This window comes from Njordella aestuarii, assembly GCF_056494165.1.
The window spans coordinates 1,614,797-1,672,467 of record NZ_CM151397.1 but is presented as its reverse complement, the minus strand read 5'-3'; the positions used below and the strand labels follow the sequence as shown (position 1 = coordinate 1,672,467).

Below are 57,671 nucleotides of genomic sequence, written 5' to 3'. Positions count from 1 at the left end.
GGCGATACTAGGTCAACTGGCCTCATGCCGAACAAACTGTTAGTTATCCGATCATGGGCGCAAGTCCGAAAGAGCTTGCACTACGCAGAAGCGCCGGCGAGCGACGGCAGTTGAGGCTCAAGAACGCCGCGTGCCTTACGCCAGACAAGTGCGGCTTCAATGAACATCCAGATTTGGAGCGTCAGAATACCTCCGCCGAAAACGATCAACAAATACTTGCGACCTGGTATCCAGTTGTAGAGCAAGTCGTAGGTCATGGCCCATCCGGGCATTAACATCATCGCGATGGCCGGGACGGCTAAGAATGCAATCGGCTTGCTGCGACGCCACAGGTAAAACGTCGCAACGATCATAGCCAAGCCCGCGAGCAACTGATTCGTTGCACCAAAGAGCGGCCAGAGTAGATTTCCGCCCGTACCGGGCTTGTCACCTGCAAATACAGCAATGACTCCTCCGACACCTACGGCCAGCGCAGTCGCGACATATTTATTTCCCGTCGGCAGTTTGAGTGACGTACCGAGCTCAGACAAAACATATCGTTGCAGTCGAGTCGCAGTGTCAAGAGTTGTCGCTGCAAAACTGGAAACCAGGACCGCGACGATTCCGATGCCAAGCTCGATTGGAATTGATAGTGCGGTCAGAAAGTTGGCCCCGCCTTCAATAAATGCCGCGAGATTCTTTTGCAAACCCTGCGTCTTCCATCCATCAGCAGCCTGACTACGGTAGTACTTGCGCCATGCTTCGCGACCACTAATTTGATTGCCATCGACGTCCTGAACGTAAGTGTAAGCTGACACTGGAGCAACAGCGCTGCCGATGCTCGGCTCTTGCGCCGTCTTTTGTAATGCTCCCATTCCGACGCCCGCGGTACAAGCCATGATGACCAACACAGCCAAAGCTCCTTCAAGCAACATTGCGCCGTAACCGACCGCTTGTGCATCGCACTCGGAAGCAATTTGTTTACTGCTGGTCCCCGAGCTTACAAGACAATGGAAGCCACTACATGCTCCACAAGCAATGGTTATAAACAGGAATGGAAGAATTGGCGGTGCATCAACCGGTATCGTTGATGAAATCGGTTCGGCCGATGTAAACAGATCGGCAGACCCCGTCAAGCTTGCAACGACCAGACCAATTATGAGAAGCGTTAGGGCAACATACAACTGATGACTATTTACCAAATCTCGCGGCTGTAGCAACAACCAAACCGGTAACACCGATGCAAAGAAACAGTAAACTAAAAGCAGAATCGTCCAAACCACGATTGGATTAAAATACGAACCGCTTTCCATGCTGGGCAGTAGTCCGCTGAAACTGAGCGGCAGGTAATAGACTCCGACGTAAACAGCGGCATACAAAAGCGTCAACGACACCAACGACGGAAGCAGCATAGGAACGTTGCCTTTGTGCGCCAACAAACCGATAACAAGAGCGATCGGCATGGCGATCCAGACCGATAGCACACTTTCGGGGTAAAGCGCAAAGATATTGGCGATCACGAGACCAAAGATCGCTAGGACGATCCACAGGGCTAACGCAAGAATGGAGAGGAAAAGGATTCGCACCCGCGGAGCGATCATCCGACCTGCAATCTCTCCAATGGTCTGACCGCGGTTCCGAATCGATATGATTAACGCAGCCATGTCGTGCACGCCACCGATCAGGATCGACCCGAGCACAACCCAAATCAACGCGGGAAGCCAGCCCCAAAAAACTGCGATAGCGGGCCCCACGATTGGGCCAGTTCCGGCAATGCTCGTAAAGTGATGGCCGAATACGATACTCTTTTTCGTGGGAATAAAATCCTGGTCATCGCGCAGCGTTTTGCTGGGCACTGACGCATCTGCCGAAAGCTCGAAGAGTCTCTTGCTTAACCATTTTCCGTATGTGAAATAGGCTAAAACGAGCGCGAGCAAAGATCCCAGCGATATTAGTAGCGTGCTCATAGAGAGAGGTAAGTCGTAATGGTTTGGCAGGGTGACATTGATCGAGCTGGCAAGCGGAATGATTATCCGGATAGTCTTTAAGTAAAAACCGACCTCCGAACTAAGTCTAGCCAGGGGAATTACAATTGTAGAGTTTTTCCGTGGCCGACATACCGTTGGGCGACCGTTTCGCTCGATTCGATGTCAGATTCTTTGCCACCTCCTTGCATTCTTGGTTTCGCAAGCCACAATGCGGCCTAACTTTAAAAAGGACTGCGTCGGTGGCGGAACCGCTTGGCGTAAGCAGTCCGACCTCGAAACACTAGCCCTCTTTGAATGCCATGGAACGTTCTCTCATTTTGTTGAAGCCTGATTGCGTACAGCGTCGGTTGATTGGAACTATTATCGCTCGCTTCGAATCCAAAGGATTGAACATCATCGCGATGAAAATGTTGCAAGTAACACCAGAACTGTCGAAGAAGCATTACGCTGAGCATGTTTCGAAGCCATTCTATCCTTCTCTTGAATCTTTTATTGTCTCGTCGCCGATCGTTGCCATGGTAATCGAAGGCCTCGAAGCGATCCGAGTTGTGCGCGATATGTTGGGAGCGACCAGCGGACTTAAGGCAGCTCCTGGAACCATCCGTGGCGACTACAGCTCCAGCCGTCAGATGAATCTGGTGCATGCTTCCGATGGACCTGAAGCGGCGGCGCGCGAAATCGAGCTCTACTTCGATGCGAAGGAACTGTGCAGCTACGAACCAACGCTGGTTGATAGCTTCCGCGCGCCGGACGAAGTTTAGCTTCCCGGATCTTCTAAAGTCTTCTTTCCTCGTTGCGGTCCGAAAATGGGGCTGCGATTTCTACTGCGATTGCCTAAGGTTGGGCGATTGACGCAGTGCCGGATTGCAACCACAATCGACTGCGACATAGCGGCAGCAGATTGCCCGTTGTGGTCGATTTACGGTACTCCGACTTTTATATTGCAAAGCTATGAGCGATTCGTCATCCAGCGGGCAGGTAAGTTCAGTTCTTCTCGAAAAACGCAAGTTTCCGCCCTCTGAGGCGTTTGCGCAACAAGCTAGGATCGCTTCCCTAGCTGAGTACGATGCGATTTACAAAGAGTCCATGGAGGATAACGAAGCCTTCTGGGCTCGACTCGCCACGGAAAAGTTGCATTGGTTCAAGAAGTTCGACCAAGTCCTGCAATGGAACGAACCATACGCAAAGTGGTTCGTCGGTGGACAAACGAACGCATCGTATAATTGCTTGGACAAGCATATCGCAGATGGAAAAGGGGACCGAGTTGCGCTAAAGTTCGAAGGTGAACCCGGCGATCGTCGTGAAGTCACTTACAAACAGTTACACCGAAACGTTTGTAAGTTGGCTAATGGGCTCAAGTCTTTGGGAATAGTCGCCGGAGATCGCGTCAGCATTTATATGCCGATGACTCCCGAACTGATCGTTGCGATGCTCGCGTGCGCTCGGATCGGCGCGGTACATTCGGTTGTCTTTGGCGGGTTCAGCGCCGAGGCAATTGCGGATCGAAACAACGATGCAACTGCCAAACTTCAGATTACGGCAGACGGTGGTTGGCGTCGCGGCAAGGCACTCGAACTCAAGAATACGGTTGATGAAGCCCTCGAAAAAAGCCCTTCTATCGAAAAGTGTATCGTCCTTCAGCGGACAAACACAGCTTGTTCGATGAAGCCAGGACGCGATATTTGGTGGCATGAATTGGTCGATGCGCAAAGCGACGATTGTCCTGCCGAACCGCTCGACAGTGAAAGCCCGTTGTTCATACTCTATACCAGCGGTTCAACTGGGAAACCTAAAGGGATTTTGCACACCACGGCGGGCTATCAACTGTACGCGCAGTACACTTTCGAAACCGTTTTTGACCATCGCGACTCTGATATTTTTTGGTGTACTGCCGATTGTGGATGGATCACGGGGCACAGTTACGTTGTCTACGGCCCACTGGCTGCTGGCGTTACGCAAGTCATCTTCGAAGGTGCGCCAAATTGGCCGGCGGAAGATCGCTTCTGGGAGATTATCGAGCGTTACAAGGTCACGACGCTGTATACCGCTCCGACTGCAATTCGCGCGTTTATCAAATGGGGTGACGAACATGTCGAGAAGCACGATCTCTCGAGCTTGCGGTTGCTAGGCAGTGTCGGTGAAGGAATCAATCCGGAAGCGTGGATGTGGTACTACAACAAGATTGGTGGCGGACGCTGCCCGATTGTCGATACGTGGTGGCAAACAGAAACCGGCGGCATCATGATGTCGCCGCTTCCCGGGGCTATCGCTACCAAGCCTGGTTCCTGCACAAAGCCCCTGCCTGGCGTTTCCCCAAGAATCCTCGATGAATCCTTGAGCGAAGTTCCACAAGAACATGGCGGCATGTTATGCATCGACAAGCCTTGGCCGGGAATGCTGCGCGGCATTTGGGGCGATCCCGAACGCTATGTCGAGCAGTACTGGAGCAAGGTGCCGCATATGTATCTGACCGGCGATAACGCTCGGCGTGACGAAGACAGCTACTACTGGATCATGGGGCGTATCGACGACGTAATCAACGTTTCCGGGCACCGCCTGAGTACGATTGAAGTTGAAAGCGCTCTCGTGTCGCATCCAATGGTTGCTGAAGCGGCGGCTGTGGGACGACCAGATGAAATCAAGGGGCAAGCAATTGCCGTGTTTGTGACGCTCAAGGGTGTCGCGCCGTCCGAGGAGATTCGTGCCGAATTGAAGAAGCATGTTCGCAAAGAGATTGGCGCGCTGGCTCAACCAGACGACATCCGCTTTACAAGTGCTTTACCCAAAACGCGAAGCGGCAAGATCATGCGACGTCTGCTTCGCGATATCGCTAGCGGCAAAGAGCAAACAGGCGATACGACGACCTTGGAAGACTACACGGTACTTGCCAAGATTCGTGAAGAAGAGTCCTAGTGCTGCGTCAGAGTTTACTGCACGCTATGGACGGGCAAAAATGCCCATCCTACGTCCGTCAAAACGCCGTCTCGCAGTAAATCTCTAGTGCAGCATCACGGGGGCTTCATTATTCGTTGTCAAGTTCTCAGATGCTGCTTTGTCACGATCAACCCAGTCGCCCGGATCGACAGTAATGTCGAAACCAAACAGCCCAACGAACCAAGCGTATGATCGGAAGAAGAATGGCACGATAAACAAGACAAGAACTGTCGTTGCCAGTAGACCGAAGGCTAAACTGGTGGCCATCGGTATCAGCACTTGAGCTTGGAATGATTTTTCCATCAACATAGGTGCTAAACCGGCAATCGTCGTGATACTCGTGAGCATTACCGCGCGTAATCGCCGCTGCCCGGCCACTTCTAACGCTTCGACCAACGGAGTACCAGAACGCACAAGACGGTTGATAAAGTCGACCATCACGATTGAATCGTTGACCACCACGCCTGACAAAGTTACCATCCCAAACATGCTGAACAGAGTGAGTGGCAAGCCCATCACGGCGTGGCCAAAAACAGCACCAACAAGCCCAAAGGGTACGACGGCCAAAATGATAAAGGGCTGCAGATAAGAGCGAAACTCAAGTACTAATAGAACGTAGATCCCGAGCATCGCTGCCAAGAAACCAATCTGCATGCTCTCAAACGACTCCGCTGTTTCTTGTTGTTGACCTTCCCATCGAAAGCGAAGCGATGGATAACGTTCCATCAAACTTGGCATTAGATCTTTTTGCAATTCTTGCGCGATGACAAATGCATTGGCACCTTTGCGAACGTTTACATCGGAGGATACCGTAATTGACCGGTACTGATCTAGGCGATTGATTTCGTTGTACCCGCGAGCCACAGTGATGTCGGCCAATTCTAAGAAGGGGCGCTCAATTCCATCTTTGCCGCGAACGCGGATATTCTTAAAATCGGAGAGCGACTGACGTTGCTCTTCGGGATAGCGCACCATGAGTTTGACTTCGTGCCGGCCTCGTTGCAGTCGCATCACTTCAGCACCGAAGTACGAACTGCGGATGGCTTCCGCAAGATCGGTCAGCGTTACTCCTAACGGTTGGGCCGATTCTTTGACCTTGAACTGGAACTCAAATTTTCCGGGCACGTTATCATCACGGATATCCTCGACGCCGTCGTATTTAGCCAGTGCGGCCTTGCACTCTTCGACAGCCGCCTCCAGTTCGTCCTGTGCCGACGCTGGAGCTAGAATCTTGAATTCAAGCGCACGTCCACCAGGCCCCATGTCTTGCGACTGGAAGGTGACTCGTTCCGCGCCGGGAAAATCTCCTGCGCGTTCACGCCACATGTTGATAATTTCTTGGCTCGTTACGTTTCGTAACGTGGCATCGTGAAGTTCAGCGTTTACCTGCCCAACACTTGCACCGCTTCCCGTCGATGCCTGATTTGGGCCACCGTCGCCGCTCGTAAATCCAACTTGCAAAAAGGTCAGGCGAACGGGACCTTCCAAGTCTGTTTCGTAAACAGGTGGCGGCGTTTTGTTGGTGCCAGCCTCTTTCTCGCGCTGAGCGATCTCGGTGGTAATCGCGCGAATGGATTCTTCGATCTGCCGCAGGGCTTTGGTCGTTACCGAAGCTGGCGTGCCGCTTGGGTATTCGATCTGAGCGATAATGTTTTTACCATCGAGCTTCGGAAAAAACTCGAAGGGTACGACCCCGGAGCGGACTATTCCCCAGGCAGAAAGCACCATAAAGACGCCAAAAGAAATCGGTAGCAGTGGATACCTCAGGACGCTTTTCAAAACCGGGTAGTAGATTCGGGCATTGAAAAAATCCAAACCCTTTTCAGCCCAAACGCCCAACCACTCAAAGCCACGCTCAATAAAGTGGAACGGAGCCAGCATGGAAGCAATAAACTTCTGCGTTTTCGTTTTAGGCGCTTGCGGGTCATGAGACAAGTGGCCGGGTAGTGCAAAAGTCGTTTCGGCAAGGGAGATTAATAACATCGCGATGATCGCCAAAGGCATGACGGCAATGAATTTACCCATGACGCCAGAGACAAACATCAGCGGTAGAAACGCGACAATCGTCGTTGCTATGCTCGAGCAAACACTCGGCAACACCTCTGCCGCACCATCAATCGCGGCCTGGAGTTGGCTTTTCCCTAACAAACGGTGTGCATAGATATTTTCGCCGATCACAATCCCGTCGTCGACGACAATTCCGACTGCCATCAAGAAAGCAAACATACTGAGCATATTCAATGTCTGCCCCGCAGCAATCAAGACGATGCCAGCGCCGAAAATGCTAACGGGAATTCCAACCGCCACCCAAAACGAAAGGCGTGGATTGAGGAAAATCGCGAGCACAAGGAATACGATGACTCCGCCTTGTAACCCATTGTTACGCAACATACGAATGCGGTCGCGGACGTCTACTGATTCATCACCCCATGCCTGAATGCGATAACCTTTGGGTACAGTCGCCGTCTCAACATAGCCATGCACTGCATCGGAGAGTACGAGAAGATCTTCGTCGCTCGTGCGGTCGATTTGGATGACTTGTGCAGGATGACCATTGATTTCACTGATCGCCGTAACATCTTCGAATTGGTCCCGAACATCGGCAAGATCACCGACCGTCAGAACACTTCCTGTATTTTGCGAGATGACAGGAAGTTCGCGGATATCTTCGCCATATTCACGTTTGTTCTTGCCGCGCAGCAAGATCTCCTGCCCGTCAGATTTGATCTGACCGCTGGGCAGTTCCATGTTCTCTTGCCGTAAAGTCGTGGCAACATCGTTCAAGGTCAAACCGTACTTGCGCAGAGTCTCCTCACTGAGTTCAACATCGATCTGGAAAGGCTTTCCGTTGACGATTTCTGCTTGCGAAACCTCTTTTAAGTCGAGCAAACGATCGCGGTGCCCCTCCGCGATGTTCCTGAGACGCAACTCGGCCTCTGGTGACCGATCGTCGGGGCCGATAATTGCAACGCGAATGGCTGGTAAGCGGAACGTAATTTGTTCAACCGTTGCTCGCTCTGCCATTTGAGGGAACTTGGGACCAATCCGATCGACCGCCGAACGTATCTCAGAAAGAGCCCGTTCTGGATCAGCACTAGTTTTAAGTTCCGCGAGCGTATAGCCGCCGCCTTCGCGCGCGATGCTCGTCAGCTTCTTGATTCCCGAAATCGACTGAATTTCTTCTTCGATCTTGGTACAAATCCCCGATTCTACTTCGTCTGGCGAGGCGCCTGGATAAGGGACGGTGACTAGAACAACTTCCAGCTGAAATTCCGGAAACGTTTCGCGCCGCATCGAAAAGAATGAGACCAACCCCAGTCCCAAAATGATGACTAATAGGACGTTGACTCCAGGCCCATTTCGAACTGCCCAGCGGATGATACTTTTCATAGAAAGCTTTACGTTGTTTGAATTTGGACGAGCGTGAGCCTAGTCAATGTATTTTAGGTAAACGGTGCCTAGCTCCTGCCCTTGTTCGATTCGACGAGCACTTTGGAGCGATCTGTGACGACCGTCGGGTACACTAGCGGCGGGCTCTTCTCTTTTGAAAGCCAGCCGCAGCCTCCTCAGGCAATTCTACCAACGGTGTCAAAGTTCCGTCATTGTCGCGTTCAAACGGCACCCACAGAAGAGCAACTTGATCAATTTGCATGTCGCCTTTTCGGCAAGTCAGCTCAACTTCCTGCAATTCTAAGCGTTCTGCTAAAAACTGCGTGGTCAATTTATCGATTTCGGCTTCACATTCCAACTTCAGATTTTCAAGTCCGGCATCGAGATCTTCGACATTTTCACGGGCTCGCGCCACGTCCGCCTTTTGACTCGAAACCTGGGACATCTTTCTGGCTGCCGTCGACATCCGAGTTACGTTGGCAGAACTGGCACGCTTCCGCCCCACCAGCGCTCCGAGGATCGATGTACCGATTTGGACCATCGAATCGTAAAAATGGCCTGAAGCTTCACTTTCTTCCTTCGCCAATTTTTCTGCGGCAACCCGGCGTTTCGACTCGAGCGCAGAAATTTTCGCTGCAAAGCTTTTGCTTAGCTCGTCGACTTTATTATCGCGAATCTCACGAGCATTTTGCGAAAACTCGATACGTGCGTCCATTTCTGTCTGCCCAATCCGGCTGTATAAGTTCATCACCGGAGCAAAGTAGACGCGGGTCCTATAGCTCTTATAGAGAAAGTCCTGCAAATCTCTGCTCCAACCTTTGTAATTGCGACTAGCCGCCAACTCGATCGGCATGTCACCGAATACGATCTCTTCCTCCGGCTGGCGTGCTTGCTGCAAAGTTCCCGCAGGCAAAACGGAACTAGCATCCCACAGCGACGTCGGTAGCGAGCCACAGATGGGCATGAGCACGCTCACGTCCTGCCACTCATCGATTTTTATCGCGGTTTTAACAAAGTGTAGGCTAGCCTGCCCCAACAGCGATGGCAAATAAACGAGTTCAGTATCGCGCCGCGCAAACTTGCTCTGTACCCAAAATAACTCAGTGACATCCCCTGGAATTATTGGCCTCGCACTCTCGAGCGCAGCACTTTGCGATGCCCTTGATTCTGACGCTGCGGAACTAGAATCAATCGATCGTGGCCCAACGGTTGTGGAAGATCGCGAAGCAAGCTGTTCACGCTTCACTTTCATCAAATCTGAGACGTGTTGTCGCGAAAGCGGTCCGCGCAAAAAAGATAGAGCCCAGCGGGTTTGGAAGATCACGGGTTTGTCCTCGTGAACGTTATTCATTAGAAAGACGCGAGCTCCCAAAGCAGCAAGTGTTTGCTCCATTTTCGCGCGGTCAAATCGCCCGCCGGTTTGCGCAGCAGCTCCTTCCAGGCCGTCCAAAACCCGCTGCTTGTCTCGATCCGTTTGCAGTCGACCGAGAAACCAAGTTCCAATGTTCGACAAGCCTTTATAGTCCAAATCGACCGGGTTCTGCGTTGCCAGGGCGATCCCTAATCCAAACGCGCGAGCTTGTTTCAGCAGCGTTAGCATGGGCGGTTTGGAGGGCGGTTTCGCTGACGGCGGGAAATAACCGTAAACTTCGTCCATATAAAACAACGCTCGCAACGACCCTGTTCCGGGCTGCGCTCGCATCCAGCCCAGCAACTCGCCAAGCAAGATCGTAACAAAGAACATTCGCTCGCTGTCGGTTAAGTGAGCGATCGAAATAATGCTGATCCGCGGCTTGCCTTCGTCGGTGTACAACAAACGTTTGATGTTGAGCGGCTCGCCTTCCAGCCAACCAGCGAATGCGGGTGAGGCTAATAGATTATTGAGCGACATAGCGAACTTGCCACGGTCCGCCGATGAAAAGAAACTTTCTAGATCAATCACGCCGACACGATCAATCGGAGGCACTTGAATGTTTCGAATAACGTCCGCCAAGGAAAGGTTTACGCCCTTCATCCACGACGTTTCGAAGATCTTTGAAAGAAGTATATGCTCGCGCGAGGTCAACGGATCGGCGTCAATACCCAACAAAGTCAGTAGGCCTGAGGCGGCGCTGGTGATCTTTTCTCGAAAGGTTTCGCTGTCGGAGATGACTTCAGCTGCCGGTGCATCAAAACTCTTGAGAACGGTTAGCGGCACGCCTATGTTGCTGCCTGGTGTATAGATCGTAACGTCCGTCGAGTCCCGGAACTTTTTAATTCGCTCCGGTCTCTGATGCCAATCGGCAAGCCCCTTCCGCCAAAGATTAGCATACCACTCCGCTAATTCGGCTGGCGTTTTGTCCTTCTGGGCTGCTTCCGTTTTATCGACCCACGGCTCAAAGTCGCTCCCTTTCAATTCGGGAAAGGTCAGCAGCAAATTCCCCAAGTCTCCTTTAGGGTCGACGCATATCACAGGAATGCCATCGATTGCCGCTTCCTCCAGCAGGCTCAGGCAGAGGCCCGTTTTTCCACTGCCGGTCATGCCCACGCAGAGGGCATGCGTTACAAGATCCTTGCTGTCATACATCATGAGGTCGTCAAGAATTTTGCGACCGGCCAAATCGTATTCTTTGCCCAAATAGAATTTTGAAGGCACCTCGTAAACGGATTCCAAGTCCATATCTCAACAGCCCGTTGTGCTAGAAAAGTAAGTCGTCAGTTCGCTCGATTGATTTGCCCAAGTGGCCAGTTTCATGAACTCGCCACCGCGCACGCGCCCTAAACAAACGTGCAGTCGCGGCAAGCGAAGACATTCTAGCAGTGGAACGGAATTCGTTCGACCTAGTCAAGGCAGGAAATTAAGGTCGTTTGGTCGCTTGAAAAATGTCCTGCATCTGGCCGATCCAGACCGGTAAACTATGCCGCTCACGCACCCATTGATCCGCTGCGGCGATCTGTTCCTCCATCGCTACTTTTTTAGGTAAAGACGCGATGGCAGCCGCCCAGGCTTCGGCATCTTCCGGCGGCAAACGCAAACCGCGTTCTTCGTTCGCCCCCAGTAACTCGCGAAGTCCGCCCGCATTCTGAGAGGCAATAACGGGCGTCCGACAAGCCATCGCCTCCATCACGACGTTAGGAAACCCTTCATAGAAGCTTGGCAAACAGAGCACGTCGCACCGCGAAACGATCGCCGCTGGATTCGGCTGAACTCCGTAGAATGTAACATTCTGTTCCAATCGCTTGTTCTTGACTAACTGCTCAAGTTCACCGCGCAGCACTCCATCTCCGACGATGTGCAGATGTGGTTCGACTTTGTACTTACCAATCAGAATCGAGAGGCATTCCAAGAGCAGTGCGTGATTCTTTTCCTTTGAAAGCCTACCGACCGCGACCATGTCAAGCTTGTTGGTTGGATTAAAATCTGGGGGCGGAACCAACGAAGCTTGCACTTTTATCTTATCGTAGTCGATCGGACTAGGAACAATCGCCCAACGGTCTGGCGATATAGAATAGAACGTCGAAGCATCCTCGGCAGACTCCTGACTCACCGCCAAGAGACATGTAGCTGATCGATAAGACCACCCGAGCAGAGCGCGTTTGATACTCATCCAGCGTTGCCGCGACTGCCCAAAATCGCGGCTTGGCGGACTCACTACTGTTACAACGCGCTGAACTGCGAGACCTTTGCAGGCTGCGGCTGTGAGCATTACTGTGTGGTAGAGTCGATCGTAGGTAACATCGATCTTTCGCGCACGAAGGCTGCTTCGCAACTTTTTCAGCTGCAGTGCATAGAGCGAGCCTGGCACGACGGCATACGCTCTCGAGTAAGATTTTGCGTAAGAGTCGACTTTCACATCACTCGGGACTTGATCAAGTAGTGGACCGGAAGCATAGGTCAGATAGAGATGAGGCCGGATGAGATTGCGGTCCAAACCTTGCAGCAACTGCAACATTTGGCGCTCGCTGCCACCACTTTCCATCGTTGACGTGCAGCAAAGAAGGTTGACGGCGGGTTCTGCTGCGGTTTTTACCAAGATTCAAAACTCAGGAATGGGATCAATCTGACGCTTGGAATTCTTTACGAACCAAAAGGCTGCATCGTATAATAAGAAGCAACTTTTCATAGGATGGGGTATAATTGACCGTTGCGTCGCGGCTACCAGAACTCCCTGTTCAATATGTTCCAACTGGTCTGATTATTCCGCTGTTAGCTGGCTGATCGGTCATTTTTCCTTCACTCCTCTTTCGGCTTCCATTTCATGAAGGTCAGACCGCGAAGAAATGCGAATGAATTCCAGACGGGAGAGCTGCCGCCGACAACGGCTGTTCCAATAGTTCCCGATCGCCGTCCCACGCGTGTCCGCCCCAGTCCGACCGCTCCCGTACCACCGCCGAAAGTAGTTGAGAAAAGTGCGGCTGCTGCCGAGCCACACGAACGAATCAACACTGCCTTTACCAGAGCAAAGTACTGGTCGCGAGACACATCCGCGACCCTGGTTAGCCTGGTTTGCCATACGATCATCTTGCTGATCCTAATGTCGTTCGCCCACTCAATCGGCAATGGCAATTCAAATGGTCTGACGATCATCGCCACCGGACAATCAGATTCGGCCAGCGATATTCGATTTGATCTGGAAGCGCCAGACGAAGACGCAGCCAATCCGCTCGACAATGCCACAGAAATGGCAAGTCGCATTGATGCAGCGGAACTGCAGACAAGTCAAATGGGATCTCAGGCCGGAATTGGTCAGCCTGCCTTGACTCTCTCGAATACCACTGCGTCCAGCAACGGACTTTCGATGAACACTTTCGACAGTTCATCGCAATCACAATTCGTCATTCCTACCGGTGAAGTATTTGGCGGATTCTCGTTGGAAGGAAGATCTGCTGGCAAGCGTGCAGAAATGGCGATGGCCAACGGAGGTGACGCTGCCACAGAGGCTGCGGTCGAAGCTGCCATTGCATGGTTGATCAAGCACCAATATCGAGATGGTAGCTGGAGCACCTTTCAAGACCATGGGCCGGAGTGCGATTGCAAGAATAATGCGCCGGCAATGTTCCAGCGTGGCGATTTCCCTCGACCGCGCGTGGTCGCAGGCACGGGCCTCGCGCTCCTTGTATTGATGGGAGCAGGGTACACACACCGCGAAGGCCCCTACCGCGATGAAGTCTACCGCGCACTTCAGTTTTTGCTCGACACACAAAAGAATGGCGAGCCCACCCCACAGGATCCGCGCGCAGTTGGGCAATTCACCCTCTCCGGCTCGCTCGACATGATGTACGAACAGGGAATCGCTACGTTTGCTTTATGCGAAGCGTACCAAATGACCAAAGACGACTGGCTCAAGTCTGGCAGCCAACGGGCGATAAATTTCCTGCGTGCAGCACAGTGCTATGATGGTTCCTGGGGCTATTTTCCTGGGCAAACGGGGGACTTGTCGATCGTCGGTTGGCAGATGATGGCACTTCGATCCGCCGCAGCCAGTGGCTTGGAAGTTCCGCCGACTGAGATTCGTCGCATCGATGGCTTTCTGAACTCGCGATCGATGGACGGTGGAATCACTTACAACTATCGTGGCGGTCGTGCGAATCCAGAAATGACTGCGATTGGCGCGTTGATGCGTCTGATGCGAGGTTGGAGTGTTACCGATCCCCGTATAACCAAGAGCATTAACTACGTCGTTTATCGTGATGCTGGTCCTATCGATGACGGTCCCGAGCTAACAGACGTTTACTTCAACTACTACGCCACCAACCTTTTGTTCTACAGCCAATCTAATTTGTGGCCCGGCTGGAACGCACGGATGAAAGAGATTTACTTGAACAGCCAATGTACCGCTGGGCATGAGGCGGGCAGCTGGTTTAAAACGGATCCAACTGGCATGGTCGGATTTACCGATGGTGGTGACAGAGGAATCAATACCAAAGGAGGGCGACTTTATACGACCTGCATGGCTGCACTTACGCTGGAGGTCTACTACCGAATCCTCCCGATTACCAAGGACGATTCGAAGATCGACTTTAAACTTTAAGGTGCTCGCTTGCGGAGTTTGCGTTGCAACGAACGGCGATGTATGCCTAAACGCCGCGCTGCCTCCGAGATATTATTACTGCAGTCTGCTAGCACGCGATGAATATGCTCCCATTCCGCTTGAGCTAGCGTTGGAACCGGAATAGATTCCTCTTGCTCGACAAAATTGCAGTCTGCGTCGCTGCGTGAAAACGAAAGCAAAATATCATCGGCATCGGCTGGTTTGGGAAGAAAGTTGACCGCCCCTAATTTCACAGCATCAATCGCAGTGGCAATTGATCCGAATCCGGACAAAATCAGCACCTTCACATCGGGATGGATCGCTTTCAATTGCGATATGATCGTCAGACCAGAACGACCAGGCATGCGCAAATCGACTACTGCTAAATCAGTTGGGGAAATGCGGAAAACTTCAAGAGCTTCGTCGCACGTTCCTGCAACACTGACGCGAAAGCCACGCTCTTCGAAAGCTTCGGCCAACCGATCTCGCAGGATAAAACTGTCGTCGACCAGCAAAATACTCGTCGAATTGACTGCTGAAGCACGATCAGCATCAATGCTGGGTGCTGCTGAGCTACGCAAAGACATTCCGTGACCCGCCATACCTAGGGTAAAAAATAACTTACCCATTGTAAACCGATTACGAGATTGCAAAATAACCGTTCTGGGATTTCCATCCTAAACAGAGACAAACACTTCAGAATCTGCCACGGCAGCAGACGAAGGTTTCGCGTTGCGACTAAGCCACACGCCCAGGCAAAAACTAGTTTCTGAAAAACCCAGTTACGTTCTTTAAAAAGTCGACGATACCGGTCGTAAGCGGCTCGCTCGTTCCCAGTTCGTCGCCCCAGCCAGGCAGAATCAGCATCGCGGCTAGGAATCCAAACACGCCGATTGCAAGTATCAACGGATCGCTGGCCATCCGGTGTTCGGTCGGTGGCTTAGCACCCATACGCCGATCTCGCTTGGGCTTGGAGGCTGCTTCAACTTCTTCGGCACGAATCAAGGTTACCGCAGCCATACCGTCGGGCGAATTGACGATCTCGGCGATATACGCTCGCCAAGTACTGCCTTGATGGTACAGCTTGCACTCGGCCTTCAGCTTCAATAACTTGGCGCGGCTAGCGGGGAGCGTTAAAGAGATATCTGCCCACGAAGTCTCACGCACACTGACGTGATACGAACGCCAACCCACATGCAGTTCTGCTGACGATTGGTCGGATGGAATTCGGATGTGGTACGGTTGTGAACGGTCGATAGTTTCGGACATTTCATTTCTCCGAATGAAACTTGACCTCTTCCTCAAAGATTGCCGGAAATTTCCGCTTCACTTGGATGAGTTCCCTTCGAAAGCTCGGCGACTTTTCCGATTAGCGGGTTTCTGCCGAATATTCACTTCATTCCGTCTGACGCGTTCGCAACGGTTTTATCTCGAATGTTGCATTTGATCTCTGTAGCGGTCGATTCAGTGATAAGGCTTATACCCAATGTATGCAAGAAAAACCGTAGGATCGTAGAGCTTTGTTTTCGTCACGTTTCGTTCATAAATCAGCAGTTGGGATCGCTCTCATCGTATGTTGCGCTGAAGCGACTCGTCCGGCATCGGCACAGCTTGATGGCGTCTGCGTCGGATACGACGAGGCTGCATTGCGGCGTTTCGCAGAAGCAGTTCCGCAATCCCTTCCGCCATCTTCGGCCCAAAGTCCACATGCTGCGTTCGCCCCGCACACCATCAACTCTGAACCATTCCGGACGCACATACCTGACAACCAATACGGACATTTTCCTTCGATTTATACTGCTGCTTTCGCATCCGACAGCCTGCTGGACGATGACCTTCTGGCACCAAATACGCCAGGTTCACCCACGATCACTGGGGACCAAAGTGACCCGCTCAGCGGTCTTGGACCGGATGCTGCCGCAGAAGCGAAACGCAAAGCTGCTCACGAGGCCGAAAAATCTTATCTGGATGAAAAAGGCATCGATCCGCATGCCGAAGTATTTGCAAACACTCTGTACCCATCCGCTGCGACCTGTGCGAAATGCCACAAAAAGATCTACGATGAGTGGCGTGTATCCGCTCACGCCTATGCTGGCATCTCGCCTATGTTTCATCGGTTTGAACAAGCCGTCAGCGAAATTTCGCGTGGAACCGTTGGTACTTTTTGTATGCGTTGTCACGCGCCCATCGCCACGCAACTAAAAGTGCCACGTCATGCTTCACTGCTCGAAGGCCCCATCGTTTTGCGAGAAGGCGTTACGTGTGTGGCTTGCCATCGTGTCGTCGAGCGATATGGCCGCGTCAATGGAGAACGCAGAATTGAACCAGGCGGAATATACGATCCGGTCGTCGGCAACTTGGGCGGTGACGGAATCAATCAGGTAATCGCGAACTCCGAGAACTTCAAAGTTCGAACGGACTCCAGCGACAAACGTCCCGGTCAAGATATCCATCGCGGCGCCATCCAATTCGAACAGTTAAGCGATAGTTCGTTTTGTGCGAGCTGTCATCAAGTGGTTGTTCAACCAGGCATTGCACTCGAAGTCGTATATCAACAGTATCGCGCTGGGCCAGCCTGCAAGAAGGGCATTTCGTGCCAGGATTGTCACATGGGGGCAGTTCCCGGCAAACCGCTGGGTTACGAGATAGGTGCGGCCGCAGAAATGAGCGGCAAGACCGTTCGACAAGATCGCAAACATGCAAATCACATGTTTCACGGACCGAGCTATCCGATCGCACATCCGGCACTCTTCCCGCACAACGATAAAGCCTTGCGGTGGAAGCCAACAGACCTCGCGCAGTTTGATTGGCGAATGCAATGGGGGAGTGAAGCTTTCGAAAAATCGGTAAGCGCTGGACAGTTACCCGCGAATTTCCCGCAGGTGTGGCAAAATGCGCAAGAGCGTCGTGATGCTTGGAAAGTTATTGAAGAGAACCTTCAACTGGTCGAACTCAAGCGGAATAACGCCCGCACCACGATCGAACTGAGTTCAAGCGTTCAGGGACCATTCTTTGACAGCGCACCACGCATTGGAAGCGAGTTAAAATTCAATTATGTTGTCGCCAACACAAGTGAAGGCCACAACATGCCCAGTGGATCGTTGGGTGCTCAACCGCAGATGTGGCTCAACGTTGCCTTGATCGGTCCCGACGGTAAGCGGCTCTTCGAATCGGGCGACGTGGATCGCTTTGGCGATCTTCGTGATGTCCAGTCGTTAGATGTGCAACAGAAGCTAGTGCCCGCAGACTTACAACTGGCAAGCTATCAAACGAAGTTCCTGATTACAAATGTTAAGGGTACGGACAGAGAGTTCTTTTTTCCAATCCCGGTGGACGTCGATCCGTTACCGTTTTTTCGTCCAGGAGTTGTGCCTTACACCGTGTTGAACCACCCTCCTTTGGCCAGAATGGAAGCCCACAGTATTCCGCCTCTGGATTCTAGAACTGAAAAGTATCGTGTACCCGCAAACCTAATTCAGAAACCAGGAAAATACCGCTTAAGCGTCCGACTCAGGTCACGCGTCGAACCACCATATTTCGCTCGCTTTGTTGGGCTCCCTGATGAATCAATACGGATGTTGAGCGAACGGATGCTGGATATCCACGGTCAGTCCTTTGAGTTCATCATTCGCTAGTGCTCCAATCCTACATAAGTATGCAAGTGGTATCCAACTCTCACCGCCGCTGGACTGCAATAATGCGAAAACGAACGCATTCGATTGCCGCTCGCTCCTGCGCAATGAGTTGGAAATCCGCCATATTGTTAGTAACGTGTTTAATGCTGCCCAGCGACCGTGCTGCTGCCGCAGACCCGCCTGGTAGCCGATCATTGTTGCAAAACGGATCGGAAGCACAGCCACGAGTCACTAAAGGGCGGCCGACTACGGCATCTGGCCAAAAGGCTAAATTGGCCGAACAAGCGACTGCGCCCGCACGCAACGTCTTGCATCTACCTGCCGTGAAGAATTCGCGACTACGCGGCGAGACGTCACCCCAGTCTTTGCCATCTGAGAAAAGTTGGTTTGCGCTGACTTCCGGTGAGCTCAAGAAGCCTAACAGTGGGCCTTCCATCAGCCCGAATGATAGCTCGGATGACGACGCAATTCCATCGAACAGATGGGAACGTGTAGTTCCGGTCCCTGTTGATCCGGCCACCGATTTCAATGAAGCATGGCTTAAGGAAAATGGTGGTGAACGTCTGCCACCCAGACGCAGTATCTACGACTTGCCTCCAGCTGCGGATTTCGAATTCGATCCCGTGCCGAGCGATGACTTGCAGGATGCCCAACGCCAAGACGTCGAACGCGAACTTAGCGACGAGTTTGAACGATACCTTGAAGATGAACTTGACAGTCCTCTCAATGACATGACACCGGATATCGTCGAGTCGTCTTCCGACGATGACGAAGCTGATCCCATAGCTGAATCGCATTTCAATGATCAAGATTTTGATCAATATCGACATTACGCAGAAGGTTCGGCCGACCAGGTCCTTCAACAAAGGATCCGGCCTGATTGGTCGGGGTTTGGGCCGCTGTATCCCTCAATGTCGCAACAATTGAACTACGTTCAGACGAATGTACATTCAACTTTACCTGCAGATACTGGCGCGCATGTAGCACCGGAGTCTGGAATATATTCAACAACGGGTGACACATTTCAGCCATTGCTAGATTACAGCGGCAACAGCATGCATGGAGCGGCTCACGAGGGGCACGTTCAGCCAAACTATACAAGGCCGACGATACGAGAGCGTTTGAAACGTCGGCTTAACATTCAAGAGCCATGGAGCATGCAGGCGACACCGGCCGCAGCGCCTGTTCTCACGTCGCCAATGAATTGTAACGCCAGCACTGACTTTCGCGTTGATGACTTTGCCCCGGTGCCAGTTCCTGTAGGCCCCGCCGATGCAGCAGCACAGTTGCAACCATACTATGGTAAAACCTGCGTACCGACGCAAAGGCCGTGGGTCGAGCTTTGGCGACCACTGTATGGCGATGGAATATTTTCGCCCGCCATTCCAGTATTCAGCGACGTGAATCCACTGACACCTCAGTTTACGTTGTACGGAGACTACCGCAGCGCCGTCGGAATTCATCGCAACAATGGTCAAGACGTTCGAGCCGTCGCCAACCGGCTTAACTTGGACATGGACTTGAGGCTAACCGGTACGGAACGCATTCATGCTTTTATGGGACCGCTGGACCATAATGGAAGGTTCACTCGGCTGGATTTCAGCGATTCGCAAAACATTCAATTTGAAGAAGAATTAGACGCGCAGTTTGATACTGCATTTTTTGAAGGTGACTTGGGAGCGATCGTTGGTGGCTTTACGGGCCAGGACGCGCCGTTCGACCTGCCCATCGCTGCTGGCTTGATGCCAATGATCTATCAAAACGGTATTTGGATGGAAGACATTGTCGCGGGCGTCGCAGTGGCTCTACCCTGGCGACACTCAACGGCTTTGAATTGGTCTAACTACGACGTCAGCTTCTTTGCACTTTTTGACCAAATCACATCGCCAGCTTTTGAGAACAACAATGGTATTGGCAATGCGTTTGGAACGGCATGGTTTATTGAAGCTTATGATGGCTACATTGAAGCGGACTACGCTTTCATGGTCGATACATTTGATTCTAATCGCACTTATCACAACACTGGGCTGTCTTATACGCGGCGTTACTTTGAACGAATTTCGAATTCTGTTCGCATCATCAATAACACCGGCCAGAATGGCGGGGGGCTTGATCGGACAGCAGACGGGACGTTGTTGCTCGTGGAAAATTCGCTTCTCACGTCACAAGCAACGACGGTTATTCCTTATGCGAACCTCTTCTACGGCTTCCGCAATCCGCAATCTGCAGCCCGAGCGGCCGCTGCTGGCGGCATCCTGCGTAACACTGGCATCAACTTTGAATCGGACAATTTGACGAACTATCCGACGTTAGATGCGACAGGTTCGAACAGCTATGGAGGCGCCATCGGGTTGAATCTATTTTCATCCGACTTTCGGCGACAGTACGTTGCGGAGTTTGCGGCGTTAGATACCTATGGCGACCCTCGGCTCAGCAGCGCAGATGGGGCACAGTATGGAATCGGGACAAGGTACCAGCAAGCCATCTCGAACTGGTCGCTGATCCGGCTCGATGGGATGGTTGGCTGGAGAGATAACACATCTGATATATTCGGTACGCGCGCCGAATGGCGATGGAAGTTCTAGCGATTGCGCAACGATTGCTTCGGTAATTGCTCCGCTTCGATAGCTTTCCAGGAACATTTTGCCGATCGATCTGGCCAAAGCTGTTCATTTAAGTACAAAGTCAGGATCCGTCCAAACGACAAGTACACTTTTTCCATCAACGGCCGTCACTTCGGCGGCTTAGCCTTTTCAGAACCGTAGTTTGCTGTGAGTATCGTTGTATTTGAAGACAGTTCTTGCGACTTTCTGGCGCCGATTTCGACAGGTCGTCTTACGGCCTTGATCACATGCGGATCTTTGCGACTGCTTGATTTGATTGAAAGCTTGCAAGTACCACTGTACGGCATTTGCCGACCCTATTTGCAAGATTTAATGGCTTGCGACGTACCGCAGTTGTCCAGTTGCTGCAAAGACGAAAGCGATGCGTCGGCATTGCCACGTTTAATGTTAAGCGGTCGGATTGTACCGTCGCAAGCAACGCTCGCCACCATTTCCGCGCTATTAAAATCTAGTACGAACGGCAGCTCCGAGCCGACGGTAATCTTTGACCGAGACACAATTGCAGCGATCATCAACCCGCCATGGACAGTCGGACAATTGGTCCGCGGCGGATACGAGGATTTGGGTGCGCGACTCCAATTAGCCAGAAAGTTTAAAGTCGCTCCAGAAACCTTGCAAACGTTCGAACTGCCACACGAGGTAGTGGCACAAAACATGAAAATTATTGGCGACAACCTCGAGTTCCGCATCCGCACCATGCAGTACGAACAGCGGCAGGACGGTGTATTTCTGGGTAATAATGTCAAGCTAGGTCAGTACCTAACATTTGATAGTTCCGCCGGTCCAATCGTGATTGACTCAAATGTTTCAATTGGTGCATACACGTTGCTGCGAGGACCGCTTTACATCGGTGCAAAGTCAAAGATCTTAGAACATGCCGCTATCAAAGACTGCGTTTCGCTTGGGCACACTACCAAAATTGGTGGCGAAGTTGAAGCAGCGATTGTTGAACCGTTTTCGAACAAACAACATCACGGATTTCTAGGTCACAGCTATCTGGGAAGCTGGATTAATTTGGGCGCTGGCACATGTAACAGCGACCTAAAGAACACCTACGGCCTGGTGAACATGGACTACCCTGTCGGCAAAGCTGCAACCGGAATGCAGTTCCTGGGCTGCATCATGGGAGATTACTCTAAGTCGGCCATTAACACGGGCATCTTCACCGGCAAGGTGATTGGGGTTTGCAGCATGATGTACGGCTTTGTAACCAGCAATGTGCCAAGCTTTGTGAACTACGCGAGATTATTCGGACAGGTCGCCGCACTTCCGCCGGAAATTATGATCGCGACACAGCAACGTACTTTCTCCCGACGATCCGTAGTTCAACGCCCTTGTGATATTCAGCTTATCCATGATATGTTTGCCTTGACGCGTCATGAACGCGAAAATTTTGGTGAGATTAGTGGCGAATAAATTTCTCAATTGACGGGCAGCAACATGGATCGCGAAAAAATTGAAGTATACGCCGCAGGTGGAAGCAAGCTGCGGATTGCTTACGCTGGTGTAACTCCGGCTGAACTTATGGCAATTCCCATCCCAGGTACTTGGACTCTACAACAAATCGCCGTCCACATGATGGAAAGCGACTTGATTGCAACGGATCGAATGAAACGTGTTGCGTCGATGGAGCGACCGCTACTGATCGGCTACGACGAAACGGCCTTTAGCCAGTTGCCCGGAGTAAATGATCTCGACATCGAAGAAGTCCTTTCCCTCTTCGAACTGAACCGAAAGCTAACAGCGACCTTCCTGCGGAAGTTGTCCGATAACCATTTCGCAAGGATTGGTATTCACAACGAGGTAGGAAAACTTACTCTCGCCGATCTAGTTGTAAACTACATTGAACATCTTGAAGGACATCTACAGTGGGTAGCCAAGAAAGTCGCCATGCTACGATAGAGATTTGTCCATCGCATGACTACCTTCCTTAAAAGGTACCGCTGTTCCGACGGACGCTTTCGAGTGCATGCATCAGGATCATTCAACGATATTGGCAACAACCGATTCATCCTTGTCGCAGCTTGGAAAATAAAAATCCTCCAAGAAAACAACGACGACTGCGAGCAACGGAGCAATCATTGCTAGACCGAGGAAACCGAACACGAGCGCAGCGAACAACTGTGCCGTGATTAAAACCGCCGGAGCCAGATTGATCTGTCGTTGCTGAACCATCGGCGTCAGAAAATTACTTTCGACCAACTGGATCACAGTGTAGATCGCTATAACCATGAGTGCAGTCGAGGTACCTTGTTGCAATGATAAAAGGATAGCAGGAACAATCGCCAAAATCGCACCAACGGTTGGAATGAACGAAATGAGGCCGGCGAACAGACCGAGAAAAATTGCTCCTGGAACTTGCAGAACCATCAGCGAGACCGTCGTCATGATAGCGATTACTAACATGGCAAACGATTGGCCCAGTGTCCAGTGGAAGAGGGCGTCGCCCGCGCTGTTTAGGAAGTCTTCTGCGGCTTTTCGCCGTGATTGCGGGAAGAATCGGACGGCACCGTTTCGATACTGAAACGGGTCTACCGCAAAGAAGATCCCTACCACGAAAATGAAGAGCGCATTTCCGACAACACCGAAACTACTCGCGAGGAAACGAGTTACGGTCTGCCACAGTTGACCGCCGCCCGTTTGCGCCGGCAAGGCATCGCCCACCTTCTTCGCTGTATCTGATTGGGCGTAGTATTCTTGAATCTTGTCAACCGTCTTTTGCGACCCTTCAATCGCCACTTTTGCCTGTTCCGAAATCGTATGTTGCCCGAACCAAACAAGCACAATCATTAGAGAAATGATCACGAGTAACCAAATCCCCAGTGCCGCTTTGTATGGCAGTCCACCCTTTTCTGAAAGCCAAGAGGAAAGGCGATTAAGTACAACGCCCCAGAGGATCGCCGCCAGCAGCAGAAACATCACATCGCTAGCGACGTAAAGCAACACGCCGAGAAGCACGACTAATACGATTGTGACTAGATAGACGGCGAACCGGTAGTACCAATCGTACTTTTGATCATCTTTGATCATCGGAATCTTTCTGCACGCTACTGCTTCGACGAGGTTAGCGACGTCGTTTGTTTCCCAACGCAACTCTGTACATGGGCGGAATCGCGAATTTGCAGGACTTTCCGCGCCGCATCTACTAACTTGATGCGATTATCGGTCGCCATTCTCTGGAGTCGCTGGTGTGCTTCCGGTTCGGAGATGTTTTCACATCGCATGAGCTCAAATTTGGCAAGGAAGCAAATCTTTGTGTCCGACAAGCTGTTTCGAACAGTGTTAAGCTCGTTCTTCAAGTGTTGCATTTGTGAAAAACGCCTCAATACCAAGTAGGCGTTCGGTACGATCTCCGCCGCGCGAATTGGCTCGCACAGGAAGGACATTACATGGTCTGCGAGCATTTTTTCGACAATAGCAAGTGACTCTGCCGGAGAGATCAATATAGCAGGTACACTTCTCTCGCTTGCGATCTTCAGGAGGGCGTTCACTCCAGCTAGGCCGTCGAGATCCTGGCCGGCAATAATCAGATCTGGCGTTGCCTTAGTCGCCCAACGTACCAAGCTCAGTCCGTCGACACCCTCACCCGCGACATCGAAATTTTGCTCGCGGAGAAGTGCAATAATCTGACTTCGCGTATTTGCATCTTGATGCCAAACGCCTACAACGTAACGAACAGGTCCATTCATGGTGAGTGCTCCTAAAGAGAAGCTAGCGAGTCAACTACTTTCCTGCTCACAACACACAACCGCTCCACTGCGGATTCAATTTCGGCCGTGTTTTGCGTCGCGCAGAGTTGCTCCACCAATTCGCTCTGCTGGCGATGAGCCGGAGAGTGGAAGATCGAACACAAACCTTTCATCTGATGAGCCGCAACGCCAATATCTTTAAAGTCCTCAACCGCCAGCGACCGTTGCAATCTTTCGATAAATCCAGGCATATCCTCACGACAAATGGATGCCAATTCGAGCAGGAGCTCGCGATCGCCTTCCACATCGTCTAAAGCCTTACGCAGATCGACGATGTCTTCTTCTGCATTTGCCTGTTTGTTTGTTTGCATTTCAGCTCACTTTGACCTTAGAACGCCACTCGGAGCGTTCAATTTAATAGTTCGTTTACCAGCGACATCAAGGCGTATTGACTGATTGGTTTTACTGCGAAGGCGGTTTTGCTGTATTGTTCAACCCGACCCCTGATAACCGGATCGTCCGACGCTGTCAGTGCAATGATCGGTACTTCGCAACCGAATTCACGAAGTTTTTTGATAGTGGACAATCCGTCAAGGATGGGCATTTGTATATCAAGTACGATTAGGTCAAATTTATCCGCCCCTTGATCGTGTTCCATCAGTCTGGTTGCTTCCAACCCATTCGCCGCAGTCTGCAATCGAGAACTGATTGGCAGCAGCATTTTCGAAATCGCATATCGCACCGCTCGCAGGTCGTCCACCACCAGTAGTGAGTAGCGTTTTTTGCCCAGACCTCGCGACAGCAACTCCCGCACCGTAGAACTCCGGTGCTGCGGATCACGACGGTGGTTATAAGTGTCGGGCGGAGCATCCCGCGCTGGTTCCGCCCGACCCGGGTCGGGCGGCGTGCTGTCGCCGGAAAGATCCAACCATCCGCGCAGTGGGCCGCGCCTGGGTGGGCTCACCTTCTGAATAACTGCACTACGCTTCATGGTTTTATCCTTACAACAACATTCCTAGCAATTGAAATCGCGAGAGCACGCGTTTTTTTCAGCCCTTTTAGCTCTTGGCACTATCCCGCAGTGCACGCACCTTGTCATGCATTTGCTTTACGGCTGCGTATTGATGGTTCAGCACGTCTGTTACAGCCGATCCAGCCGTTTCCTTCAAAGCGTCTTCGTACGCACCTTTGATCGCGTCTTCGCCTCGCTCCGCTTCAGCCAACACAGAATAGGCGTCGTGTTCGCCGGTAAAGGAATCGCGGAGGGCAATAACTGCGCGGTGAAAAGCGGCCGCGAACGAGCCCTGATCGGATGGCACCTCGTCATTCAAACTCACGTACTTGTTGAGTTCTGCGAGCTGCCTTTCGCGCTGTGCTGCGGCGTCTTGAAATAAAGATCGAATCGCCTTAGCCTCACTCGGCAGTCGCTCGATTGCATATTGAAACCCATCGCGACTGTCGATGTTCAAGCGTGCGAGCGTCTGCAGATGGCTGATCGTTTTAGGTTCAAGTGTGGTAGTGGTTTCAAGAGACATGGCATGCTCCTTTGGGGAAAAATTGTTTCGAAGTCACAGCTTGATATGCACGTCTCATGCCATGGACCACACGACTTCTCATTCGAGGAAATTTGCCGATTTTTCTGGCAGAACGCCGCTATCCATGACAGTTCTTCGACCGACAGGGGACGATGCACGGGTGAGTACCCGCGGGAATTGTGGTCGAAGGGTGCGCGAAGAAACGCCGGATGCGCTGAACTTCCAAAAATCTTTTGTTGTGATAACTTGAGAGTGCTGCTCGAAATCTTTCGTCGAGACGCTTTTTTCTTCGAGCTGTCGCCTACATGAGGTGCTTTTGCGTTGTCGGAATCATCAGGCTACCCTCTACCGTTGCGACGCTGTAAGTGCGGCTTGCGAATTTACCAGTTCAATTTCCATTGCGTTGGCTGCGGTCGAGCGATCGGGACATGTGAAAACTGCTATTGCTTGACATCGTTCGAGCTTAAAGAGAACGAGTATTTTTGTAATCAAGACGCGTGTCGTGCGCACGTGCAGCAATGTGGAAATCGGTTGACCAATCGCGTCTGCAATTCGATGTTGCCGAAGAAGAAAGGGTTAGCCGCCGCGGAACTGTGCAGATTGTGCAAGCTGACGACGTTGATCCCGCCGTTGAGTAATCCTTTGAACTTAGTCCGATGGCGTCGGTTGGAGTTGGCCAAGCGACAATTGCATTCACAACTGCGGACACTTGGTCTGCCGCCATATGCGATTGACAAACGCATCAGCGCTGTGCCACGATTGGCGTATCACTTTGTTGAGCTCAACAGCACATCGCCAACTGGTTCGCCGATCATGATGGGCCATGAGCTAGGAAAGATCACGATTGTGGCGGAGGAAGCTGACACATCTTATCGCGAACGGCAACGTGAAAGTCTGAACGAGCCACAGCGTACACTGATAGGGCATTTTCGCCACGAGATCGGTCATTACATTGATTTCGTCGGAGTCCATGCAGACCGCCGTGCAGAATACATTGATCTTTTCGGTAATCCTAACGAAGTTGATTATCAACTCGCAAAGAACAATTACTATGCTGCGGCAGAACCGGTAGCTTGGCAAACGCACTACATTTCGAAGTACGCATCGATGCACCCATGGGAAGATTTTGCAGAAACAGTGGACGGATTCTTGGATCTTGCGGCGGTAATGCAGGTCGCCAGTGATCACGGAATCATGGACATTTCAACTCCTGTGCAGCTATGTGATCCTGGTATTTTGAGTGAGTATCGAGAAATTGCATTATTGTCGAACGAACTGAACTTTTCGCGAGGGCTCGACATGCTAGTCCCAGAAATTATTTCCGAGGACGTTCGGCGCAAGCTGGAATATGTCGCATCACTTTGTCAGAACCAGTAGTCTTTTGGCGTATCAATTCTCAAGCGACTCCTCTGGCAGATAGAGGAACATGGACTTCGGAAGCGGAGTTTGCCAAGGCGTCTTTAGTCCCGATGCTTGCATTGCACGTCCGACCCAAGAATTGCACGTGTTGAAACAGTGGTATTTTCCTGTTGCTTCAAAAAAGACGTCGTCAGTTCCATATGAGACGCCGAGTATTGGAATCATTTTTCCATCACCATCGCGTTGGAAGCTCGTTTCGATAAACTGTACCAACTTTGCGTATTGGATTTCACTCAGATGCACTTGAGCGACATTGCCCATGAACCGGGGATTGCGTTTCAGCGAGACATGCATGCATGTACTCGACGGCAGCAAAAGGGCCTTTGCCGCCGTGGACACTTTTAGGTCACTCCAGGTGGGAGTCTCAAGGTAGAACCCTTTATCTCCCCACCCGACCAAAACGTAAGCGGCATCACTCACGCTGCCCTTAAATAGATGGTCCGGAAAATCTTTGCTCCAATCTTTAATTCCATTTTTTAGCGGCACAACGATGTCCGCATGAACCGCAGTGCTGATAATGGTGATCGGAATCCCGTCATGGGCGACTGCGGTTTCGGAATTGATTGGGACGAGCCCAATGAGCAAAAACGCAGCGTAAATGAGGAAAAATCCGAAAATCCCGAGGAGCAGTCGGCGGGGTAAAACGACCAACCACCACCGCAATTTCGACTTTTTCTCGATCGGCGACACTATCGGTTGCAACAGTTCCGACGACGAAGTTTTCAAGTCTTTGCTCACGATAGTTGGCTCCGGCGATTGCAAGTCTTGGAAAGTAGGCTCGAGCGGATATACTTTGGGGGTTTCGCGTCCTGCAGCTCATGTCAATTCGATCACTTCCCATGGCTCACCTTGAAGCACTCAACGGGTCTCAAACCGGAAGGCAGTATTCACTTGACGCGTCAGAAAACATCTTAGGGCGACATCCCGACTGTACGATTGTACTGGAAAGCGGCGCAGTTTCTCGCCAGCATGCAAAAATTGTCCGTCGCGACAACACGTATGTCATTCACGATCTCAAGAGTCGCAACGGAACGTTCGTCAACGGTCAACTCCTTGGCGACGAAAAGAAATTGCGTGACGGCGAGACCATCCGCATCTGTGAACTCGAGTTTACGTTCCGCGATGAAACTCCACCGCTGTCGTTAGATGCAGCGCGACCTGCCAACCTCAGTAACGACGGTTCATCGATTGGCGTGTTGATGGTCAACGATGCCCACGAGTCAGCGTCTAGGCTGGTGACTGAACGCATGGAGATGCGATCAAGTGTTATGGGGGTAGAGCTTTCGGCGACTGCTGACCGTAAGCTAGCTGTGATGATTGAAATCGTTCAAAAGCTTAGCCGCTCTGTCTCGCTGGATGATGTGCTTCCCAAGGTTCTCGATAGCCTGTTTCAGATTTTTATTCAAGCGGACCGTGGCTTTATCGTATTGAAGAATGAAAAAGGGGAGCTAATACCGCGCTGGATGAAAGCGCGACGGCCTGATCAAGAAGAAACACTCCGCCTTTCGAAAACGATCATGCGTCATGTCATGGAGGAGAAGCAGGCCGTTATCTCTTTGGATGCGAGCAATGACGAGCGATTCAATCAATCACAAAGTGTATTTGATCTACGACTTCGATCAGTCATCATTGCACCGTTACTAAATGGTGAAGAGGAGCCGATTGGTGCAATTCATTTAGACACGGTCTCTCAGCGCGGCAAGTTCGAAAAGAAAGACCTTGAGCTACTTGCGGCCGTTGCTGGTCAGGCAGCAATCGCAATTGAGAATGCCCAGATGCACGAACAGATCGTTCATCAGACAATACTTGACCAAGATCTCAAGCTTGCAAAGCAAGTTCAATTGGCGTTCCTCCCAAAGCAACCTCCAAATGTTAAAGGCTATCAATTTTACGAGTATTACTCAGCCGCGAATTGGATCGGAGGCGATTACTTTGACTTCATTCCACTCGACGATGGCAAGTGGGCAATTGTCGTCGCCGATGTCGTCGGCCACGGGGTTGCCGCCGCGATGTTTATGGCAAAACTGTCTGCTGAGACACGCTTTTCACTGGCGACCTATGACAGTATCGCTGAGGCGATGTTCCATCTGAATAACAATCTGTGCGAATTGAACGCGGAGCGGTTCGTCACTCTGGTGCTCGTAATTATCGACAGCACGTCTGGTCGCTTGTCTGTCGCAAACGCCGGACACATGCCGCCACTGATGCGAAAATCTGACGGTTCCATCATTGAAATCGGCGGTGCGGACAGCGGATTACCGCTGACCATTGTTTCCGACTTTGATTATCAGATCACGGAAACCACAATGGAGGATGGTGATACATTCCTGCTTTATACTGACGGAATATTCGAAGCACCGAATCCAGACGGGAAACAATTTTCAATTGAGCGCATCAATCAGATACTCAAGAGCTGCGATGGCGAAAGCCAAGCGATCGGCGAATGTATCGTCGAAAATGTGAAGCAGCATATTGGCACCGCCGACCAGGAAGATGACATGTGTCTGGTCGTCGTGAGTCGTGTCAAAGAGAGTTAACCATTGCCGTTTACCAACACTAGCCCTAAACTTTACTAATTACCTCCCACAAGAGAACAAATGATGTTTACAAATCGAATCTTTATTCCAATCGTCACTCCCGCTTTGCTTTTGGCGTTAATCTTCTTTGCTACTACAACGACAAAATCAACTTCCATGGCACAAGACGAAAAACACGAAGGCAAGTTACTCCGACATGTTGTCATGTTCCAGTTTAAAGAAGAAAGCAGCGAACAGGACGTTCAGAAAGTCGTTGACGCTTTCCGAGATTTGAAGAACAAGATTCCTCAAATTTCAGATTTTGAATACGGGGTGAATAATAGCCCTGAGAACATGAACGACGGCCTCACCCACTGCTTTCTGGTAACGTTCAAGTCGGAAGAAGACCGCGAAATCTATCTACCACACCCAGCGCACAAGGAATTCGTAGGAGTCCTGGGCCCGCATTTGAAAAAAGCCACAGTGATCGACTACTGGGCGGAAAAGTAATGTATCAAAATTACTTGCGATGCAATGTTTGATGAGTCCCGAGTTATTGGGAAAGGGGAGTGCGGATGATTGACTATTCAAATTTTAGTGATGACTACTATCTAAATATGGTCTTACAGACCGAGATGGAGTTGCCCCAACAACGCGATACCCTGTTGCACTATTTCGAACAAATGCAGAAGCGATTCAGTTCGAACTGTCGCTTTTTCGCACGTGAAAAAGGTGACCATGTACTAGAAGAGGATCGCGAAGGCGGTTCTTACCGATGGACGAGTGTCGAGGCAAAACGCCTCCAGTCAGGAGTCGTTAACCCTGAAAGCCTGCAAGCTGCGATCGCGCAACATGAGTTGGTACTGGAGATTGCACCTTATGCGCTCAGTCTATCATTTTTAGACTGTGAGTCGTTGAGTGTCGTGTTCGGATTCGACTATCAATACGCCGGCAACCAGAGCCAATTGATTGCGGATGTCCTGGGAGTTCCGGCAGCACTAACCGGTTTGGTGGATGCTGTCGGACCTGGCTTGGTGTCTTACGAACCGGCTGTTCAATTTGCGCTCGATAATGACATCCAAACGCAAGCTCGTTTAAGCTTTGAGACGCGGGGCAATCCGTTTAATCAGAAAGAGGTCGAAACCTCGGACGCCAGTGACGAAGTCCTCAGCGTGTACTTGACTCTCCGTCGTTTCGAAGGGATCAAGGCTGAAAGCGGGTTCGCAAGCGAGTTTCATCGCCTCGTAGATGTCGGAACAAAGCTGCTCGACGACCACATCGTTGAAGGAATCTTGCGCCCACTACAAAACGCGATTGCCGCGAGCTAGCTGTGCGGACTGCGTTAGCATGCCACCGGCAACCGGGAGTAGCATGTCCGCAGTTACCAGGAAGCATTGCATGCTGCTAAGGAGTTAAACAGCGGCGCAGCGGCAACGTAACATTAGACGTCTGATATACGCACCAGAGATCTAGCTAGCATGTTGCAGCAGCGCCAAGCACTCGTCAGTGTCTAAGGTCAGGCCAAGCATATTGGCGAGCCTTTCTTGACGAGCTTCTGCTTCAAGCCGACGGTAATCGCGTTCTTCTTTACTCCAAGTGCTCTTGATAGCTTGAACTCGATCTTGGATTTCCATTCTCGATGCGAACAATACAGATTGCATAGTAAAAACTCCTTGAAAAGTGAATGCTTATCACATATGCATCTATCGTGCCAAATGGATTATTGACCAATTTTCGCACTGCTTTACGCAGGAACTTCAGTAATAGTAGGCAGTTCGAGAAAACGCAAATTAGCCAGCTAATTTGCTTCGTTACAAGTGGCATGCACTGTTTTCAAACGATTGTAAATATTCCAAACCAAGTCTGATACTTTGCAGCCACATCGCTGTTCAATCGTCGTTCAGGGGCGCCTGAGGACTTTTTATCTGTACTATCAACCGTGTACTATCAACATTGCCGCTGCAGGTCGGTTTGACTATTCTTGTAGAGTCTTCAAGCTGCTCCGTTTTCCCAATTTGAGATATGCTGCCTCAACGACGCCACCCCATATACTCAGCCGCTTTTCCACCGGCTTCGCAAGGTCCGAGTCTGGTCGACCAGCAGCGGATCGATCGAGCTCGTGAAGTTTTTCGAGACGAGGCCCGGGCCCTCGAGCAAACCGCGCTCGGACTTGGGAACGATTTTGCGGCCGCAGTGAAGATGTTGCTCGACATGCGTGGTTCGCTCATTGTCGTGGGTATGGGCAAAGCGGGCTTGATCGGTAAAAAATTGGCCGCGACCTTCGCTTCTACGGGTACGCCGGCACATTTCGTTCATCCGGCCGAGGCGATTCACGGCGATTTGGGGCGCTTTGGACAGAATGACCTTGTTCTCGTCTTGTCCAACAGTGGCGAGACCGACGAGATCACTCGTATATTGCCCATGATTGTGCAGCAAAGTGCGGGCTTGATCGCGATGACCAGCAACAAACAGAGCTCACTTGGCAGGTCCGCGAACGTCGTACTGGAGATTTCGCACGACCATGAGGCTTGCAATTTTAACCTTGCCCCGACATCTTCAACGACAGCCATGCTCGCTTACGGAGACGCATTGGCGCTGGTTGTCAGCGAGGAACGCGGTTTCTCCGAAGCCGATTTCGCGCGTTTTCATCCCGGCGGTGCGCTTGGACTCAAACTGATGAGCGTTGACGAGGCGATGCGGTCGCTGGACCAGTGCCGTATCGCGAAAGAAAGCACGACCGTCCGCGCGATCTTTTCAGGACATTCACTTCCTGGCCGACGGACTGGAGCTGTGATGTTGGTTGATGACTGCGGTGTTCTGAAGGGTATTTTTACCGATAGTGACCTCGCTAGGATGTTGGAGCGACGCGATGACCAGCAGCTTGATAGGCCGGTTCGCGAAGTCATGACGACGAAGTTTACGGCGATCGCTTCAGGGGCAAAAATGCAAGATGCCATCGACGTCTTGAGCTCTCGTAAGATCAGCGAATTGCCCGTCGTTAACCAAAATGATCAACCGTTAGGACTGATTGATGTGACCGACATTATTCAGCTAGTTGCGGCAGCATCTAAAGCGCAACAACCAATAGCGGATACACAATCGCTCAACAGCAGTTCGCTGAAAAACGGACGGCCAGTTAATCAGGTGGTTGTAGATGCGCCACCAACGATCCGATTGTTCAAATAATTTGCTGGCGGGTGAACCGTGCATCGCCCGCCGAACTAAGATAAGCAGCAACGGTTTTGAAGGTTCTGTAGAAAGTGTAGGGGCTTTGTGGCGATACGTGAATCGGAGTTGGTGCGTCCTATTCGAATGATCTTGTCGGATGTAGATGGCGTGCTGACCAATGGCTACATAACATACGATAACGCCGGAGTCGAAACAAAGTCATTTCATGTGCGAGATGGGCACGGCATCAAGCTTTGGATGCAAGCCGGGATGAAGTTCGGCATATTAACATCACGCAATTCGAATGTGGTAAAGATTCGCGCCAATGAGCTTGGGATATCGATCCTTCGACAAGGCTTTGCAGAAAAACTGCCCGCTGCACTCGAGATTTTTCGTGCGGAGAATATCGATCCCTCGGAAGTATGTTACATCGGCGACGACCTGCCAGACTTACCTGTAATGCACTTGGTGGGACTTCCCGTCGCTGTCGCAGACGCTGTCTCCGAAGTGCGATCTGCCGCCAAGTGGACGATGCAGACGGCGGGTGGGCAAGGAGCGATCCGGGAACTCGTCGAACGGTTGCTCAAAGCAAAACGGATGTGGGACGATCTAGTTCCGACCAAGTTTCTCTAGAGCAAAACAACTAAGCGTCCTGGAATTGGCAGAAGAATGAAGACAGGAGAATGAATCGCGCCTACATTCTCTTGCCTTATATCGAGCTACGAAGTAGCGGTATTCAATAGCCTGGGGTGGAGCTGAGGAACGAAGCGGCCTCACACCACGTCTTGGAATTGGCAGAAGAATGAAGGCAGAAGAATAAATCGCTGCCTTCATTCGCTTGCCTTCATTCTCTTGCCATATGTCAAGCTACGAAGTAGCGGCATTCAACAGCCTGGGGTGGAGCTGAGGAACGAAGCGGAACCCCAGGTTACCAGTCGCCGCAACTCATGAGCTGCGAAGCTGCGCCATTAAGTTGAAGCAAACAAGGATGCAATTGTTCGTTAGTACTTCTCGTCGCTTCGGGAAAAGCAAATAGAGGCCGTTGACGATACCCGCGTGAGCGTGGCGAACTATGTCAAACATTACAACGCGGCCAGGCGTCACAGTGCGTTTGGCTACGTGACGCCACTCTCCAAGTTGTTAGGCAAACAACAAGATGTCTTCAAACGCGAGATTGGAAGCTTGAAGCGGCTCGCGAGAAACGTCGTGCGCGCTGACAGCAGCTCGCTACTCGATTGCGATTCTATTCGACGCTAGGTAAAATTAAACTGTTTGGTCGATGGATAGAACTCTGGTGAGGACCAACTCGAGCGCCGTGCCAAGTGAAACGTCGAAGAGTGGCATTGTCCAAGCGGTGCCGTCCTCTTCGATGTTTCCGAAATGCGAAAAACCAGCGTGCTGGCTAGAGAATTGACGTCGCACCCGCGCGCACTTCACCTTCAGCAACCGCCAACTCTTTTGTCAAATTGAGTTGTGAATTTTGCAAACTCGGAATAGAAACGGTTAGACCACAGTCCAGATCACGCTGAACCGCTAACCCCCTTTACCCTTTAAAATGCTTCTGTGTTGAATTTCAAATTACGAAAGGAGAACTACAGATGCTCGCGCGAATAGTGATTGCTTGGTTGGCGATATGCAGTCTAAGTTGCCCCGTAATTGGGCAGGATCAATATGATGTCAACGTCCGTTTTACGGCCTTTCATAGTCGATATGGTGCTCATTTGGGATTATTTGCCGGGGAGAACTTTGACAGATACTGTCGGGAACTCATGGCAAGTTATAAACAGTTCGAACGGGACGGTGGTTTAAACAAGGCTTTCGCACCAGAAAGTCTACCTTTTTACTGGGTTCACGTCGTTCTGCATAAGAGCTTACCGTTGCAACTTATCGAACAAACAGAGTTGTTTTTAAGTGACAACGAGCAAGCGACTGACGAGGAGAGAATTGCGAGCTACATTCTTTTAGATAAACTCGATCGAAAGAAGTCCTTCTTTGCATTGTGGAGCAAGGAAAGCTCACAATTGCAGTTTCACCTGCTTAAACGTTTTTTCGAAAAGAGCAATCGTTACGCAGAATTTGCAGCGCAAATTGTTGATAGAGTAGATCTTAGTGCTGAGGTCGGGGAGCAAATCTCTTCTGACGCCGGCTATGTTGTTGACTTCCAATCTGCTGTCGACGTTTTTTTCTTCCAACTCATTCGAGCGGAACCCGACAGAAACGAAGAACTAGGTGGATTGATTTCCACAGACTACCTGCGGACAGTCTTAAGAGCATCGCGTGGAATGATCACGAGTGACGAGCTACGTTCCATCCATATGGATTTTCTCGCAGGTAAACGTGACGAGCATCTGAGATGCGGCTTCCGATTCGAATTTGCCTTGACGGAAGAGTTTGCTCTCGACCTTTTGCGTATTCGAATTGATGAATGTGGGGCAGACCGTCATCATGGACTACGCACTTTATGGAATCGTTATCCAGCGATTGTAAACCCGGTTTTAGCCAGTTATGCAGCCAGTAATGAACAAAAGGATTGGGAAGTTGTATTGAAGTTTTTCGGAGGCCCCAGGTTTCGAAATCTGGATAATCATCCATTGGTAGTGGACGCGCTGAAGCAGCATTTCAGATCGGCAATCCCAAAGCACCTTACGGGTTACTCGGATTGGACACTCACCTGCGCCGCATTTTCTGAGAATCAAACCGGCGTCGAAGTGTCAGGACTGGTAAAGGATGATTTACCAATGGAAATAATTGACGAGTTGAACAGGATTTCCGAGATCATTAATAAGACATGTCCGAAAACGTTCTTCGCTGCCTCTCTTGAAGAAGCTATCTTATCGCTCTCAAAGTAAGAGATGGCCATTCGATTCTTGCCATCCATGTCCTGATTGTTCCCCTTCATTCTTTTGCCATAATTCTTCGCTGCATTTCGAGCTACGAAGTAGCGGCATTCACTAGCCTGGGGTGGAGCTGAGGAACGAAGCGGAACCCCAGGTTACCAGTCGCCGCAAGTCATGAGCTGCGAAGCTGCGCCATTCATTGAAGTAAATTAGAGCGAATTCAGTCAAGTTCGTTCTGATTCGCGTTTAACGCACCGCGTAGCTGGGTTTGAGCAATTCGATTCTCGCTCGCATTTCCGAAAAGGAATGGCGCTGATTCGCAGCTCAACCGGATGACCGGGCATCAATACCTTGGGTTGGCACCCAAGGCTTAAACTGCCGCTGCGTTCGCAGCTCAATACCAACCAATCGTCTAGAGTGCTAAGACTTTACTCGGACGCTTTGATTTAAGGTAAGTCAAATCAAATACGTAGAACCGCGCCACCTATGCCTTGATCCTAGAGCGCCACCCATGTCCTGATTGTTCCCTTCATTCTTTTGCTGCTTCTCGAACTACGAAGTAGCGGCGAAAGAAGGCAAGAGAATGAAAGTAGCGAAATATTCCTCGGCCCTCATTCTCGTGCCGATTCGAGGAAATGTTGAGGTTGGCCTTTTCGAAAAATTGGGAGCGTCTGTTTAGAATGGCTTCAGGCGACCGAACCACTTTGTAAACCATCCGCGCTCGTAGCCGTCACGCACTTGCCCACGTTCATTCTTTTCGATCACTGGGTTAAAGATATCGCTGCTTAACACGACGTTGTCCGGTCCAATCGACTCAGGGCGACAAACGCCGTTGAAGGAAAGCTCGAACACGTTGTCGTTGTTGCGAATAACCTTCGTGGCTGTAAGTACTAACAAACCATTGGGCCGAATGTCAGCGATCTCGGCGGCGATGTTAAAGGACAACGATTCACGCGTTCGGAGCGTTGAATCTGCACGATAAACCTCGTTATCTTGTCCACCAATCTTTTTATCGCCATCGGACTGGACAGCAGGCTTGATCGTGTCGAAGCCATCAAAGCGAAGCCAATCGACAAAACGGACATCGAGCAACGCGTTTTTTCGCGACTGCGCCGAACCGATCAGCGATGTCTGCGAAGTCTCTTCTACTTTGATGTTGATGATGTCATGGATTTGTAGCGTCCGTTGGGGCGGTGGTGGTGTATAAATCCAAGACGCGGCCGTTATATTGCCGGGTTGAGCGGCCATCATCGGTCCAGCAGGTTGCCCGTTTGGGATAACTGCGAGAGCCTGCATCCCAGGAGCAGGTGGCGTGCTTGTGGAAAAATTGCTCGCATTCCCCTGCGGAAGACTGAGGTTTCTATCTGATTGGTCCGTCGCAGGACCGCTCTGCATTGCCAATGGCATCAAATTTTGACGCTGCATAAATGGATCGTTGCGGCTCAGATCTTGGACGGCAAGTGGATCGGCGTAAAGACTGCTGCGTTGGGCGGTCGCCGTCGACGCGATTGCCATGCTGATCAAGCAACCGATTAATACATGAAGGCATCGCATTGTTTTACTCTTAATCAAATATTGGTAAGGCTGAACATCGACTCAGCTATCGTCCGCCAACGGTGACAACAGTTACGACACCTGGCTGAACAACGCGTGCGGCGACCTTGGATCGATGCGGCATGACTTCGACCATAATGACGTCGTCCAAACCGCCTCCTTGAAGCGCCCGCCCAGTTGAGGTAACTTTCATCGCCGCCGACATTACCTGAATCTCAACCGGATCGTTGACGCTGATCAATCGTGGATTACCCACTTGAGATCGTTCTATCGGCTGGCCAGTTGCAATCGTTCGGTTTAACTGCTTTCCGACCAGGCTCTTAAGATCGCTAAAGCAGTCGTCTTCTCGCACACGCGAGATCTTGCCTAAACTAACGAGCTTCAAATCAGCTTCGGTGATAATCTGATCGCGGCCAAGGCTCCGGTTGGTTGCGTAGACCATCGCTGGTAGTTCAACTTGCGCACGAGCCTCTATAATTACTTCGCCATCGCGTTGTTTTGTTTTGATTTGAAACTTTTGCGGTCCGACCCATGGTGCTTCGCCGCCAGCGACTCCCACGATTGCGCGACGGTTGGACAGGAACTTAGCCCCCTCGGCAGGGATGTCCACTTCCAGTTCGTAGTCTACTTCCGAAGAGGTCGCGATCCTCAAGTATTCCACGATTGCATCTGCTGCATTCCGCTCGGCAATCGACGAACTCTTCCGGACAACCGCCGTTGGGATAAAGTTCTCGTCGACTGATGCGAGTTGAATATCCTGTAGCTTGGCTTGATCGGACGCGACGATTGTTGAACGGGTTACAACGCAATTGTCCGCGCCGCTCCACTTGATGAGTCCGATGTCTACACCTCGCAGACGCAATAAAGACTCGATATCGGACGGAGCCCAAACTTGTTTTACCCCTTCAATTGGCGAGGGCGCTAGTACGGTCTCTACCACGGGTTGGAAATTATTCGCAACAAGATCTGTATCAACGAGATCTGAAAGTTTTACGAGATTCGCAGCAACTGCAATGTTAGTTTTAAGCTTCAGCTCCAGTTTGTTGCTTTCCGCATGAGGCAGTGACGTTGAAAAAGAAGCGGCTCGCACATTCGCTTGTGCTGCCTCAGGTTCACTCGCCTGCGCAAGCACTGCTCCAAACGCTAGGATGGCCGTGAGCAGGACGGCCGAACACACATACGTAGCAAAACGGTCGCGTTGCCGTCGTGCACGCAAGATCAGCGATATACTAATTACGTTCGGCTTAACTTCATCCGAATGCAATCGAGTAGCTATTTGCGAAGGCGAGTCGTGGTAATGTCGCATTAGCCTCTTCTCAAATTGGCAATCTGTTGCATGACTTGATCGCCAGCTTGGATCGCTTGTGAGTTTAATTCGAATCCGCGCTGTGTTGTAATGAGATCGATTAGTTCTTTGACGGGCTCAACGTTAGACGCCTCAAGTGCACCTTGCCGCAATACACCCAGGCCGTTTGTTCCAGGCTGGCTGGGCGTTGCTGGGCCAGACGCATCGGTGGCGCTAAACATATTTTCGCCCATCTTCAGCAGACCATCAGGGTTTACGAAGGTGGCCATCTGCAATTCACCTTGCTGAGCCAATTCGACTTGGCCTGGTAAACGCACGGCGACCTGACCGTTCGAATTGATAACGACTTCAGTCGCTTCCGGTGGAATTTGAATAGGCGGCTCTAATAGACGGCCGGTTTGTGCAGAACCAATTACTAACTGGCCGTTGGCGTTGATATCTAGATTGCCAGCTCGTGTGTAAACCGTGGTTTGAGTGACTGGATCCGTGACTTGAAGAAAGCCGCGTCCTTCGATAGCGACGTCCAAACTGCGGCCCGTTTCCTGAAGTGTTCCTTGTCTAAAATCAGACTGCACACTTTGGACGCGGGTTCCCAACCCAACGTAAACGCCAGTTGGAGTCGGATTTTGTTGGGAATCCAATACACCGGGAAACACATGATTACGGTAAAGTAAGTCTTCGAAATTTGCGCGATCGCGCTTAAACGCAGTTGTATTGATGTTGGCGAGGTTATTGGAAATAACGTCCAGCTTGGTCTGCATCGCATCCATGCCAGTCGCCGCTGTGTACAACGTCTGTACGCTCATCGTTTCATCCTTCGAAGCAATCGTTGCTGGTATTCGTCGCCAATCGCTGCTGCGCTCAGTTTTGACTGCGCTGCGTCAAATCGATTTCAACTTCTCGTTCAGTGTTAGATAAATCGCTCGACTGTCGCCAGTGGAGTTTGATTGTTTTTGGTTTTGGGATCGCGAACCGGTGAAGATACAGGGACTGCGCAAGACAGTGAAGTTTTCACTTCGAAGATTCTTCTGAAGTGTTCGAACTTACTCTTTCAATAGGCGTCCAACTAAGCCGCCCATCGCTTGATCTTGCGTTTGGATCATTCGCAAGTTGGCTTCATATAAGCGCGACGCCTCGATCAATTCCATCATAGCGCCGGTCGGCTGCACGGCTGATTGTTCGATGAAACCATTGACAAGCTGACGTTCATTCGGCGGGACGTTTTCTACAGGCGCAAGTGATTGATAAAAGTTATCTCCGACTCTTGCTAAATCTCCGGGCTCTTTCGGCTTAGCCAAACGTAGGACTTGAGTCGTACCGTTTTGGGTAATTCGTCCGTCCGCGTGAACTCGGAAATCCCGAGTTGGATCCACTTTGATAGGGCTCCCGCTCGTAGAGACGACTGGGTCGCCATTCGTTGTTGTTAGAATTCCTTGCGAGTTGAACAGGAAATTCCCGGCTCGCGTCAGTAATTCTTTATCGCCGCGTTGAACGACAAAAAAAGATTCGTTGTCATTGATGGCAAAATCGGTTTGGCCTTTCGTTTGTTGCATTGGCCCTTGCGCAAACGCAGTCTGCGTTTCGGAGATGGTTACGCCGCCGCTCAAGTCATTAAAGGTTCCGCTCCCCATGCTCGCTTCACCTCGATCAACGGCAGCCGATGGTCTCGCCTGCAGCATCGCAAGTTGCGGTTTAAACCCGGGGGTAGCGACGTTGGCCAGATTGTGGCTCAATACCTCCAAGCGATGATTCTGTACATTAGCGCCCGAGGCCGACAAATAGATTCCGTACGGCATATTCAATCACTCGCACTGCGTCGAACCATTCGCCCCAACTGAATTCGACTGTTTTGACTTAATAACTGCCGCACATTAACTATTTTCAGCTCCTGTTCGCAAGGGTAATGCGAGTTGCATCGATACTGGTCATCCTTCCGTTCGTCGAGTTGTGTTTTTTTAGAGTTCGACTGGGATGATTTTGAGTTCTGCGGAATTTGTAAGCTATTTTTCTGAGGGCTGTTTTACCTCGCATAACGAATATGCCGCACAATCCTCAGAACCGTTCCAGTTGAAGTGAATGCAATGTCCAAGCTATCAAAGACAACTTTTGCAAAAATGTCCCGTGGTCATATTGCGAAATACTCGTCGCTGGCAACCTGCTGGTTGATCGCCATTGCCGTGGCAACTGGAGCCAACCATGCAACCGGCCCAGAACTGGACCCGCGCGACGAAAAATGGGATTTGGCAACTGATCCTCATAAAGTTCTGGGAGTTCAAGCTTGTGAGAAATGCCATTCCAACGAAATAAACATATGGAAACAAACACCCCACAACGGTACGTACTTGACGCTGCACCGAAAAGCGGAGGCTCAAGAAATCGCGAAACGTATGGGTATCACTTCTTTCAAGAGCGATTCAAATTGCATCCAGTGCCATTACACGATGCAGGAATCTGAAGGAAAGTTGCAGGCAATTGCTGGCATTTCTTGTGAGTCATGCCACGGAGCAGCTCAAGATTGGATTGCCGTACACAATGACTACGGAGGCCCTAACGCTACGCGACAAAGTGAAACTCAAGCGCATCGCCGTGAACGATTGCTCACAAGCATCGACAAAGGCATGCGTAATCCAGTCAACGTTTATATGGTTGCGCAATCGTGCTACCGTTGCCACACAGTGCCCGATGAAAAGCTAGTGAACGTCGGCGGCCACTCCGCTGGGAGCCTCGATTTTGAGTTGGTTAGCTGGTCGCAGGGCAGCGTTCGTCATCGTTTTTTGGAGACTGCGGGCGAATCGAACGGCGAAGCTTCACCGGATCGTATTCGCTTACTCTTCGTCGCTGGAATGATCGCAGATCTAGAGCTATCGATGCGAAGCACTGCAATCGCAACCGAGAAAGCTACGTATGGAATCACGTCTGCCCAACGCGCCTCGCGTGCAGCGAAACGACTTGCATCTGTCCAAGAGAAAGTTGATAACGCAACCGTTGCGAAAGTTCTGGAAGTCTTTCAAGGCGTCAAGCTCAAACTGAATAACAAAGAGCAGCTTTTGAGTGCCGCAGACGAGATCAACAAGCTGGGACTACGATTTGCAGCCACAACGAAGGGCAGTGAGCTGAGTGCGATTGACGAGTTTATACCGCCAAAATCAGCTTGGAAATAAGCCGAGCGCAGGGATATCGCTATTGTTTCCAGCAATCGCGAGTTAGGGCAATCTCGTAGGCGGAGGTGCTCCGTTGCTTCCTGCGGGTATAGCGGACACCTCACCGCTGGCCTCGGAGGCGATCATTTGTTTTTCCGGCTTGTCAGAGTTGAATACAAAGCCTGAACGATGATCCAGCCCGTTTACCGGCGCACTGTTGGTCAACTCAGGACGCGGAGATGAAGAGCCACCAAAGCTGTGCAACAGGCGGCGTCCGGCGAATCGCGGTGCTGCATAGATCGTTCCGCTTTGGTAGGGTCCAATCCCCAGGAACCATGAGTCGCGAGCGTTCGAACCCGCTTGAGCAATGCCCGATTGCCAAAACGGCTCCAGCGTTTCACGATCGTATGCGAACAAGGCAACCTTGGCGGCCGCAGTTTTGAGCTCTCGTTTCGCAACGGCTAGTTCTGGTATGGTTGGAATCACAGGTGCACCGGCTATTAAACCCGTGGCGGAACCTATGTTTGTCGCTGGCAAGCCATAGATAACGCTGTGCTGATCGCTACCCAACGCACCCATTCGCATTTCAACGATCAGGTCACCGTCTTCTCTTTTGTCTACCAACATGCACCCGGCAGCAACAAGTTGTTGTCGAACAGCGCTGATGACATAATCGGCATTGACCAAGGTACTGTTGGTTGCGCCGGCCGATTTCGACTTGCCGATTTCGTCGGAGTACTTTGTGTCCAGGAATACGCGTTTCCCCGAAAGGGGGCGGAAGTCGATTTGAGTGATGGTCGAATCAACGGCATCGGAAAGTAGAAGCTGTTCCGTCGCTGTATAAATTTTCGACGTCCCACAACCGGCACTAACGCACGTCAGGAGAGCGATGATCAAACATATAAGGGGCTGAATCAATTGCATGCAAAGTGGTCGACACTGGAAAGCAGTGAGGGAATTTTTGGTGGGAAGGTAATTTTTGGTGAGAAATTCCATGTTTGCGTCGGTTAAGGCAAACTTTAACGATTATGCGAGCCGATAGCTTAGAAAGTCTTGTCGCTGCGATGTAAGAGCGATCCAAGATGAAACTTTTTGCCTTTTGCCAAAAATCAAGTCGATCAACCTAGCCTTTCAGTTGCCTAAGTTCTACGATTCGCGAGCTTTGTTCGTTAAACGGTAGATCCAAGACGCCTGCGGGATGCGGGCCGGCGGTGGTTTATCACGGAGGAATTTGTTGTGCAAACCATCAAAACTGCGGTTGTTGTAGTCCTACTCATGGTAATTCTTTATGGCGCGTTTGTTGCCATGAACGGTCAGCAAGCGGACCTACCGCCCGACCTTGAGAACATGATTGCCATGGGCCCCGATTTCGCTTTAGACCCACCTTCGTCTGCTCCGTTCACGGGTGCAAGCTCAGCACCGAACCTAAGCAGTGGCGTGGCTTCTGCTCCAGCTCAACTTTCTGCGATTCCAGCATCGACATCCAGCGACTCACCGTTTGCAATGTGGCCCGGTGCCGCGAGCACTCCGACCGACTCAACTGCCAACGCTCAGACAGCGTCGATCACCGACACTGCTGCTGCCACACCAGTACCGCCTGCTTCGTTATTGCTACCGCCCAGCACCATCGATGCTTCAAACCCAACCGAAGCTTCTGCAACAGAGAATTTGGAAGTCGCACCGCCAAGTCTTGCTAAGGTCGACACACCAGCTAAACAAGAGACTGCTCCAACCGGGAGTGACGATCCTTGGCTGAAAACACTGCAGAATTCGGTCGGGTCCGTGCCGAAAGCAAGCTCCGATACATTCGATTCCACCGTAGTACAAAACACGAAACTGCCTCCGCCGCCAGCCGCTGGAAGTGAATTCGCGATGAATGATGCTGCCAAGCTGACTTCCACCGAAGCTGCTGGCGAGTTCACGCTGACCAGCCAATCGTTTGAGAACGCAAAGAAACTGGCCTTGGAACAAGCAGAAGCAGGCAAGCTGAAAGAAGGGCTACAAACGCTTAGTGTCTTCTACAACTCACCTGAACTGACCAGCGAACAACGCGCCGATCTGTTAGACATGTTGGACGCGCTAAGCTACGAAGTGATTTACTCGCGACGTCATGAACTAGACCTGCCTTACATTGTTGCTCCCAACGAAAAGCTTCAAGACATTGCTCAAATACACGAGATACCTTTGGAGTTGTTGGCTCGCATTAACGGTATTCAAGACGTAAACAGCGTCATGCCTGGAACCAAACTTAAGGTGGTCAAAGGGCCGTTCCGTGGTGAAATCGACATCGAAGACAAAGAAATGACTTTGTTCCTGGGCGAACTTTATGCTGGACGATTCCCGATCAGCACTGGTCGTGATCCTGAACCACGCGAAGGTGTCTTCCAAGTTGTCGACAAACAAAAGGACCGCAACTACTACGGACCTGGTGGAATTCAGATCGATGGTAAGGATCCACGGAATCCGTACGGTGGATTGTGGCTGGACCTGGGTCAGCAACTGAGCATTCATGGCTCGCCAGCAAATCCAGCAGGCGATACCAACACTCTTGGTTGTGTAAGCCTGTCGCCGCTCGATGCCAGCGATGTATTTATTATGCTGAGCCGTGGTTCGCAAGTGACGATCAAACGCTAGAATTGGAGCATCATGCCCAATCCTAAATTTGACCAGCACCGTTTAATCGAACTTGTCCGCGAACACGCCCTTCAGTTCGGCGATTTCACACTTGCCAGCGGCAAAAAAGCGAGCTTCTACCTCGACTGCCGCTGTGTAACGCTGCACCCGCAGGGTGCAAATCAAATCGCCGCCGGAATGCTCGATTTTCTGCAAACGGGCGGCTTTGGTCCGTTCCCAAATGCAATTGGCGGTATGTCAATCGGCGCAGATCCAATTACCGCCGCCTGTTCAATGCTCGCGGGACAATCCGATATTGACCTGCGTGGTTTCATGGTCCGCAAGGAAATGAAACAGCATGGCATGGGCAAACAAGTCGAAGGGCCTATTACTTCCGGAATGACGTGTGTCGTCGTCGAAGATGTTGTTACTACAGGGGCAAGCGCTCTTCAAGCAATCGATGCAGTCGAACGTATCGGTATGCAAGTCATTGGAGTTCTCGCGGTGCTTGACCGATTGGATGGTGGACGCCAAGCCATCGAAGCACGCGGCTACAAACTCCATTCCTTGCTGACGTTAAGCGATTTGGGAATCTCGACCTAGTCTTGTTACCGATTATCGTCGTTCGCTCCCCGGAACGAATAGCCATCGATTGTATCGTTTGCGGCGCATTAGACGACAGCACCTGCCTCCCGGGAAGTTCCGTTGCGGACATGATCGCTATTAAAGTAGAGTCTTTGAAACTCTTGCAATAAGCGTCCTGAGCAGAGCGATTCGGAATCATGGAAACTAGCCTTCACCGCCAAATCAAAGAACTCGTCGCGCGGGATCCAGAATCGACTGAGGTAACCCTTGGAAGCTATCGGATCGACGCGATTGACAGCCAAGATAGATTGGTCGAAGTCCAATACGCAGGGTTAGGAGCAATCCGCAAAAAGGTGATCGCACTCCGCGACGACCACATGCTAAGGATTGTTAAACCAATCGTGGTTGGCAAGAGAATCATCAACCTTGATGCGCGCGATCAATCTGTGGTTAGCGTTCGCAAGAGTCCGAAAAAATTCCATCCGCTTCAGATCTTTTGTGAACTGCTTCACTTCACGCAATGCTTCCCTCATCCAAATTTGACGCTTGAATACTGGGAAGTTCACACGTCCGAGTACCGCATTCCAAAATCAAAATATCGATTTAAACGAAAACGCTATACGCTCGTCGACCAAACACTCGATTTGGTAGTTTCGAAACGCGAGCTGCATTCTGCGTTTGATCTGGCTACGATCTTGAATGTCCCAATCGATGCAACTCCATTTTCCACGGTCATGCTCAGCGAACGCCTTAGCGTTGACCGGTGGCTAGCTCAGCAAATCGCTTATGTGCTCCACCACTGTAACGCCGCTAACCGCGTCGGGAAGCAAGGAAATTCATACCTATATCAGTGGTCAGAGAGCGTCTTGAAGAGTACTCGACCGGTTCGAAGGCGGAAGAAGGCAAGTTAAGGCTTTGCATACTCTTTGGAACAGATGTTGCATCACGACTTTTGAAAGCGGCAAATGCATTGTGGCAATCGGTTTATGGTGGACTGCCACAATATCGCTCTACGTGCGCGATCACCTTCCATCGGATCGACAATTTGCCGAATAGTTGGAATTGTGGCAAGCAACATTTTCTCCGCGCCGGTTGCTGAGCCTTCAGATATCTGTTAATTGCCAATGCCTCAGCGAGTTTCATCTTATTTGGCATGTTTCACGCTAAGGGCTCTCTTGTCTCTATTTGATACCTCCGATCCATGTGCGAAGACGTTCGATGCAATACAAAAGCGACTGTTTTTACATTTTGCTTCCGGTGAACATCCTGCCACCAGCCTACCGCTCCAGCTTCTCCTCGTAATACCATTTGTCGATCTATCTTGGCTCTAAAAAATCTACGTAGCGTGGTGTAGGGCGTCGACGGTGCAACAATACCCCCTCGAAAGCGAAGCTGTGCTCGATAGTGCGATTCTCGTTTGGCTTCTCAGTTCCAGCAGGATTCCTGCTGCGATCGTTGGACTCAATAGAGATGTTTTATATGCGTCGGGTACGTGTCTCGAACTCCTAGGTGCTAAATCGGCGGGAGAAATCGCCGCCGCAAATGTTCACGACTATGAAACCAATGGGGTCCGGTCTATGCGATTCGCGGGAGTTGCAAACTTCCGACAGGAATCCGTTGGTATCTCGTGGAAGGGACTTCCAGCAAAACTGATCGTCTTCGTTTCGTCGACGACTGAAGCGAATGAGGAGAGCGACAATGAAGAGGGAATTTCAAAAGTGAAAATGCGATCACCAAACGATACGAAGTTCGATTCGCCGAACCATCGAGATTTCCTGGCGGTCCTCTCACATGAGCTGCGCAACCCCGTTGCCGCTTTAGCTGGTGGATTTGATCTCATGAAGGCCGAGGACTTTAGCCCTGCGACCTGCGAGAATCTTTCACCGCTCATCTCGGATCAGTTGGACCACATTCGACGTCTGCTAGACGATTTATTGGACGTTGCTCGGGTGCAACATGGTAAGTTGACCATCAGTGTTGCGCCGATTGATATCCGCAAGGTTGTGGAGAACTGCGTAGCGGCTAATAAGTATGCCTTTATTCAACGATCCCAACGTGTGGAACTGGTGATGCCCGACGATCCAGTCATGGTCTCGGCGGACATCACTAGACTTGATCAAGTCGTCGCAAACCTATTGGACAACGCGTCTCGATTCTCGCCCCGCGACACATCCGTCTGGATAAAGGTTTCCTTTGATAGCCAGCAAGCAACCATTTCCGTTCGGGATGAGGGCATTGGTATCGACGAAGAGTTTCATAACAAGATCTTTCACCCTTTCGCGCAAGCGAGCCGGTGCACCTCATCCCCACTTTCTGGTTTAGGTGTCGGATTGTCGATTTCTCGAGAACTGATGCGTCTGCATGGCGGCGACATAATTTTTCATAGCGATGGCTGCGACAAAGGGAGTGAATTCTTTGTCATGCTGCCCGTCTCCAAAGATATTGCCCCGCCAGCTGCTACCTTGCCGCGCACCAACGTCATGCAGAAAATTCTTGTAGTCGAAGATTCGATCGCTATACAAACCGTCCTGAAGAGATTGCTCGTTCGCTTGGGACACAACGTCACTACTGTTTCCAGCGGAGAGGACGCCGTAGAAATGCTTGGCAATGAACAGTTCGACGCAGCTCTCGTCGACATCCAATTGCCAGGGATCAGTGGGTATGACGTCGCAAACTGGGTAAGAAATAGTTGGAAAATTGAAAAGCGGACGGCTGCCAAGGAAGTTTCAACGACGCCTTACGAATCAACCGCGCCGATTCGCCTTGCGCAGCCAGTCAACATTGATTGGCAACGACCGGCATTAATAGCGGTTACTGGTTTTGCTCAGCCAGAAGACAAAGCTCAGGCGATTAAAGCTGGCTTCGACGCCCACCTCGCCAAACCAGTAAATCTTGGCGTCCTGGCCGAAACTTTGCAGCAGTATTCGCAAAAAGAATAGCTCTTAGCCGTAGCAGAATCGCTCAAATGCGCGGCGATAGACTTCGACCGCCTGTCCTAACTGACCAACAGAAACCCACTCGTCATTGCAATGCGCCTGAGCAATATCCCCGGGGCCGCAGACGACAATCTCTCGCAAGTCTTGCAGCACTCCACCGTCAGTTGCATAACATGCCGTCAGCGGTTTCTGCGTCCCAGTAATGTCCAGCATCCCACGAACAAAAGCAGATTCAGGATTTCCTGTCAAAGGCATCGTTCCAGCGGACTTTCGAAGTATCAACCCATTTTGTTCAACCAGGGAGGAAACTTGCTGGACAATTTGCTCATGATCTACGTCCGGCATTGGGCGAATAAAAATCCGCAGTTCAGCCAAACCCGTTGTTACATTTGCGGCGAATGGTTCGTTACGAATAACCCAGTTCCACGAGAGCGTCGGGGGGTCAAACAGACTGTTATGGTACCGCACGTTTGACTCACAGTTATCACGAATGTCCGACAACTCTGGTAAGATACGAAACAGTTTGTCATTGGCATTAACGCCATTCCGAGAACTCGAATGCGCACTTTTGCCTTCCGAACGGATCGTAAGTAGTTGCGTGCCTTTGTGTGAATAAATTACGTTCAGGCAAGTTGGCTCACCTACAATTCCAACGCAACCGGTATGGGTCATAGAGCGAAACATCTGCGAATCGCGGCGAATAATCTGCGCACCTTCCATGCCAGCCTCTTCATCAGCCGTCACGACAAAGTAAAGAGGAGCTTGCTGACGTGATTCATCAACCAGTTGCATAGCAGTCAGTGCGGCTGCTAGCGAGCCCTTCATGTCGCATGTTCCACGTCCATACAAACGATCACCGGTTCGTTTCGGACGGAACGCTTCGTCAACCTCAGGCACCCAATCGTCGGCAGGCACAACATCCGTATGCGCAAGATATGCAATCCCGCCTTGGCCAACGCCACGCTTGGCAATCAAATTCGATTTCGTTACGCCGGCCGGGTCGAGATAGTCGATACGTTCAATCTCGAAGCGATGCTGCGAGAGAATGTCAGCTACGTAATCAGAGACTTCGACATTGCTGCGGGACGATACAGATGGGAAACGAACTAAGTCTTCGGTGAGGCGGACTACCCGAGCTTCATTCATGCTTAGTCTGTAGCTCCCAGTAGCTTGCCGTTTGCCTGCTTTTCGATTGCATCAATTATTTTCTGCATCACAGCATCGGCATTTTCTGTCGTCAATGTCTGCGTTTCACTTTGTAGCACGACCGACACCAGCACTCGTTTCTTATCCGCCCCATCTCGTTTAGCATCGCGATACGTTTCTTTGTATTGCAACGACTGGAGCAGGGGCTCGTTGATCTGATCGACGATGTCCACCAGTTGCTTCCACTGAACCGACTCGGACAACACGAAGTTCAAGTCGCGTTCGATTGCTGGATGTTGATTGATCGGCTTGAGCTGCGGCAAAACTTGCAACGCTTGCTGCAACACATCCAAGTCCAATTCGCCCGCGATGACAGCTCCTTGCAGTTTCAGCTTGTTACGGACCGCATTTGATACACTTCCGAACCAACCTAACAGTTGCCCGTTCAGATGAAGCTGCATTCCGGAGCCAGCGTCGACACCGTCGTTGTTCCATTCGGCCCACTGGAGTTTTGCTTCGGGTGAGCAACGACTGATCATTTCTTCAATCATGCCTTTGGCTGCACGGTATTCTCGGCCACTCACGAATCCGACGACGGGTCGCTCGAAGACTTTGTCTTGCGCTTCATCAGTCAAATAAATTGTCGCAATCTCGAAAAGACTAGCTTCCAGATTGTGGAGACTTTGATTGGCGAGACGCGTTTGCAACAACGAGGATACCAAACTCTGCCGCAAGATCGACGCACCTTCTAGCATCGGCGTAATCGTACGAAGAGCCGCTCCAGATTGCCAAGGAGACATCAGTAGCGAGACATTCTCTCGTACGCACGAAGGTGTAAGGATTTCGTTGTAGCCGCAGCCGACCAGAATCGTACGAAGTCGGTCAAGCATCACATCTTTGTCGCGTTTCGCAGATGGAAAGGTCGGCACAATCGCTTGTTCGCTGATTTTATCGTAGCCCCAGATACGAGCGACTTCTTCGATCAAATCAATCTCGCGTGGCAGGTCGCCACGGTGGCTAGGAATTGCAAACTCAGCACTCGCATTTCCTTCAGCCTGCGTCTTCGAACTAGGTTGCTCAACGCACCCCAAGGCCGTCAAAATCTTCTTGCTTGCTTCCCAAGGCACATCTATCCCGAGCACTCTTTGCACCTGAGATTGTCGCAGCTTAACAAGCGGGGGATCATATACAGCCGCACTCGTCTGCAACGGAGTGGCTTCTAATTTACCGCCCGCAAGTTCGAGAATCATCGCACAACAGCGTCGGCTTGCCCAATCCACAATCAGTGGATCAACGCGACGTTCGAACCGAAACGAAGACGGCGAGTGCAGCTTCAATCGCCGCGCCGTCTTGCGAACTGCCAAAGGGGTAAAGGAAGCGGCTTCGATAATAACGTCGGCCGTCGATTCCGTAATTTCTGAATTGGCACCACCCATGATTCCGGCAATTGCGATCGGCCCGATAGCGTCTGCAATGGTGACCGTTTGCTCATTCAATTCGTATTCGCGATGATCGATAGCGAGGAATTTTTCCTGCTTGCGTCCAGGCCGCACGACAATTTTTCCGCCGTTGACTTTAGACGCATCGAACGCGTGCAGCGGCTGACCGCATTCCATCATGACATAGTTTGTGACGTCGACAATATTGTTTACCGTAGCAATATTGACGGCTTTCAGTCGATTTACCAACCAAGCTGGCGACGGCCCGACCTTCACCCCGCGGATCACTCTCGCAGTATATCGATCGCAGCCCTCCGGCATCACGTTTTCAACTGCCAGCGTCGGTGATTTTGCAGCGAAGGGGCCCTCTCCTGACAGTTTGACGTCGGGAATGCACAGAGTCTTGCCCAAGAGTACGGCAGCTTCTCGCGCAACACCGATGTGCCCCAGGGCATCGCCGCGATTACTGGTCACTTCAAGGTCAAGTACTTTATCGTCGCCCGCGATCGTCGTTGACTCGTGGTTCAAGCCTGACATGGCGAACCGTTCAGCTAGCTTGTCGACGTCGATATCAATCTGGACATAATCGTTGAGCCAATCGAGTGACACGAGCATACACTTACCACCAAACTACAGGGCATTAAAACTGGTTGAGGAATCGGACATCGCCGCGGAACAAATCGCGAATGTCGGTAATCTGATAGCGACGCATGCACAACCGCTCGACGCCCAAACCGAATGCAAAACCAGACCATTCCTCGGGGTCATACCCAACTTGCTCTAACACATTCGGATCGACGATACCTGCCCCGCCAAATTCGACCCAGTTGTCACGCCATTGGTAATCGACCTCGACACTCGGTTCCGTAAACGGGAAAAAGGAAGGTCGGAAGCGAACCGTTACGTCATCTCCCAGATAGCTCGACGCAAACATGCGCAAAACTGTCTTCAGGTGCGACATGTTTACGTTCTTATCAATCCACAGGCCTTCCATCTGATGGAACATCGGGAAGTGAGTCGCATCGGCCGCGTCAGGCCGGTAAACTCGCCCGATTGAAATGATACGCAGCGGCGGCTTGCGCTCTTCCATAACACGAATCTGTACTGTCGAAGTCTGGCTCCGGAGCAGTTTTGCGTTGGCGGCACTAGGATCGAACTCAGATGCCTTGGCGTTAAGCTTGGCAGCAGTCTGCAAGTAGAAATTATCGAGCGGATCTCGCGCCGGATGATCTTCAGGAATATTCAGTGCGATAAAATTGTGCCAAGTGTCTTCTACTTCGGGGCCTTCGACCGCAGAAAAACCCAACCGCCCCATGATGTCTTTGAGGTGTTCGATGGTCTGTGTGATCGGATGCAGATGACCAAGAGTAGGTCGCAATCCAGGAAGTGTTGCATCGATTGTAGACTTGGACTGTTTCGCCGGACCGCCACCGACGCGCTGCGTCGCTTCTTCAAAGAGTGCCGCAATGGATTGGCGAACTTCGTTTAGTCGCTTTCCGCCAGCCGGTCGCTCTTCTTTCGAGAGAGAGCTCATGAGCTTTTCGACAGCTTTGACCTGACCGTTCTTCGCACCCAACAAACGAACGCGTTGTTCTTCCAGTTGGTTCGAGTCGGTTACGCTGGCTAGGGCGGCACTTGCATCCGCCGCTAGATCGTCCAATGCGGTCAGCAAGTTTGTAAGAGACATTCGCCTACCTTCGTCCCTTCAATTCGGTGGACGCAACCTAGGATGAGCAATACTTTTGCGAACCAAAGAAGAGGGCGACGCAAGCAGTGCTTACGTCGCCGATTGCTTTTAATAGGTCCTCCACGGCAGGACGCCATGGAGACTAACACTCGGGATACTAACTAAGCCTTGGCAGCCGATTGAGCAGCGTCCAATGCAGCCTTAGCTTGATTGACCACGGTTGTGAACGCCGCTGGATCATGAATCGCCATCTCGGACAATGTCTTGCGATCCAGTTCGATGTTCGCTTTGATCAGTCCATCAATGAACTGGCTGTAACGGAGACCGTGCATGCGTGCAGCAGCATTGATACGAATGATCCACAGACGACGGAAATCACGACGACGTCGGCGACGGTCACGATAAGCAAACCGGCCAGCACGGACCAAGTTTTCCTTTGCAGTTCGGTATAAACGCCGACGACCGCCGACGTAACCTTCCGCTCGCTGAAACATTTTACGTTTCGCTTGACGACGAGCGGCACCTTTTTGTGTACGCATAGTTCTATGACGAAAAGCAGCCCTTCTAGCTGCGTTTTGTGTGCATCAGGCCGTTGTCTCAATGTACAACTGTTTCGCCCAGCATCACTGGTAAGGAAACTAACTGGCTTTTACCAAACAATCTGGCAAAAGCATCGCTGCTAACCGACTTTGGTTAGTAGCTATAACCACGTAGAGCATCTTGGATGGCACGTTCAAATTGAACTTCCAAAACCTTGGTGCCACGCAGTTGGCGAACTTTGTTGCCCGACTTGCTGATAGCCAAATGGCTTGTACCAGCCTTGCGATGCTTCGCATGACCGTTGGCAGTTAGTCGGAAACGTTTCTTCGTTGATTTGTGCGTTTTTTGCTTGGACATACTTCTAGGAACTCCGATTCGCTTACGCAGTTTATTTGCAGGTTCATCTCGCAATTTCGGTGCGTTAGCAAGCAGCACAGCAGTTAATCTACTGACTGAACGCAAAAAAGCCTGTCGAAAGCGGAAAATTGCAAGGGGCAAAGTGTAACGAACGCTCGCCAACCGTCCAAGGGGAAATTCAAGATTTCCGCACTACCTTCGGCGCGTAAAAAAACCGCCTGCCCAGTTTCACTGCTCAAGCGGTACTTTTTTCACGTCAACCGGGAGGAACGAACCGCCCAGATCGACCTATTCGGATTCGGCGACGACTTGTGGAGCAACGGCTGCAGCCGCAACGGGATCGGCAGTTTCAGCTACCGCTTCCACAGGCTCTTTCAGCTTTTGCAGAAAGTAGGTTGCCCCGTCTTTAGTCAGCTCTTTCAACTTCTTGTCAGCTTCGACCTGTTGATCAAAGTTAAAGGTCGCCACGCGACGCAGATGCTGGTTGTAGATGGCCCAAACCAGTTTCATACGTGGTGGTTCCGCCGTCTTGCGAACGCGCGGAGCTCGAGGAGTCGTAGATTTAGCGCGCGGTGCACGCTTTGCCTTTGGTTTGACTGCTACTGGAGCGTCGTCTGTGTCGTCTTCCATATCTTCCATATCCCAACAAGCCCCGCTTTTAAACGACTCCGTCGCTTTACGAAGCCAAGATTAGATGCGTCCACCGCTGAAAATCCCAACAGAATGCGGCGAATAAATTACGTTAGAATCCCAGTATAAGCGATCTATCGGTCGGATCCTACAGTCCAGAACTTCTTTTCGCGGAACCCACTCAGCGACGCAATGCCGAACGCCGCATTTGAAAGCGTGGATTCCACAGTTGAAGAGTCCGCCCTTTGCCGACTTCGGGCAACGTTTCACCCTTCGTGTGCTCTAAACGCCTTCTAACCGCCGCTAATTTTCCGTCTCTCGTCCCGGTAATTGGTACGATTTGCCGCATAAACCTCCACAGTTTCCGGGAAGTTTTTTTCCACCCATTCACTCACATCCTCAGTTCTAGGAAGCTCGTCGGCCGGAAAGTTTGCCAACCTTTCCAAAACCGGTCGGCACCAGCCACATCCCGTCCCAGCCCCAAAACACTCGCTTAACTGACTCGCACGGCGAATCGGATTGCGGTTCATGAAATTGATCAGCTTGCGAAAACTGACGTGAAAGCACATGCAAACTTCGTCATCTGCTTTCATGAATCACCTTACGTGCCTATTCGCAAAAAGGAGGCTAAACCTCAGACGGGGCCGAGGGAACCGGCGAAATCCATCTTTGGTTCTGCTATTAAACCGCCATATCCAGTGATGACAATAGTCATATTGCCCGCTTTGACGTACTCTATAAGTGCTCTTACTACTCTCTGCAACCGATATTCGTGCATGACCTCTAAACAACACATCATCGACCTGACGCCTGACCAACTGAAAGTGTGGCTGAAGGAGCAAGGCCAACCGGCTTATCGCAGCCAACAGATTATGGCAGGCATCGTCCAGCGTCGCGCTGCCGATTTCGCTGCATTAACGGACTTGCCGGTAGCTCTTCGAACCCTGTTGAGCGAACACTTTGACATTTTCCGATCAACGATCGCAGCTAAACAAACAGCTGACGACGGGACGGAAAAATTGCTCCTCCAGCTTCATGACGGTAATCGAATCGAATGCGTGATGCTGCGAGACGGCGAGCGACGCTCTATTTGCATTAGCTCTCAAGTCGGCTGTGCCATGGGCTGTGTATTCTGTGCCAGTGGTTTGGACGGAGTCGAACGCAATCTGACCGCTGGCGAAATTATTGAACAAATCCTTCACCTGCAAAACTTGCTACCTGCAGACGAAAGGATCAGCCATATCGTTATGATGGGCATGGGCGAACCTCTTGCAAATCTGGATCGCGTTCTGGCGGCGCTGTCAGTAGCTAAAGACGGCAAGATCGGATTTGGAATCAGCCCCCGCCGCATCACCATTAGCACTGTCGGTATCCCACGAGCCATACAAAGGCTAGGTGAAGAGAATCTGCCTTACCATTTGGCCGTCAGCCTTCATGCTCCCAACGATGAACTTCGAAGCCAGATCGTTCCGGTCAATAAAAACTTAGGAATCGAAGCGATCTTAGATGCTGCCGAATCGTACTTTCAAACAACTCGTCGGCGCCTTACGTTCGAATATGTTCTGCTGGGCGATATCAACGATTCAGAAAGCTGCGCCGAAGAACTCGTGCAACTGCTGCGTGGCAAAGTCGCGATGCTGAATGTTATTCCCTACAACCCAGTGCCAGGGTTACCGTACAAGACTCCGTCGGCCAAAGCGGTCCACCGCTTCCGAGATATCTTGCTGGATGGAGGCATCAATGTGATGTTCCGTCAGAAAAAAGGGGACGAAATCCAAGCTGCGTGCGGACAACTTCGACGCAAACCCGAAAATCTTGTCCAGCTACAAACGTCCCCGAACTAGCAACCGCGCCCGAGCCAATTGCGTTAGGAAGGTAAAGCATGAGATCGTTCATCCTATTGATGCTCTTCGTAGCGACTTTGGTCGTGCCTTGTGTCAGGACCTACTCGCAAGATAAATCGCCTACGAAAATCCCTGACTTGATCGAGTGGCCGGCGGATAAAGACGTCGTCCGATCGCTTTCGAAGGCGCGCACTTTTTATCTTGGCCGCCGAATTGCTCCAACGATGAGCTACGCGGGCGGGGCCGACTGGTTGGTGCGTTCTAACCGCGAGTCGGAGGAGAGCACGCAAGAGATGCTCGACAACTTGGGCCTGAAACCGGGAATGGTTGTCGCCGATTTTGGCTGTGGCGTCGGCTACCATTCGTTTCCGATCGCTGAAGCGATTCTGCCTGACGGGATGGTCTATGCAATCGATATCCAACTCGCCATGTTGCGAGGGTTGGTCGGACGCGCGAACGAGACGCAAGTCACAAACATTCAGCCAGTTCTCAGTAAAGCTAACGTGCCCAACATGCCAGCAGATACGTTCGATATGGTGCTCATGGTTGACGTCTACCATGAATTGTCTCATCCTGCCGAGACGCTGCAGATGATACGCAAATCGCTCAAGCCCGACGGCGTCATCGCCCTTGTCGAATTTCGCGGCGAAGACCCCGACGTGCCGATCTTGCCGGAGCATAAGATGACCAAGGCTCAGATCCAAAAAGAATACGAAGCGAATGGTTTCGAATTGCGTTCCGCATACGACGGTTTACCATGGCAACATTTGCTGTTCTATGGTTCTGTAAAGGAGAATTAATTGGATCGTTTTTCATCAAAGCCCCCGACCGAGGCGGCTCCCAACCCGCTAGCCGAACAACTGCGTGTACACGCGGTCGAGCTAGGCATCACCGACATTGCAGATTCGCAATACTCGCAACTTGCCAAGTACTGCGATGCCTTGTGGGCTTGGAATGAAAAGATCAATTTGACTCGGCATACCGATGCGGAAACATTTGCACAGCGTGATTTGCTTGACACTTGGAAGCTCGCAAAGCTGTTGAGAGAGGGCGAGACGGTGCTCGACTTCGGCAGCGGGTCTGGAGTACCGGGACTCACCGCCGCGATCCTGCGACCAGACGTACGCTTCGAACTCTGTGACTCTGTCCAAAAGAAGGCTCGAGTGTTGGAGGACATCGCCAAACAGCTTCGACTGCCGATCGAGGTCCATGCCGTCAACGTAAAATCAGTCCTTGAACAGAAGTCTTATGACACATTGACCTCGCGCGCCGTCGGTTCGTTGAGCAAACTTTGTACGTGGCTGGAGCCTCTCTGGGGACAGTTTGGGCGGCTCTTGACCATCAAAGGCCCGAGCTGGGTTGACGAGCGTGGCGAAGCACGGCATTACGGCCAACTGAAAACAATCGACCTTCGCAAAGTCGACGAGTACGCGATGCCCGGCCGCGACTCCAACAGCGTTATCCTTCAGCTTACCCAGCGCAAAACTGACGAAAAGCCAACGACGAGCTACTCATCTGAGCAGCCCTCGCCCCCTGCATGATATCTTGATCGCTGCCCTGTCCAAGTTCAGGTGAAACAGCAATACGAGGGCCGCATTTTCCGGCCCTTGACTCATTAAAACTCTCAAGTCGACGTCGTACCGACCACATCAGTCACTCTTCTATTTGAACTCGATTTTTGAAACGACGTCTAACTTGTTGTAGGGAAAGATGCGCGGGTTCGATTTCTTGAACGCGATAATCTGTTCGACCAAGTCATCTCGGCCTGCAGCTTTTAACACCTGAATAGCGTTGAGGGCACTGTTTAGATCGATGTTTGAATGCAACACCGCTTCGGCGCCTTTTGCAACACGTTCGAGATCCAAGTCGTGGTAGTCCAAAATCGAACCACTATAGTACCGCGCGGTCTGCACCACGCAATACAAGTAAACGCGGTCGCCGGCCTCACCGCCAACTTTGTTTGCCGCCTCTTTGCAGTATGTCTCCAAGTCGCCTGGATGACCGTGCCAACGAGGAAGCAGGCATTCGATATCCACGTGTGTACCGTAATGCCAATGGCCCACGACACGAGCTTTTTCGACAATGCAGGCAACTATACAGGACACGAAAGCGTACCAATTCCGCCAACCTACGATCCCCAGGTCACCATCGATAAATTGGTCGAACTAA

At 51.2% G+C, this 57,671-nt stretch carries 49 protein-coding genes and 1 pseudogene (1 of these 50 cut by a window edge); 24 read left to right on the top strand and 26 right to left on the bottom strand.

Annotated features, from left to right (window positions below):
- Nucleotides 1-80: 80 nt before the first annotated feature.
- The gene (locus tag SH451x_RS06400) at nt 81-1,946 is read right to left on the bottom strand and encodes a carbon starvation CstA family protein (protein ID WP_479361616.1); all 1,866 of its coding nucleotides are present in this window, start codon (nt 1,944-1,946) and stop codon (nt 81-83) included.
- A gap of 320 nt (nt 1,947-2,266) precedes the next feature.
- On the opposite strand from SH451x_RS06400, the gene ndk reads away from it, so the two are divergent.
- Nucleotides 2,267-2,728 (top strand): nucleoside-diphosphate kinase, encoded by a 462-nt coding sequence (ndk, locus tag SH451x_RS06395; protein WP_479361615.1) that lies wholly within the window; start codon nt 2,267-2,269, stop codon nt 2,726-2,728.
- 190 nt (nt 2,729-2,918) lie between these two features.
- The gene (gene acs / locus SH451x_RS06390) at nt 2,919-4,880 is read left to right on the top strand and encodes an acetate--CoA ligase (RefSeq protein WP_479361614.1); all 1,962 of its coding nucleotides are present in this window, start codon (nt 2,919-2,921) and stop codon (nt 4,878-4,880) included.
- A gap of 84 nt (nt 4,881-4,964) precedes the next feature.
- On the opposite strand, the gene SH451x_RS06385 is transcribed toward acs, so the two are convergent.
- The 3 genes from SH451x_RS06385 to SH451x_RS06375 form a co-directional block, all read right to left on the bottom strand.
- Nucleotides 4,965-8,291 (bottom strand): efflux RND transporter permease subunit, encoded by a 3,327-nt coding sequence (locus SH451x_RS06385; protein ID WP_479361613.1) that lies wholly within the window; start codon nt 8,289-8,291, stop codon nt 4,965-4,967.
- 133 nt (nt 8,292-8,424) lie between these two features.
- Entirely contained in the window at nt 8,425-10,944 is a 2,520-nt protein-coding gene (locus tag SH451x_RS06380; protein WP_479361612.1) for an ATP-binding protein, read from the bottom strand.
- A 184-nt stretch (nt 10,945-11,128) separates the two neighbouring features.
- Entirely contained in the window at nt 11,129-12,304 is a 1,176-nt protein-coding gene (locus SH451x_RS06375) for a glycosyltransferase (RefSeq protein ID WP_479361611.1), read from the bottom strand.
- Between the two features lie 225 nt (nt 12,305-12,529).
- Here SH451x_RS06375 and SH451x_RS06370 point away from each other — a divergent pair, with 225 nt between their 5' ends.
- Entirely contained in the window at nt 12,530-14,302 is a 1,773-nt protein-coding gene (locus tag SH451x_RS06370; RefSeq protein ID WP_479361610.1) for a prenyltransferase/squalene oxidase repeat-containing protein, read from the top strand.
- On the opposite strand, the gene SH451x_RS06365 is transcribed toward SH451x_RS06370, so the two are convergent.
- Together SH451x_RS06365 and SH451x_RS06360 are read right to left on the bottom strand one after the other, a co-directional pair.
- Nucleotides 14,299-14,931, bottom strand: a complete 633-nt coding sequence (locus tag SH451x_RS06365) for a response regulator transcription factor (protein WP_479361609.1) — start codon at nt 14,929-14,931, stop codon at nt 14,299-14,301. The two genes, SH451x_RS06370 and SH451x_RS06365, sit on opposite strands and share 4 nt — an antisense overlap.
- Nucleotides 14,932-15,064: 133 nt before the next feature.
- Entirely contained in the window at nt 15,065-15,571 is a 507-nt protein-coding gene (locus SH451x_RS06360) for a hypothetical protein (RefSeq protein ID WP_479361608.1), read from the bottom strand.
- A 251-nt stretch (nt 15,572-15,822) separates the two neighbouring features.
- Here SH451x_RS06360 and SH451x_RS06355 point away from each other — a divergent pair, with 251 nt between their 5' ends.
- From SH451x_RS06355 to SH451x_RS06340, 4 genes are all read left to right on the top strand, one after another.
- On the top strand, nt 15,823-17,937 hold the full coding sequence (locus tag SH451x_RS06355) for a multiheme c-type cytochrome (RefSeq protein WP_479361607.1): 2,115 nt from the start codon (nt 15,823-15,825) through the stop codon (nt 17,935-17,937).
- Between the two features lie 62 nt (nt 17,938-17,999).
- Nucleotides 18,000-20,522 (top strand): hypothetical protein, encoded by a 2,523-nt coding sequence (locus SH451x_RS06350; protein WP_479361606.1) that lies wholly within the window; start codon nt 18,000-18,002, stop codon nt 20,520-20,522.
- Between the two features lie 186 nt (nt 20,523-20,708).
- A complete protein-coding gene (locus SH451x_RS06345) occupies nt 20,709-21,977 on the top strand; it encodes a putative sugar nucleotidyl transferase (protein ID WP_479361605.1) in 1,269 nt (422 codons plus the stop codon).
- 24 nt (nt 21,978-22,001) lie between these two features.
- Entirely contained in the window at nt 22,002-22,463 is a 462-nt protein-coding gene (locus tag SH451x_RS06340; RefSeq protein ID WP_479361604.1) for a DinB family protein, read from the top strand.
- Nucleotides 22,464-22,541: 78 nt separating this feature from the next.
- On the opposite strand, the gene SH451x_RS06335 is transcribed toward SH451x_RS06340, so the two are convergent.
- From SH451x_RS06335 to SH451x_RS06315, 5 genes are all read right to left on the bottom strand, one after another.
- Nucleotides 22,542-23,591 carry an AI-2E family transporter gene (locus tag SH451x_RS06335; RefSeq protein ID WP_479361603.1) on the bottom strand — a complete coding sequence of 350 codons (1,050 nt, stop codon included), beginning with the start codon at nt 23,589-23,591 and terminating at the stop codon, nt 22,542-22,544.
- Between the two features lie 17 nt (nt 23,592-23,608).
- Complete coding sequence (locus SH451x_RS06330; protein WP_479361602.1) at nt 23,609-24,250, bottom strand: ANTAR domain-containing response regulator; 642 nt, start codon at nt 24,248-24,250, stop codon at nt 23,609-23,611.
- A gap of 11 nt (nt 24,251-24,261) precedes the next feature.
- Complete coding sequence (locus SH451x_RS06325; RefSeq protein ID WP_479361601.1) at nt 24,262-24,621, bottom strand: Hpt domain-containing protein; 360 nt, start codon at nt 24,619-24,621, stop codon at nt 24,262-24,264.
- A gap of 38 nt (nt 24,622-24,659) precedes the next feature.
- Complete coding sequence (locus tag SH451x_RS06320) at nt 24,660-25,241, bottom strand: response regulator (RefSeq protein ID WP_479361600.1); 582 nt, start codon at nt 25,239-25,241, stop codon at nt 24,660-24,662.
- A gap of 67 nt (nt 25,242-25,308) precedes the next feature.
- Complete coding sequence (locus SH451x_RS06315; RefSeq protein ID WP_479361599.1) at nt 25,309-25,785, bottom strand: PA2169 family four-helix-bundle protein; 477 nt, start codon at nt 25,783-25,785, stop codon at nt 25,309-25,311.
- Between the two features lie 321 nt (nt 25,786-26,106).
- On the opposite strand from SH451x_RS06315, the gene SH451x_RS06310 reads away from it, so the two are divergent.
- Nucleotides 26,107-27,162 (top strand): putative zinc-binding metallopeptidase, encoded by a 1,056-nt coding sequence (locus tag SH451x_RS06310; RefSeq protein WP_479361598.1) that lies wholly within the window; start codon nt 26,107-26,109, stop codon nt 27,160-27,162.
- Between the two features lie 12 nt (nt 27,163-27,174).
- Here SH451x_RS06310 and SH451x_RS06305 read toward each other — a convergent pair whose 3' ends face one another.
- Nucleotides 27,175-27,942: a TIGR02117 family protein gene (locus tag SH451x_RS06305; protein ID WP_479361597.1), complete on the bottom strand. Its 768-nt coding sequence runs from the start codon at nt 27,940-27,942 to the stop codon at nt 27,175-27,177.
- A gap of 101 nt (nt 27,943-28,043) precedes the next feature.
- Here SH451x_RS06305 and SH451x_RS06300 point away from each other — a divergent pair, with 101 nt between their 5' ends.
- The 3 genes from SH451x_RS06300 to SH451x_RS06290 all read left to right on the top strand — a co-directional run bounded on the left by SH451x_RS06300 (nt 28,044) and on the right by SH451x_RS06290 (nt 31,048).
- Nucleotides 28,044-29,741, top strand: coding sequence for a SpoIIE family protein phosphatase (locus SH451x_RS06300; RefSeq protein ID WP_479361596.1), 1,698 nt, complete (start codon nt 28,044-28,046; stop codon nt 29,739-29,741).
- A gap of 60 nt (nt 29,742-29,801) precedes the next feature.
- Complete coding sequence (locus SH451x_RS06295; RefSeq protein WP_479361595.1) at nt 29,802-30,230, top strand: Dabb family protein; 429 nt, start codon at nt 29,802-29,804, stop codon at nt 30,228-30,230.
- 65 nt (nt 30,231-30,295) lie between these two features.
- On the top strand, nt 30,296-31,048 hold the full coding sequence (locus tag SH451x_RS06290) for a hypothetical protein (RefSeq protein WP_479361594.1): 753 nt from the start codon (nt 30,296-30,298) through the stop codon (nt 31,046-31,048).
- A gap of 141 nt (nt 31,049-31,189) precedes the next feature.
- On the opposite strand, the gene SH451x_RS06285 is transcribed toward SH451x_RS06290, so the two are convergent.
- Nucleotides 31,190-31,381, bottom strand: coding sequence for a hypothetical protein (locus tag SH451x_RS06285; RefSeq protein ID WP_479361593.1), 192 nt, complete (start codon nt 31,379-31,381; stop codon nt 31,190-31,192).
- A gap of 361 nt (nt 31,382-31,742) precedes the next feature.
- On the opposite strand from SH451x_RS06285, the gene SH451x_RS06280 reads away from it, so the two are divergent.
- From SH451x_RS06280 to SH451x_RS06265, 4 genes and pseudogenes are all read left to right on the top strand, one after another.
- Nucleotides 31,743-32,906 carry a KpsF/GutQ family sugar-phosphate isomerase gene (locus tag SH451x_RS06280; protein ID WP_479361592.1) on the top strand — a complete coding sequence of 388 codons (1,164 nt, stop codon included), beginning with the start codon at nt 31,743-31,745 and terminating at the stop codon, nt 32,904-32,906.
- A 111-nt stretch (nt 32,907-33,017) separates the two neighbouring features.
- Entirely contained in the window at nt 33,018-33,521 is a 504-nt protein-coding gene (locus tag SH451x_RS06275; protein ID WP_479361591.1) for a KdsC family phosphatase, read from the top strand.
- A gap of 396 nt (nt 33,522-33,917) precedes the next feature.
- Nucleotides 33,918-34,145: pseudogene (locus tag SH451x_RS06270) on the top strand (integrase core domain-containing protein); the annotation flags it as partial.
- Between the two features lie 341 nt (nt 34,146-34,486).
- On the top strand, nt 34,487-35,737 hold the full coding sequence (locus SH451x_RS06265; protein ID WP_479361590.1) for a hypothetical protein: 1,251 nt from the start codon (nt 34,487-34,489) through the stop codon (nt 35,735-35,737).
- A gap of 663 nt (nt 35,738-36,400) precedes the next feature.
- On the opposite strand, the gene SH451x_RS06260 is transcribed toward SH451x_RS06265, so the two are convergent.
- From SH451x_RS06260 to SH451x_RS06245, 4 genes are all read right to left on the bottom strand, one after another.
- Nucleotides 36,401-37,279 carry a flagellar basal body L-ring protein FlgH gene (locus tag SH451x_RS06260; RefSeq protein ID WP_479361589.1) on the bottom strand — a complete coding sequence of 293 codons (879 nt, stop codon included), beginning with the start codon at nt 37,277-37,279 and terminating at the stop codon, nt 36,401-36,403.
- Nucleotides 37,280-37,325: 46 nt separating this feature from the next.
- Nucleotides 37,326-38,585 carry a flagellar basal body P-ring formation chaperone FlgA gene (gene flgA / locus SH451x_RS06255; protein ID WP_479361588.1) on the bottom strand — a complete coding sequence of 420 codons (1,260 nt, stop codon included), beginning with the start codon at nt 38,583-38,585 and terminating at the stop codon, nt 37,326-37,328.
- A complete protein-coding gene (flgG, locus tag SH451x_RS06250; RefSeq protein ID WP_479361587.1) occupies nt 38,585-39,391 on the bottom strand; it encodes a flagellar basal-body rod protein FlgG in 807 nt (268 codons plus the stop codon). The genes flgA and flgG overlap by 1 nt, the downstream gene beginning before the upstream one ends.
- Nucleotides 39,392-39,628: 237 nt before the next feature.
- Nucleotides 39,629-40,381, bottom strand: a complete 753-nt coding sequence (locus tag SH451x_RS06245; protein ID WP_479361586.1) for a flagellar hook-basal body protein — start codon at nt 40,379-40,381, stop codon at nt 39,629-39,631.
- 285 nt (nt 40,382-40,666) lie between these two features.
- On the opposite strand from SH451x_RS06245, the gene SH451x_RS06240 reads away from it, so the two are divergent.
- Nucleotides 40,667-41,746, top strand: a complete 1,080-nt coding sequence (locus SH451x_RS06240; protein ID WP_479361585.1) for a cytochrome c family protein — start codon at nt 40,667-40,669, stop codon at nt 41,744-41,746.
- Nucleotides 41,747-41,788: 42 nt separating this feature from the next.
- Here the strand turns inward: SH451x_RS06240 and SH451x_RS06235 are convergent, their stop codons facing one another.
- Complete coding sequence (locus tag SH451x_RS06235) at nt 41,789-42,649, bottom strand: DUF6655 family protein (protein ID WP_479361584.1); 861 nt, start codon at nt 42,647-42,649, stop codon at nt 41,789-41,791.
- 312 nt (nt 42,650-42,961) lie between these two features.
- On the opposite strand from SH451x_RS06235, the gene SH451x_RS06230 reads away from it, so the two are divergent.
- The 4 genes from SH451x_RS06230 to SH451x_RS06215 all read left to right on the top strand — a co-directional run bounded on the left by SH451x_RS06230 (nt 42,962) and on the right by SH451x_RS06215 (nt 47,862).
- Nucleotides 42,962-44,359 carry a L,D-transpeptidase family protein gene (locus tag SH451x_RS06230; protein ID WP_479361583.1) on the top strand — a complete coding sequence of 466 codons (1,398 nt, stop codon included), beginning with the start codon at nt 42,962-42,964 and terminating at the stop codon, nt 44,357-44,359.
- Nucleotides 44,360-44,371: 12 nt separating this feature from the next.
- Nucleotides 44,372-44,941, top strand: a complete 570-nt coding sequence (pyrE, locus tag SH451x_RS06225) for an orotate phosphoribosyltransferase (protein ID WP_479361582.1) — start codon at nt 44,372-44,374, stop codon at nt 44,939-44,941.
- A 179-nt stretch (nt 44,942-45,120) separates the two neighbouring features.
- Nucleotides 45,121-45,834, top strand: a complete 714-nt coding sequence (locus SH451x_RS06220) for a DUF8091 domain-containing protein (RefSeq protein WP_479361581.1) — start codon at nt 45,121-45,123, stop codon at nt 45,832-45,834.
- Between the two features lie 453 nt (nt 45,835-46,287).
- Nucleotides 46,288-47,862, top strand: coding sequence for a hybrid sensor histidine kinase/response regulator (locus SH451x_RS06215; RefSeq protein WP_479361580.1), 1,575 nt, complete (start codon nt 46,288-46,290; stop codon nt 47,860-47,862).
- 3 nt (nt 47,863-47,865) lie between these two features.
- On the opposite strand, the gene SH451x_RS06210 is transcribed toward SH451x_RS06215, so the two are convergent.
- From SH451x_RS06210 to SH451x_RS06180, 7 genes are all read right to left on the bottom strand, one after another.
- The gene (locus SH451x_RS06210) at nt 47,866-49,005 is read right to left on the bottom strand and encodes a M20/M25/M40 family metallo-hydrolase (protein ID WP_479361579.1); all 1,140 of its coding nucleotides are present in this window, start codon (nt 49,003-49,005) and stop codon (nt 47,866-47,868) included.
- 2 nt (nt 49,006-49,007) lie between these two features.
- On the bottom strand, nt 49,008-51,059 hold the full coding sequence (gene pheT / locus SH451x_RS06205; RefSeq protein ID WP_479361578.1) for a phenylalanine--tRNA ligase subunit beta: 2,052 nt from the start codon (nt 51,057-51,059) through the stop codon (nt 49,008-49,010).
- A 25-nt stretch (nt 51,060-51,084) separates the two neighbouring features.
- Nucleotides 51,085-52,131, bottom strand: a complete 1,047-nt coding sequence (gene pheS, locus SH451x_RS06200; RefSeq protein WP_479361577.1) for a phenylalanine--tRNA ligase subunit alpha — start codon at nt 52,129-52,131, stop codon at nt 51,085-51,087.
- A 161-nt stretch (nt 52,132-52,292) separates the two neighbouring features.
- Nucleotides 52,293-52,670: a 50S ribosomal protein L20 gene (rplT, locus tag SH451x_RS06195; RefSeq protein WP_479361576.1), complete on the bottom strand. Its 378-nt coding sequence runs from the start codon at nt 52,668-52,670 to the stop codon at nt 52,293-52,295.
- A 154-nt stretch (nt 52,671-52,824) separates the two neighbouring features.
- Nucleotides 52,825-53,028: a 50S ribosomal protein L35 gene (gene rpmI, locus SH451x_RS06190; RefSeq protein ID WP_479361575.1), complete on the bottom strand. Its 204-nt coding sequence runs from the start codon at nt 53,026-53,028 to the stop codon at nt 52,825-52,827.
- Nucleotides 53,029-53,316: 288 nt separating this feature from the next.
- A complete protein-coding gene (locus tag SH451x_RS06185) occupies nt 53,317-53,658 on the bottom strand; it encodes a hypothetical protein (protein WP_479361574.1) in 342 nt (113 codons plus the stop codon).
- Between the two features lie 293 nt (nt 53,659-53,951).
- Complete coding sequence (locus SH451x_RS06180) at nt 53,952-54,251, bottom strand: (2Fe-2S)-binding protein (RefSeq protein WP_479361573.1); 300 nt, start codon at nt 54,249-54,251, stop codon at nt 53,952-53,954.
- A gap of 183 nt (nt 54,252-54,434) precedes the next feature.
- On the opposite strand from SH451x_RS06180, the gene rlmN reads away from it, so the two are divergent.
- The 3 genes from rlmN to rsmG are packed head-to-tail and all read left to right on the top strand — an operon-like array spanning nt 54,435 to nt 57,043.
- Nucleotides 54,435-55,502: a dual-specificity RNA methyltransferase RlmN gene (gene rlmN / locus SH451x_RS06175; protein ID WP_479361572.1), complete on the top strand. Its 1,068-nt coding sequence runs from the start codon at nt 54,435-54,437 to the stop codon at nt 55,500-55,502.
- 38 nt (nt 55,503-55,540) lie between these two features.
- Nucleotides 55,541-56,302, top strand: a complete 762-nt coding sequence (locus SH451x_RS06170) for a class I SAM-dependent methyltransferase (RefSeq protein ID WP_479361571.1) — start codon at nt 55,541-55,543, stop codon at nt 56,300-56,302.
- The gene (rsmG, locus tag SH451x_RS06165) at nt 56,303-57,043 is read left to right on the top strand and encodes a 16S rRNA (guanine(527)-N(7))-methyltransferase RsmG (protein WP_479361570.1); all 741 of its coding nucleotides are present in this window, start codon (nt 56,303-56,305) and stop codon (nt 57,041-57,043) included.
- A gap of 120 nt (nt 57,044-57,163) precedes the next feature.
- Here rsmG and SH451x_RS06160 read toward each other — a convergent pair whose 3' ends face one another.
- Entirely contained in the window at nt 57,164-57,565 is a 402-nt protein-coding gene (locus SH451x_RS06160; protein WP_479361569.1) for a hypothetical protein, read from the bottom strand.
- Here SH451x_RS06160 and SH451x_RS06155 point away from each other — a divergent pair.
- A protein-coding gene (locus SH451x_RS06155; protein ID WP_479361568.1) for a hypothetical protein crosses the window boundary here: on the top strand, nt 57,557-57,671 show its 5' end (the start). 176 nt of this gene lie beyond the right edge of the window; only the first 115 of its 291 coding nucleotides appear in the window; its start codon is at nt 57,557-57,559; its stop codon lies off the right edge, out of view. The genes SH451x_RS06160 and SH451x_RS06155 overlap by 9 nt on opposite strands.

Excerpts from the sequence above, each read along its gene's own strand:
- SH451x_RS06330 (WP_479361602.1), bottom strand. The coding sequence starts at position 24,250 with ATGAATGGACCTGTTCGTTACGTTGTAGGCGTTTGGCATCAAGATGCA.
- SH451x_RS06280 (WP_479361592.1), top strand. The coding sequence starts at position 31,743 with ATGCTGCCTCAACGACGCCACCCCATATACTCAGCCGCTTTTCCACCG.
- SH451x_RS06290 (WP_479361594.1), top strand. The coding sequence starts at position 30,296 with ATGATTGACTATTCAAATTTTAGTGATGACTACTATCTAAATATGGTC.
- SH451x_RS06315 (WP_479361599.1), bottom strand. The coding sequence starts at position 25,785 with ATGTCTCTTGAAACCACTACCACACTTGAACCTAAAACGATCAGCCAT.
- SH451x_RS06245 (WP_479361586.1), bottom strand. The coding sequence starts at position 40,381 with ATGCCGTACGGAATCTATTTGTCGGCCTCGGGCGCTAATGTACAGAAT.
- pyrE (WP_479361582.1), top strand. The coding sequence starts at position 44,372 with ATGCCCAATCCTAAATTTGACCAGCACCGTTTAATCGAACTTGTCCGC.
- SH451x_RS06370 (WP_479361610.1), top strand. The coding sequence starts at position 12,530 with ATGAAGGTCAGACCGCGAAGAAATGCGAATGAATTCCAGACGGGAGAG.
- SH451x_RS06300 (WP_479361596.1), top strand. The coding sequence starts at position 28,044 with ATGGCTCACCTTGAAGCACTCAACGGGTCTCAAACCGGAAGGCAGTAT.
- SH451x_RS06335 (WP_479361603.1), bottom strand. The coding sequence starts at position 23,591 with ATGATCAAAGATGATCAAAAGTACGATTGGTACTACCGGTTCGCCGTC.
- flgG (WP_479361587.1), bottom strand. The coding sequence starts at position 39,391 with ATGAGCGTACAGACGTTGTACACAGCGGCGACTGGCATGGATGCGATG.
- SH451x_RS06260 (WP_479361589.1), bottom strand. The coding sequence starts at position 37,279 with ATGCGATGCCTTCATGTATTAATCGGTTGCTTGATCAGCATGGCAATC.
- pheT (WP_479361578.1), bottom strand. The coding sequence starts at position 51,059 with ATGCTCGTGTCACTCGATTGGCTCAACGATTATGTCCAGATTGATATC.
- SH451x_RS06385 (WP_479361613.1), bottom strand. The coding sequence starts at position 8,291 with ATGAAAAGTATCATCCGCTGGGCAGTTCGAAATGGGCCTGGAGTCAAC.
- SH451x_RS06185 (WP_479361574.1), bottom strand. The coding sequence starts at position 53,658 with ATGGAAGACGACACAGACGACGCTCCAGTAGCAGTCAAACCAAAGGCA.
- SH451x_RS06360 (WP_479361608.1), bottom strand. The coding sequence starts at position 15,571 with ATGTCCGAAACTATCGACCGTTCACAACCGTACCACATCCGAATTCCA.
- flgA (WP_479361588.1), bottom strand. The coding sequence starts at position 38,585 with ATGCGACATTACCACGACTCGCCTTCGCAAATAGCTACTCGATTGCAT.
- pheS (WP_479361577.1), bottom strand. The coding sequence starts at position 52,131 with ATGTCTCTTACAAACTTGCTGACCGCATTGGACGATCTAGCGGCGGAT.
- SH451x_RS06325 (WP_479361601.1), bottom strand. The coding sequence starts at position 24,621 with ATGCAAACAAACAAACAGGCAAATGCAGAAGAAGACATCGTCGATCTG.
- SH451x_RS06285 (WP_479361593.1), bottom strand. The coding sequence starts at position 31,381 with ATGCAATCTGTATTGTTCGCATCGAGAATGGAAATCCAAGATCGAGTT.
- rpmI (WP_479361575.1), bottom strand. The coding sequence starts at position 53,028 with ATGTCCAAGCAAAAAACGCACAAATCAACGAAGAAACGTTTCCGACTA.
- SH451x_RS06240 (WP_479361585.1), top strand. The coding sequence starts at position 40,667 with ATGTCCAAGCTATCAAAGACAACTTTTGCAAAAATGTCCCGTGGTCAT.
- SH451x_RS06350 (WP_479361606.1), top strand. The coding sequence starts at position 18,000 with ATGCGAAAACGAACGCATTCGATTGCCGCTCGCTCCTGCGCAATGAGT.
- ndk (WP_479361615.1), top strand. The coding sequence starts at position 2,267 with ATGGAACGTTCTCTCATTTTGTTGAAGCCTGATTGCGTACAGCGTCGG.
- rplT (WP_479361576.1), bottom strand. The coding sequence starts at position 52,670 with ATGCGTACACAAAAAGGTGCCGCTCGTCGTCAAGCGAAACGTAAAATG.
- rlmN (WP_479361572.1), top strand. The coding sequence starts at position 54,435 with ATGACCTCTAAACAACACATCATCGACCTGACGCCTGACCAACTGAAA.
- SH451x_RS06170 (WP_479361571.1), top strand. The coding sequence starts at position 55,541 with ATGAGATCGTTCATCCTATTGATGCTCTTCGTAGCGACTTTGGTCGTG.
- SH451x_RS06400 (WP_479361616.1), bottom strand. The coding sequence starts at position 1,946 with ATGAGCACGCTACTAATATCGCTGGGATCTTTGCTCGCGCTCGTTTTA.
- SH451x_RS06365 (WP_479361609.1), bottom strand. The coding sequence starts at position 14,931 with ATGGGTAAGTTATTTTTTACCCTAGGTATGGCGGGTCACGGAATGTCT.
- acs (WP_479361614.1), top strand. The coding sequence starts at position 2,919 with ATGAGCGATTCGTCATCCAGCGGGCAGGTAAGTTCAGTTCTTCTCGAA.
- SH451x_RS06320 (WP_479361600.1), bottom strand. The coding sequence starts at position 25,241 with ATGAAGCGTAGTGCAGTTATTCAGAAGGTGAGCCCACCCAGGCGCGGC.
- SH451x_RS06295 (WP_479361595.1), top strand. The coding sequence starts at position 29,802 with ATGATGTTTACAAATCGAATCTTTATTCCAATCGTCACTCCCGCTTTG.
- SH451x_RS06265 (WP_479361590.1), top strand. The coding sequence starts at position 34,487 with ATGCTCGCGCGAATAGTGATTGCTTGGTTGGCGATATGCAGTCTAAGT.
- SH451x_RS06180 (WP_479361573.1), bottom strand. The coding sequence starts at position 54,251 with ATGAAAGCAGATGACGAAGTTTGCATGTGCTTTCACGTCAGTTTTCGC.
- SH451x_RS06340 (WP_479361604.1), top strand. The coding sequence starts at position 22,002 with ATGGATCGCGAAAAAATTGAAGTATACGCCGCAGGTGGAAGCAAGCTG.
- SH451x_RS06235 (WP_479361584.1), bottom strand. The coding sequence starts at position 42,649 with ATGCAATTGATTCAGCCCCTTATATGTTTGATCATCGCTCTCCTGACG.
- SH451x_RS06220 (WP_479361581.1), top strand. The coding sequence starts at position 45,121 with ATGGAAACTAGCCTTCACCGCCAAATCAAAGAACTCGTCGCGCGGGAT.
- SH451x_RS06210 (WP_479361579.1), bottom strand. The coding sequence starts at position 49,005 with ATGAATGAAGCTCGGGTAGTCCGCCTCACCGAAGACTTAGTTCGTTTC.